46 protein-coding genes and 3 pseudogenes (2 of these 49 running past the window's edge) are annotated in these 57,671 nt (G+C 60.6%); 28 read left to right on the top strand and 21 right to left on the bottom strand.

Going from position 1 to position 57,671, the window contains the following annotated elements:
• The 4 genes from CP556_RS17275 to CP556_RS17260 all read left to right on the top strand — a co-directional run.
• Positions 1 to 551, top strand: the 3' portion of a protein-coding gene (locus tag CP556_RS17275) for a phosphotransferase family protein (RefSeq protein WP_098726736.1). Its footprint begins 517 nt before the window's first position; the window shows 551 of its 1,068 coding nt (coding positions 518–1,068); its start codon lies off the left edge, out of view; its stop codon occupies positions 549 to 551.
• An 87-nt stretch (positions 552 to 638) separates the two neighbouring features.
• On the top strand, positions 639 to 1,652 hold the full coding sequence (locus tag CP556_RS17270) for a TIGR04024 family LLM class F420-dependent oxidoreductase (RefSeq protein ID WP_098726735.1): 1,014 nt from the start codon (positions 639 to 641) through the stop codon (positions 1,650 to 1,652).
• A gap of 115 nt (positions 1,653 to 1,767) precedes the next feature.
• Positions 1,768 to 2,784 (top strand): TIGR03617 family F420-dependent LLM class oxidoreductase, encoded by a 1,017-nt coding sequence (locus CP556_RS17265; RefSeq protein WP_098726734.1) that lies wholly within the window; start codon positions 1,768 to 1,770, stop codon positions 2,782 to 2,784.
• A gap of 187 nt (positions 2,785 to 2,971) precedes the next feature.
• Positions 2,972 to 4,051 carry an ABC transporter substrate-binding protein gene (locus tag CP556_RS17260; protein ID WP_098727462.1) on the top strand — a complete coding sequence of 360 codons (1,080 nt, stop codon included), beginning with the start codon at positions 2,972 to 2,974 and terminating at the stop codon, positions 4,049 to 4,051.
• 93 nt (positions 4,052 to 4,144) lie between these two features.
• On the opposite strand, the gene CP556_RS17255 is transcribed toward CP556_RS17260, so the two are convergent.
• Genes CP556_RS17255 through CP556_RS17245 form a run of 3 tightly spaced genes read right to left on the bottom strand, consistent with a single transcriptional unit; the run spans position 4,145 to position 6,710 of the window.
• Positions 4,145 to 5,302, bottom strand: a complete 1,158-nt coding sequence (locus CP556_RS17255; RefSeq protein WP_098726733.1) for a thiolase family protein — start codon at positions 5,300 to 5,302, stop codon at positions 4,145 to 4,147.
• Positions 5,299 to 5,718, bottom strand: coding sequence for a Zn-ribbon domain-containing OB-fold protein (locus CP556_RS17250; RefSeq protein ID WP_098726732.1), 420 nt, complete (start codon positions 5,716 to 5,718; stop codon positions 5,299 to 5,301). Before CP556_RS17250 ends, CP556_RS17255 begins: the two co-directional genes overlap by 4 nt.
• Entirely contained in the window at positions 5,715 to 6,710 is a 996-nt protein-coding gene (locus tag CP556_RS17245) for a hydroxymethylglutaryl-CoA synthase family protein (protein ID WP_141551703.1), read from the bottom strand. Before CP556_RS17245 ends, CP556_RS17250 begins: the two co-directional genes overlap by 4 nt.
• A gap of 480 nt (positions 6,711 to 7,190) precedes the next feature.
• Between CP556_RS17245 and CP556_RS17240 the strand changes: the two genes are divergently transcribed.
• Positions 7,191 to 7,982 (top strand): enoyl-CoA hydratase/isomerase family protein, encoded by a 792-nt coding sequence (locus tag CP556_RS17240; RefSeq protein ID WP_098726730.1) that lies wholly within the window; start codon positions 7,191 to 7,193, stop codon positions 7,980 to 7,982.
• A 146-nt stretch (positions 7,983 to 8,128) separates the two neighbouring features.
• Here the strand turns inward: CP556_RS17240 and CP556_RS17235 are convergent, their stop codons facing one another.
• Entirely contained in the window at positions 8,129 to 9,109 is a 981-nt protein-coding gene (locus tag CP556_RS17235; protein WP_255291526.1) for an ABC transporter substrate-binding protein, read from the bottom strand.
• Positions 9,110 to 9,572: 463 nt separating this feature from the next.
• Here CP556_RS17235 and CP556_RS17230 point away from each other — a divergent pair, with 463 nt between their 5' ends.
• On the top strand, positions 9,573 to 10,343 hold the full coding sequence (locus tag CP556_RS17230) for an SDR family NAD(P)-dependent oxidoreductase (RefSeq protein ID WP_098727461.1): 771 nt from the start codon (positions 9,573 to 9,575) through the stop codon (positions 10,341 to 10,343).
• Positions 10,344 to 10,473: 130 nt separating this feature from the next.
• Here the strand turns inward: CP556_RS17230 and CP556_RS17225 are convergent, their stop codons facing one another.
• Entirely contained in the window at positions 10,474 to 11,652 is a 1,179-nt protein-coding gene (locus CP556_RS17225; protein ID WP_098726728.1) for a CaiB/BaiF CoA transferase family protein, read from the bottom strand.
• A gap of 344 nt (positions 11,653 to 11,996) precedes the next feature.
• Here CP556_RS17225 and CP556_RS17220 point away from each other — a divergent pair, with 344 nt between their 5' ends.
• From CP556_RS17220 to CP556_RS17200, 5 genes are all read left to right on the top strand, one after another.
• On the top strand, positions 11,997 to 13,250 hold the full coding sequence (locus CP556_RS17220) for an acyl-CoA dehydrogenase family protein (protein ID WP_098727460.1): 1,254 nt from the start codon (positions 11,997 to 11,999) through the stop codon (positions 13,248 to 13,250).
• Between the two features lie 322 nt (positions 13,251 to 13,572).
• Positions 13,573 to 14,364 (top strand): enoyl-CoA hydratase/isomerase family protein, encoded by a 792-nt coding sequence (locus CP556_RS17215; protein ID WP_098726727.1) that lies wholly within the window; start codon positions 13,573 to 13,575, stop codon positions 14,362 to 14,364.
• Between the two features lie 361 nt (positions 14,365 to 14,725).
• Complete coding sequence (locus tag CP556_RS17210) at positions 14,726 to 15,778, top strand: ABC transporter ATP-binding protein (protein ID WP_098726726.1); 1,053 nt, start codon at positions 14,726 to 14,728, stop codon at positions 15,776 to 15,778.
• A 125-nt stretch (positions 15,779 to 15,903) separates the two neighbouring features.
• Positions 15,904 to 16,626, top strand: coding sequence for an ABC transporter permease (locus CP556_RS17205; RefSeq protein WP_255291495.1), 723 nt, complete (start codon positions 15,904 to 15,906; stop codon positions 16,624 to 16,626).
• Complete coding sequence (locus CP556_RS17200) at positions 16,623 to 17,393, top strand: ABC transporter permease (RefSeq protein WP_255291494.1); 771 nt, start codon at positions 16,623 to 16,625, stop codon at positions 17,391 to 17,393. Before CP556_RS17205 ends, CP556_RS17200 begins: the two co-directional genes overlap by 4 nt.
• A 196-nt stretch (positions 17,394 to 17,589) precedes the next feature.
• Here CP556_RS17200 and CP556_RS17195 read toward each other — a convergent pair whose 3' ends face one another.
• From CP556_RS17195 to CP556_RS17180, 4 genes are all read right to left on the bottom strand, one after another.
• A complete protein-coding gene (locus tag CP556_RS17195; RefSeq protein WP_098726724.1) occupies positions 17,590 to 18,606 on the bottom strand; it encodes an alcohol dehydrogenase catalytic domain-containing protein in 1,017 nt (338 codons plus the stop codon).
• A 134-nt stretch (positions 18,607 to 18,740) separates the two neighbouring features.
• The gene (locus CP556_RS17190) at positions 18,741 to 19,988 is read right to left on the bottom strand and encodes an acyl-CoA dehydrogenase family protein (protein ID WP_098726723.1); all 1,248 of its coding nucleotides are present in this window, start codon (positions 19,986 to 19,988) and stop codon (positions 18,741 to 18,743) included.
• An 870-nt stretch (positions 19,989 to 20,858) separates the two neighbouring features.
• Entirely contained in the window at positions 20,859 to 22,490 is a 1,632-nt protein-coding gene (locus tag CP556_RS17185; protein ID WP_098726722.1) for an acetate--CoA ligase, read from the bottom strand.
• 98 nt (positions 22,491 to 22,588) lie between these two features.
• Positions 22,589 to 23,755 carry an acyl-CoA dehydrogenase family protein gene (locus CP556_RS17180; RefSeq protein WP_098726721.1) on the bottom strand — a complete coding sequence of 389 codons (1,167 nt, stop codon included), beginning with the start codon at positions 23,753 to 23,755 and terminating at the stop codon, positions 22,589 to 22,591.
• Positions 23,756 to 23,914: 159 nt separating this feature from the next.
• Between CP556_RS17180 and CP556_RS17175 the strand changes: the two genes are divergently transcribed.
• Entirely contained in the window at positions 23,915 to 25,492 is a 1,578-nt protein-coding gene (locus CP556_RS17175; RefSeq protein ID WP_098726720.1) for a class I adenylate-forming enzyme family protein, read from the top strand.
• Between the two features lie 375 nt (positions 25,493 to 25,867).
• On the opposite strand, the gene CP556_RS17170 is transcribed toward CP556_RS17175, so the two are convergent.
• The 3 genes from CP556_RS17170 to CP556_RS17160 all read right to left on the bottom strand — a co-directional run bounded on the left by CP556_RS17170 (position 25,868) and on the right by CP556_RS17160 (position 29,800).
• Positions 25,868 to 27,070, bottom strand: a complete 1,203-nt coding sequence (locus CP556_RS17170; RefSeq protein WP_098726719.1) for an acyl-CoA dehydrogenase family protein — start codon at positions 27,068 to 27,070, stop codon at positions 25,868 to 25,870.
• A 367-nt stretch (positions 27,071 to 27,437) separates the two neighbouring features.
• The gene (locus CP556_RS17165; RefSeq protein WP_098726718.1) at positions 27,438 to 28,592 is read right to left on the bottom strand and encodes an acyl-CoA dehydrogenase family protein; all 1,155 of its coding nucleotides are present in this window, start codon (positions 28,590 to 28,592) and stop codon (positions 27,438 to 27,440) included.
• Positions 28,593 to 28,594: 2 nt separating this feature from the next.
• A complete protein-coding gene (locus CP556_RS17160) occupies positions 28,595 to 29,800 on the bottom strand; it encodes an acyl-CoA dehydrogenase family protein (RefSeq protein ID WP_098726717.1) in 1,206 nt (401 codons plus the stop codon).
• A gap of 143 nt (positions 29,801 to 29,943) precedes the next feature.
• Between CP556_RS17160 and CP556_RS17155 the strand changes: the two genes are divergently transcribed.
• Complete coding sequence (locus CP556_RS17155) at positions 29,944 to 30,738, top strand: enoyl-CoA hydratase/isomerase family protein (protein WP_098726716.1); 795 nt, start codon at positions 29,944 to 29,946, stop codon at positions 30,736 to 30,738.
• Between the two features lie 233 nt (positions 30,739 to 30,971).
• Here CP556_RS17155 and CP556_RS17150 read toward each other — a convergent pair whose 3' ends face one another.
• Positions 30,972 to 32,516, bottom strand: a complete 1,545-nt coding sequence (locus tag CP556_RS17150; RefSeq protein WP_098726715.1) for a class I adenylate-forming enzyme family protein — start codon at positions 32,514 to 32,516, stop codon at positions 30,972 to 30,974.
• A 560-nt stretch (positions 32,517 to 33,076) separates the two neighbouring features.
• Between CP556_RS17150 and CP556_RS17145 the strand changes: the two genes are divergently transcribed.
• Positions 33,077 to 34,153: a phosphotransferase family protein gene (locus CP556_RS17145; protein WP_098726714.1), complete on the top strand. Its 1,077-nt coding sequence runs from the start codon at positions 33,077 to 33,079 to the stop codon at positions 34,151 to 34,153.
• A 496-nt stretch (positions 34,154 to 34,649) separates the two neighbouring features.
• Positions 34,650 to 34,840 (top strand): annotated as a pseudogene (locus tag CP556_RS27295) (IS5/IS1182 family transposase); the annotation flags it as partial.
• A gap of 372 nt (positions 34,841 to 35,212) precedes the next feature.
• On the opposite strand, the gene CP556_RS17135 reads toward CP556_RS27295, so the two are convergent.
• From CP556_RS17135 to CP556_RS17125, 3 genes and pseudogenes are all read right to left on the bottom strand, one after another.
• On the bottom strand, positions 35,213 to 37,060 hold the full coding sequence (locus CP556_RS17135) for an archaea-specific SMC-related protein (protein ID WP_098726713.1): 1,848 nt from the start codon (positions 37,058 to 37,060) through the stop codon (positions 35,213 to 35,215).
• A 2-nt stretch (positions 37,061 to 37,062) separates the two neighbouring features.
• The gene (gene rdfA, locus CP556_RS17130) at positions 37,063 to 37,647 is read right to left on the bottom strand and encodes a rod-determining factor RdfA (protein ID WP_343124882.1); all 585 of its coding nucleotides are present in this window, start codon (positions 37,645 to 37,647) and stop codon (positions 37,063 to 37,065) included.
• 211 nt (positions 37,648 to 37,858) lie between these two features.
• Positions 37,859 to 38,490 (bottom strand): annotated as a pseudogene (locus tag CP556_RS17125) (IS6 family transposase).
• A gap of 102 nt (positions 38,491 to 38,592) precedes the next feature.
• Between CP556_RS17125 and CP556_RS17120 the strand changes: the two are divergent.
• Positions 38,593 to 38,919, top strand: coding sequence for a TRAM domain-containing protein (locus tag CP556_RS17120; protein ID WP_098726711.1), 327 nt, complete (start codon positions 38,593 to 38,595; stop codon positions 38,917 to 38,919).
• Positions 38,920 to 39,502: 583 nt separating this feature from the next.
• Here CP556_RS17120 and CP556_RS17115 read toward each other — a convergent pair.
• Entirely contained in the window at positions 39,503 to 40,063 is a 561-nt protein-coding gene (locus tag CP556_RS17115; protein WP_098726710.1) for a TATA-box-binding protein, read from the bottom strand.
• Positions 40,064 to 40,154: 91 nt separating this feature from the next.
• Here CP556_RS17115 and CP556_RS17110 point away from each other — a divergent pair.
• The 3 genes and pseudogenes from CP556_RS17110 (at position 40,155) to CP556_RS26090 (ending at position 44,924) form a co-directional block, all read left to right on the top strand.
• A pseudogene (locus tag CP556_RS17110) lies at positions 40,155 to 41,149 on the top strand (IS630 family transposase).
• Positions 41,150 to 41,473: 324 nt separating this feature from the next.
• Positions 41,474 to 44,677, top strand: a complete 3,204-nt coding sequence (locus tag CP556_RS17105; RefSeq protein WP_098726709.1) for an FAD-binding and (Fe-S)-binding domain-containing protein — start codon at positions 41,474 to 41,476, stop codon at positions 44,675 to 44,677.
• 82 nt (positions 44,678 to 44,759) lie between these two features.
• On the top strand, positions 44,760 to 44,924 hold the full coding sequence (locus tag CP556_RS26090) for a hypothetical protein (RefSeq protein WP_176548225.1): 165 nt from the start codon (positions 44,760 to 44,762) through the stop codon (positions 44,922 to 44,924).
• Positions 44,925 to 44,942: 18 nt separating this feature from the next.
• On the opposite strand, the gene CP556_RS17095 is transcribed toward CP556_RS26090, so the two are convergent.
• From CP556_RS17095 to CP556_RS17085, 3 genes are all read right to left on the bottom strand, one after another.
• Entirely contained in the window at positions 44,943 to 45,704 is a 762-nt protein-coding gene (locus tag CP556_RS17095) for a tRNA-dihydrouridine synthase (RefSeq protein ID WP_098726707.1), read from the bottom strand.
• Between the two features lies 1 nt (position 45,705).
• Positions 45,706 to 46,698 (bottom strand): 2-phospho-L-lactate transferase, encoded by a 993-nt coding sequence (gene cofD, locus CP556_RS17090; RefSeq protein ID WP_098726706.1) that lies wholly within the window; start codon positions 46,696 to 46,698, stop codon positions 45,706 to 45,708.
• A gap of 62 nt (positions 46,699 to 46,760) precedes the next feature.
• Positions 46,761 to 48,194: an FAD-binding oxidoreductase gene (locus CP556_RS17085; protein ID WP_098726705.1), complete on the bottom strand. Its 1,434-nt coding sequence runs from the start codon at positions 48,192 to 48,194 to the stop codon at positions 46,761 to 46,763.
• Between the two features lie 257 nt (positions 48,195 to 48,451).
• On the opposite strand from CP556_RS17085, the gene CP556_RS17080 reads away from it, so the two are divergent.
• Positions 48,452 to 49,849 carry an FAD-binding oxidoreductase gene (locus CP556_RS17080; protein ID WP_098726704.1) on the top strand — a complete coding sequence of 466 codons (1,398 nt, stop codon included), beginning with the start codon at positions 48,452 to 48,454 and terminating at the stop codon, positions 49,847 to 49,849.
• Between the two features lie 35 nt (positions 49,850 to 49,884).
• Here CP556_RS17080 and CP556_RS17075 read toward each other — a convergent pair whose 3' ends face one another.
• Positions 49,885 to 51,438, bottom strand: coding sequence for a glutamate-cysteine ligase family protein (locus tag CP556_RS17075; protein WP_098726703.1), 1,554 nt, complete (start codon positions 51,436 to 51,438; stop codon positions 49,885 to 49,887).
• A gap of 103 nt (positions 51,439 to 51,541) precedes the next feature.
• Between CP556_RS17075 and ligA the strand changes: the two genes are divergently transcribed.
• The 8 genes from ligA to CP556_RS17040 form a co-directional block, all read left to right on the top strand.
• Positions 51,542 to 53,329, top strand: coding sequence for an ATP-dependent DNA ligase LigA (ligA, locus tag CP556_RS17070; RefSeq protein ID WP_098726702.1), 1,788 nt, complete (start codon positions 51,542 to 51,544; stop codon positions 53,327 to 53,329).
• Between the two features lie 75 nt (positions 53,330 to 53,404).
• Positions 53,405 to 53,578, top strand: coding sequence for a hypothetical protein (locus CP556_RS26085; protein WP_176548224.1), 174 nt, complete (start codon positions 53,405 to 53,407; stop codon positions 53,576 to 53,578).
• A gap of 137 nt (positions 53,579 to 53,715) precedes the next feature.
• On the top strand, positions 53,716 to 54,870 hold the full coding sequence (gene hisC / locus CP556_RS17065; RefSeq protein WP_098726701.1) for a histidinol-phosphate transaminase: 1,155 nt from the start codon (positions 53,716 to 53,718) through the stop codon (positions 54,868 to 54,870).
• Positions 54,867 to 55,421 carry an adenylate kinase family protein gene (locus tag CP556_RS17060; protein ID WP_098726700.1) on the top strand — a complete coding sequence of 185 codons (555 nt, stop codon included), beginning with the start codon at positions 54,867 to 54,869 and terminating at the stop codon, positions 55,419 to 55,421. The genes hisC and CP556_RS17060 overlap by 4 nt, the downstream gene beginning before the upstream one ends.
• Positions 55,418 to 56,035 carry a CDP-alcohol phosphatidyltransferase family protein gene (locus CP556_RS17055; RefSeq protein WP_098726699.1) on the top strand — a complete coding sequence of 206 codons (618 nt, stop codon included), beginning with the start codon at positions 55,418 to 55,420 and terminating at the stop codon, positions 56,033 to 56,035. The genes CP556_RS17060 and CP556_RS17055 overlap by 4 nt, the downstream gene beginning before the upstream one ends.
• An 83-nt stretch (positions 56,036 to 56,118) precedes the next feature.
• Positions 56,119 to 56,661 carry a multiprotein bridging factor aMBF1 gene (locus CP556_RS17050; RefSeq protein ID WP_098726698.1) on the top strand — a complete coding sequence of 181 codons (543 nt, stop codon included), beginning with the start codon at positions 56,119 to 56,121 and terminating at the stop codon, positions 56,659 to 56,661.
• A gap of 76 nt (positions 56,662 to 56,737) precedes the next feature.
• Positions 56,738 to 57,382, top strand: a complete 645-nt coding sequence (tpiA, locus tag CP556_RS17045; protein ID WP_098726697.1) for a triose-phosphate isomerase — start codon at positions 56,738 to 56,740, stop codon at positions 57,380 to 57,382.
• Between the two features lie 77 nt (positions 57,383 to 57,459).
• A protein-coding gene (locus tag CP556_RS17040; RefSeq protein WP_098726696.1) for a DUF8159 domain-containing protein crosses the window boundary here: on the top strand, positions 57,460 to 57,671 show its start. Its footprint extends 223 nt past the window's final position; 212 of the gene's 435 nt are visible here — the first part of the coding sequence; it begins with the start codon at positions 57,460 to 57,462; the stop codon falls past the right edge of the window.

Here is a 57,671-nt window from a genome sequence, read left to right as displayed (position 1 = left end):
AGCAACAGTACGAGTGGGCGTTCGAGGCCACCACCGAGGAACGCTCCATCCCCGAAGTACGCGAAGTGACCGAGTGGCTTCAGGACCACGTCCCGTCGAATCCACCGCAGACGCTCGTACACGGCGACTATAAACTGGATAACGTGATGTTCGGTCCGGAACTGCCCCCGACAATCACGGCGGTTTTGGACTGGGAGATGTCGACGCTCGGTGATCCGTTTACGGACCTCGGCTGGTTACTCTCGTACTGGCCAGACCAGGGTGACGAAACGACCACTGTCGGCACCGCCGGCGATGCCGCCTATCTCCTCCAGGACGGATATCGGACCCGAGAGACGCTCGTCGAACGGTACGAGTCGGCGACGGGATTCAGTTTCGAGAACGACCGCTTCTATCGCGCGCTCGCGTACTACAAACTTGGTGCGATCGGTGAGATGTTCTTCCGGCGCCACATAGAAGGGAACGCCGACGACGAGCACTATCCGATAATGGAGCAACGCGTTCCCGAACTCGCCGAGCGAGCACTCCACGTGATCAACGACGACGAGTGAGAATCCCCCCGCGACGACCAACGGTTCGGGCGTCCACACACATCGCCGGCACAAATATTTAATTGGGACTGTCTCGTTACAGCAACCATGTCAAACAGCGTCGAAATCGACCTGACACTGTCGCCCGGGCGCCACGACACGCTGGACGAATTGGCCGCCGTCGCCCAGCGGGCCGAAACGCTCGGCTTCGAAACCCTGAGTTTCGGGGAGGTAACGGGATGGGATAGCATCGCCCTCCTTACGATACTCGCCGACCGAACCGACGACATCCGCATTTCCGACGAGGTAATCGGCCCGTACTCCAGATCGCCGAGCCAAATCGCACAGGCCGCAGGATCGATACAGACGCACGCAGACGGACGCTTTCGGCTAGGGATCGGAACTAGTTCGCCAGCTATCGTCGAGGGGTGGCACGGGCTCGATTTCGACCGGCCGTTACGGAGGCTACGGGAAACGATCGAGATCGTCGACATGGCGACTGCCGGCGAGAGCGTCGACTACGACGGCGAGATATTCGAACTCGACGGCATGTCCCTCGAGCTACCCACCCCGATAGAGATACCGATCGACGTTGCCGCGCTCGGCCCGAAAGGCGTGGAACTCGCAGGGCGGTTCGCAGACGGGTGGGTCCCGCAGCTGTTTACGCCGGACGGACTCGAACGACGGATGGAGGACCTCCGTCGAGGCGCCGAAATGGCCAACCGGGATCCGGAATCGCTGCGTACCTCGGTTCTACTCCGAGCGTGTGCGCTCGAGGACGGCGACCGGGCTAGGGCCCTCGGTCGACAACACGTCGCGTTCATGATATCCGTCTACGGGCCGTTCTATCGCCGGTCGATCGCAGAGCAGGGATACCAGGAGATGGTCGAAGAGGTACGGAGTCGCTGGTTCGATGGGGATCGCGAGGCAGCTATGGAGGCCATCAATGCGGAGGTCCTCGACGGGCTCGTCGCCTGTGGGACGCCCGAAGAGGTGAATGCAGTCATCGATGATTTCGCCGCTGTTGATGGGTGCGATGCCGTTCGAATCGGCTGGCTTGGTCCCGCGGAAGACGATGCGATCGACGCGACCATGGAGGCCGTTGCGCCGTCCGATCGCTGAGACGATTCGTCGGCTTCTCGGACCGACTACCATCCGGCTGCTTCGCGTCTGGAACCGGGCTCAGTCGCTGACAGCGGTACTATTAACTGTGTGTCGGTAGTGGAATCAATTGGCAATGACTGACATCAAGATTGACACCAGTGTCAAGGGGCTATCGTCGGAATCAGCGGAGTTGGCCAGCCAAGCCGAAGATTTCGGCTTCGATGGCGTCTTTACGCCCGAAACCGACGAAGACCCCTTCCTGCCGCTGCCACTCATAGCCGAAAGAACTGAGGATATAAATATCGGAACGCGGATCGCGACCGCATTCACGCGATCGCCGATGGTGATGGCGTACATGGCCTGGGACCTACAGCGGTTCTCCGACGGGCAAATGATACTCGGCCTCGGAACTCAGGTAAAAGGACACAACGAACGGCGGTTTTCGGTCGATTTCGACTGGGAAAAACCGGGGCCGCGGCTCCGTGAAGAAGTCCTCGCACTGCGTCACATCTTCGATGTCTTTCAGGGTAACGAGGACGAACTCGATTTCGACGGCGACTTCTATCAGTTCTCACTGATGACCGAGGAATTCAATCCCGGCCCGCTCGAGTCGGGGCCGCCGAAGATTTGGGTGGCGGGAGTAAACGAGTACATGCTCAAGATGGCGGGCGATGTCGCCGACGGGCTCTGCATGCACGCCTTCAACACGCCGAAGTACACCGAGGAAGTCATCAAGCCGTTGATCGAGACGGGCGCCGAAATCGGCGACCGCGACCCCAATAACGTAACGCTGTCCGCCAGCCCCTTCCTGATTACCGGCGAAACCGAAGACGAACGTGAAGCGATGAGACAGGAGGCGAAACAACGGATCGCGTTTTACGGGTCGACCAGGACGTACCACGACGTCCTCGAGATCCACGGCTGGAAAGACATCGGAATGGAACTCCACGAACTCTCGAAAGACGGTCAGTGGGAGGAAATGACTGAACTCGTTACTGCCGACATGGTCGATGCGTTCGCGATCGAGGCCCCACCGGACGAGCTCGCGGACGAAATCCTCGACAAGTACGGCGGCATCGCGGACCGAATCCAGTTGGCCTTTGACGGGAGCGAGTACTGGAACGAGGTTCTCATGGAACTGAAGTCGTGACTCGGTAGAGTAAGACCCCTATCGTCCATACGGACAACACCGGAACGGAGGAATCCGGCCCGCTGGTCCGCCATTACACTCCTGCGAAATCGCTCGCGTGCTACTCACTGACAGCGGCGGCCGCGCCTTTAGTTATGTGTTGATATGTTCCACAACCTTTATACTCGACCCTGAAAAGTAGATGTCGATGGCAAACGCTAACCAGCGACAACCAGTGTCACGGCGGCGAGTACTTCAATCGGGTGCAGTCATCAGTGGGATGGCAGTCACGGGTTGCCTCGGCGGCGGCGGCGGTGAAAACACGCTTACGTACATCAGTCGTGGCGGGGTCACTCAGGAAGCCGAACGACAAGTGATGGATCAGTGGGCCGAAGAGAATGGAAAGCAGATCACCCACCAGTCGGCCGCTGACGATACCGAGATAATGGAACTGATATCGAACAATCCCGGGGCGTTCGATTTCACTAACCTGGTCCCGTCCGCGTTCGCACAGCACTCGCTCGTCTACGACGAGGAGTTGTTCACCGAGTTGGATTACGGAGAAGTTCCGAACTACGATAATATCAAAGAGTCGTGGAAAAATGCGCCGTTCCTCGAGGGACACGACTACGGACTCTTCTACTACAACAATTCACAGGGAATCGCATACAATACGGATCACGTGGAGCCGACGTCGTGGGAAGACCTGCAAGGATCGGAGTACAACGACGTTCTCTCGATGCACAATAACGCCACGACGAGGTTCTGCAACAATTGCGCGATGATGGGAATTTCCCCGTCGGAAGCGCTTAGCGACGACGAAACGTTCCAGAGTGTCTGGGACGAACAGCGAAATTTCCACGACAATATTTTCAAATACTGGACCGCAGGCGACGAGTTTCCCCGTCTGTTGCGGGAAGAGCAAGCACACGCCGTCGAAGGCTGGGGCGGCCGGACGGAAAATCTGGTCGATGACGGGCTCCCGATGGACTACGTCATCCCCGAGGAGGGGTGTCTCACCTATTCGACGGGGTGGACCATGATCGATGAAAGCGAGAACAAAGACGACGTGTACGACCTCTTCAATTACATGTATGAACGCGAGAACGCAGTCGAACTGACGCTGGGGCACGGATATCCCGTTCAGCTCAAAGACCCGCCGGAGGAGATCACGAACCGATACGATTACACCGAATCTGCCGACGACGTGATCTGGCTCGACTGGGAAAGTATCATCCCGGCAATGCCTGATCTCGAGCAGGCGTTCGCGGAACTGAAAGGAGAGTAAGGAAGACGTCTCGGTGTTACGTCTCGAACGGTGCGTCAGGAACGGTACCCGCGAGGCCCTCTGTTGCCGCCGGATAAAAATAGGTCGCAGTGACTATCGCTCGAGGATGTTCACACAGGAGACGGCACCGGTGGCGTTGCGGCCGATGCCGATATTGTGTTGCATGCCGACTTCAGCGTCGGGAACCTGCACATCGCCTGCTTCTCCGCGGAGCTGCTCGAATATTTCGGCGATCTGTGCGACGCCAGTCGCGCCGATCGGATGCCCTTTCGACAACAACCCGCCGGAGGGATTGATCGGCTGTTCTCCGTCCAAGTGGGGGATGCCCTCGTCGATGTGAGATCCGCCTTCTCCCTGTTCACAGAATCCAAGGTCCTCGTAAGTGATGAGTTCCGTAATCGAGAAGCAGTCGTGAACCTCGGCGACATCGATGTCGTCGGGACCGTACCCGGAACGTTCGTAGGCCGTACTGGAGGCGTGTCTGGAGGCGGGGAAATTCGTCAACGCGAGGTCATCACCACGCTGGAACGAATCGGTGGAGAGTCCGTAGCCCGCGACACGGACCGGTGCGTCGGTGAACTCGCGGGCGCGGTCATCGCTGGCGACGAGGACGGCACAGGCCCCATCAGTTACCGGGCAGCAATCATACAGGTTCAGCGGATACGACACGGTCGATGACTCCTTGACGTCGTCGACGGAGCACTCGAACTGCTGGTGGGCATGTGGGTATTTCGTTCCGTTCTCGTGATTCTTCACCGACACCGCCGCGATCTGTTCGCGGGTCGTGTCGTACTGATCCATGTGACGGGTCGCACGCATACCGAAGAACGCCGGCATTGTCACGCCGCGTCCCCGCCAGAGCCGTTCGAGTGCCGCCCCGCCGATGAGGCCTTCCGTCGAGTCCAGCATCTTTTCGGCCCCGATCACGAGCGCGACATCGATGTCCTCGGCCTTGATTGCCTGGACGGCGTTTCGAAACGCATCGCTCCCGGTGGCACAGGCGTTGACGATGTGTGTTGCGGGCGTTTCGAAAAGTCCCGTCGCGTGTGCGACCGCGGCACCGGACGACCCCTCGTTTGCGATGTCCAGCGTGCCGTACCAGACGCCATCGATATCGTTCGTCGGATCGATCCCGTAATCAACGCTCTCGACGAGATCGAGGTACGCGCCCTCGAGTAAGTCCTCGAACGACCAGTCGTACTTCTCCCCGAAGTCGATGATACCGGCACCGACGACGTGTGCATCAGTCATCGTTTATCCTCCCTCGGAACCGAAAATTTAAAGGAATTGATCGGTCGAGCGCCCTCGTCGAAGAGTTCTCGAAACCGAACGTCGACCGTACAGCCGACCGAAATTTCGTCGAGTTCGGTTTCGGTCAACAGGCCGTACACGCGAGTCGGTTCGCCGGATCCGTCAGCCTGTGGGATGTCGATGATCGCAAGCGGTTGCGGAACTTCGATATCGTCCGGAAGGTACTCCTGTACCACGAACGTCTTGATCGTCCCGGACGATGCGAGGTCTACGTCCCGAAACTCCGCTGGTGCGTCCCCACACCGCTTACAGATTCGTTTCTCGTCCGGGAACGAAACGAACCCACAAGCCTGACACTCGAAGCCGACCAGTCGTTGATCCTGCCGTCTCGTCCGATGGTAGCGCGGTCCGCTCATGTATTCGGCACCCCCTGATACTCGTATCGTTCCCGTGAGTTCACGTGTTTCATGTATGGTACATACTCCTTCGTTTCGATCTGCTCCGAAACCGAAAGCCCGGGCCGTTCATCGGACGCATCGGTGACGGTGAGACGAAACGCGTCCGCACCGCCCTGTCCGTACGCGATAGCGACGAGAGAGTCCCCCGTCTCGGTCGATTCCAGCGCGTGTGCGATGTCGAGCAACAACGTCGCCGTGCCGGCGTACCCTACGTCGTTGAACGTCGAGAGTCGTTCCGCGTCGATGGACTGAAGCGCCGTTTGAACGAACCGATACCCCGGTGCACTGGCGACTGCATACTCGGGATCTGCGTCGGTTTCGGTTCGTTCGAGCGCCGTCGTCACGGCCGGTTGGACGCCGTGTCGACGCTCGAACCGGGGATCCCCCTGTTCGGCGGACTCCCCGTGTTCGCGGTGCCGCTCGAGAAAGCCAGTCGTTGCCTGTCCCACCGAATCGATCGTCGCGGCTGGATCGTCGCTACGTGGCCGAAGGATGAGCGCCCCGGCGCCGGCTCCCATTGTCTCCTCGTCGTCGCCCCCGGGTTCGACCGGCATGATGTCCGCGGCGGCGACGACCACCGGCTTCTCGGTAGCACGCACGTACTGTCTCGCCGTCTCGAGCGCGTCTGCGGCCGCACGCGCGGTCCCCCGGAAGTCCCCGGTTCTGCTGTCGGTCGGAGCACCGAGCCTGTATGCGAGTTGCGCGGCGACGCCATGTTCCGCGTAGTAATCGCTGACGCTCGCAGCGAAAACGGCCCCGATATCATCGGCATCGACGGCCGCACGCTCGAGGGCGGCCGTCGTTGCCTCGCTGGCCATCGTAATGTGGTTTTCGTCGCGGGATGGAACAGCGCTTTCACCCTGTCCGCTCCCACCGTGTTGGGCCGCTATTTCGCTTCGGGCGATCCGATACAACGGTACGTACCCCGCTGCGGCATCAATAGCGACCATTGGTATCAGCTCCAGTTGATTTTCCCATGGTATTACGCGTCATGATACGGTCGATTTTACAATAAATATGTGGGTACCAGTGACACCATCCGTAACGAAACGCCATCGGCCCAGTGTCGCTGACCGACGGTCGTCTCCGGACGGGGAAAGCCATCGATCCATCGCGTACTCGACGGATCCGAGACGCGCGTATATCTACCAGTCCTCCCGGGTCAATTCAGTCTCCCGTCCCGTTCTATAACAACCTTAGTTCGTTATTTCCCCTCGATAGATCGATCATAGTGTGAAAAGACACAACACTGGTTTCTTGAGACACGTTACCGAACATCGTTTTAGTCGATCAACGACGGTCGTGCCCCGGAGCGGACAGTTCCACGCGAACGGGTTCGAACCGGTTACGATGGGCTTGCGATCCGTCCTAATCGAGGGACGGTTAATTATCGGAAAAACTATTTGAGTCGACCCTGAACCGTTGTGTGTATGGAAGAAACGTTTGACACGGTGGAAGTCACGTTCAATGAGGAAACCGGTATCGGACATCTGACGCTGAATCGACCGGACGCGCTCAACGCGCTCAGCGGCCAACTCCAGGAAGACATCGTCGAGGGACTGCGCGTACTCGAAGCTGAAAACGAAAAACGGGGCGAAATCGCGCTTCGAGCGGTCGTCATCGAAGGAGCGGGTGGCAACTTCTGTGCCGGCGCGGACATCAGCGAATTCAGCGAAGCCAGCCCCGGAGACAGTTCCGAACGCGCCCATTACGACTTCATCATGGACTTTCCGGCACCGGTGATCGCCAAGATCACTGGCTACTGTCTCGGCGGCGGCCTCGAAACCGCGATGTCGTGTGACTTCCGGTTCGCCGCAGAAGATGCCAAGCTCGGTCTCCCGGAAGTCGATCTCGGCATCATCCCCGGCGCCGGCGGCGTCCAGTTCATCAGCAAACTGGCGAACCCCGCCGCGGCGAAAGAGATCGCTATGACCGGGGACCACATCAGTGCCGCTCGAGCGGAGGAACTGGGCATCGTGAATCGGGTCCCCGACGACATCGACGCCGAGACGCAGGACTTCGCCGAGAAAATAGCATCCAAGCCGCCGCTGGCGATCCAGGCGATCAAGGAGTCCGCCTCCGTGGCCACCCAGATGGGGCTTCGCGAAGGCCGACAGTACGACCGTCGCCTGTTCGAGCCGTTGCTCGAAACGGAAGACCACAAGGAAGGCGCCAAAGCGTTCGCCGAGGACGACTACGAACCCGAATTCACCGGCAGATAACGTCCGGTCTCGAGCAGCTTACCGGCCCCGCCTTCGATTTCAGCTCGTTCGAACATCGAACCCGTGGTTTCGAGGGCGGCTGAACATCCCCGCGTGGCAGGTGGCGTGACGGCTTTTACCGTCGTACGGCATGTACTCGATACGAGTTACGATCCGCGGACTTCGTTGAACGCCTGTGATATCTTATCGTTGTGTGGCAGGACTTGCGACCAATCGACCCAGACGAGGTTGTCGGGGTGATCAGTGTAATCGGGCAAGGACGTGATTTCCTCGGGCGGATCCGATATCGGGACCGGATAATCGATCTGGACCGAGAGGTCGACGAGGTTTTCCCGCTGGTACACCCAATCCAGCAGATCGTACACCGTCTCTTTGTTCTCGCTGGCCTCAGGAATGGCGTATCCCTCGCTGTGGGTGACGGCCCCTTCCTCCGGGATGAAGTACTCGATCGGAACGTCATCGGCCTGCAACGAGGCGACGCGGCCACCCCATGCCGAAGAGATGTGTGCCTGTTCTTCACGGAGGAACTGCATCTGCTGGTCGCCTGACGTCCAGTACTGGAACACGTTCTGGTGTTGGGCGTCGACTTTGTCGACGATCGCATCGAAGACGGCATCATCTCCGATCTGGTTGATATCTTCGCCCGCAGCCGCAGCGGCGTTCGCGAACCGTGCCGATGGGGTCGCGTGTAGCGAAATCAAGTCCCCGTATTCGCTTTGCTCGATCTCGTCCCACGAACTGAACTCGTCTACTAGTTCAGTGTTGTATGCCAACCCCTGAGACGAAATGTATCGGAACAGACCGTCCTCGTTCCCCTCGAGGAACGGAACGTTGTGCCACGCTTCGGGCAGATTATCGTAGTTCGGAATTTCTCCGTAGTCCAGGTCGGCGAGTAATTTTTCGTCCTGTCCCCGGAATCGGATGAACCCGCCCGACGAGGGGTTACAGAGGTCGATCCCGCCCGGATTCTCCGACACGACGTTTACCATCTCCGTATCGTCCGCGACGGACGTGTGTTGGACCGTGACGTCGTTTTCGTCCTCCCAGTCACTGATAACGTTTCTGAACGCCTCCTGCGTTACGCCGCCTCGTCCTAGGTACTGTAGGGTATCGCCACTGCCTCCCAGACAGCCGGCTATTCCGAGCCCCGTAGCGACAATACCGGTCTGAAGTACGCGGCGACGTGTTGGTGAATGCCTATCATGCTTTCGCATACCAACCTAATAGAGACTCCCATGCATATTATTTTCGGTCACCTAGTAGATTTCGAGGGGATATCGCGATCCTCAACTCCTTTGAGTGGAATGCCACTGGTTCGAATTTCGTTCTTGAAACGATATGAAACGCGATTTTCCTTACAACTGCGAGTGCGACCGATCGAATACGGCCGGTTTCCGGGCAAGACGGACAACGCGCACAGTCGTAGTATTCGGCAGCACTGAACCAGCAACCGGACCCCGTTCGACGGAATCGGTATGGCGAGAAGGAAGTAATACTAAGGAATAATTTTATTAGATCCGGGAGATAACCACCTGATGTGCCTGTAATTCACACACAGAGACGCGGATGGAACCGTACGGAGCGACCGAAATGACGACATCGCAGTTCAGCGTCGACAATAATACGGCGATCGTAACCGGATCCTCGAGCGGAATCGGGAAAGCGATCGTCGAACGGTTCGCGGATGACGGGGCGAACGTGGTCGTTACGTCCCGGGAGTTAGACAACGTCGAGCCGGTCGCGGACGAGATCAACGAGAGCGATTCGGACGGCCGAGCGCTCGCAGTGGAGTGCGATGTTCGAGACCGCGCTTCGGTCGAGGCGCTCGTGGAAACGACGGTGGACGAATTCGGTGGCCTCGACGTCCTCGTCAACAACGCCGGCGCGAGTTTTCAGGCCGATCCGGCGGACATCAGCGAAAACGGATGGAAAACGATCGTCGACATTAACCTGCACGGAACGTTCCACTGCTCGCAGGCCGCCTACGAACACATGCAGGACGACGGCGGTCGCATTATCAACATCGCGAGCGTCGCTGGCCAGCGCGGCTCGAGGCGCATGAGTCACTACGGCGCAGCCAAAGCGGCCGTCATCAACTACACCACGTCCGCCGCCGCGGACTGGTGTCAAGACGATATCCGGGTCAACTGTATCGCTCCCGGGCTGGTCGCGACGGCAGGCGTCCGATCCCAGATGGGGATCGACGGCGACGCGAACGCCATCGACCGCGAGTCGGTGGACCGGTCGATCGGTCGACCGGAGGAAGTCGCCGATCTCGCGCAATTCTTGGCGAGTTCGGCGTCGTCCTACATTATCGGTGAAACGGTCACAATAAAGGGAGCGCCCCGTCTCGAAGAGTAAAACCGTCGGAGCGACTTTTTTCGGCGCAGCACGAATCAAATGGAGTTTTCCGCCTAAACCGGGAGACGCACCGAAACCGACCGGCCCAGAAACGGAACGAATACGCGGTCCCTGTATGGGGGTGGGGACGTTAGTATCGAACGACCCCCGCTTGTCGCAGTTCCTCGAGTTCCGCAGCGGTGTACCCGACGGCCGATAGCAGGGATTCCGTGTGTTCCCCCTGGTCCGCAAGGGCTTCGCCCGCTCCCGACGCCATCTCGGTCGAGCGAGCGGGGAAGCCGATTCGCGGCGGAGCGTCGTCGGAGCGTTCGATCATATCGCGCGCGTCGAGTTGCGGGTGGTCGACCATCTCCGCAGGACTGTAAACGCCGCCAACTGCCGCGTCCACGTCCCCGAGCGCGTCCTCCCATTCGGCACGCGTCCGTTCCGCGAACAGCGCCTCCAGCTCGGCCCTGACCTTCGCGAACGAGTCGGGATCGTGTTCGTCGTGTGCGTCGATGAGGTGCTCCTTGTCGACCGCCTCACAGAACGCTCGCCAGAACTTCGGCTCGAGCGCTGCGATGGTGACCCATTCGCCGTCCGCCGTTTCGTAGCTATCGTACCACGGGAACTGGCCCGACAGATGGGTGTTTCCCGGCCGTGGTTCGTCGGGGTCGCCGGTCAGCGCTTGATAGGCGACCGACTGGGAGAACGACGCGACGACGTCGCTCATCGCGACATCGATGTACTCACCACCGGTGTTCCCGAGTTCTCGCGATAACAGCGCTTCGGTGATCGCGAACGCGGAAAACAGCCCGCCGCTCATGTCGCCGATCGGGTAGCCGGGCATCTGTGGCTTATCGGATGGCGACTCGCGGGTCATGTCGAGCAACCCGGCTAGTGCGACGTAGTTGAGGTCGTGGCCCGCGCGATCGGCCCAGGGGCCCTCCTGTCCGTATCCCGTCAGCGAACAGTAGATCAGCTCGTCGTTGTACGACCGAAGCGTATCGTAGTCGATCCCGAGCCGCTCGACCACACCGGGCCTGAACTGTTCGAACACGACGTCTGCGGTTTCGACCAGTTGATAGAAGGCCTCGGTTCCCTCGTCCGACTTGAGATCGAGTGAGACGCTCTTCTTGCCCCGGTTGACCATCTCGAAAATGGCACCGACATCCCGTTCCGAACGTGGTTCGCTGTGCCGAGCGTAGTCGCCAGCACCGGTATCTTCGACTTTGATTACCTCGGCACCGGAGTCCGCGAGTAGTTGCGTCGCATACGGGCCGGGAAGCAGTCGAGTCAAATCAAGTATTCGGACGCCATCGAGTCGCATAGTACGAGATGTATGTACCAGCACTTCAAAATAGGGTTTTGCGGCGAGCGAGGGGAAACCGGCATCGCGACCGAGCCTTGGTTCCCGTCGAGGGGAAGCGGTACCGCGCCCTCGAGAACGTGAGACGCGCGTATCACTGATTCAGGACCCGCCGTCCGCTCTTGAAGGGGCAAACGGGTTGCTCGGGATACGACGGTCGCGTCCCGCGTGCGACGTCGAGCGAGGGACGGAGAAACGGGACGGGTTCGAACCGTCGGCGGATTTCGGACGCTCGTTTCGAAGGGGAGACACCGAATAGAGAGGACGAGCCATAGTTTTACATTGACATGCGCGAATCCATAGATATGGAGTATCACGACTCCGAAACAGCGACGGAAGTAGCCGATCGGGTCGAGTCATTCATGGACGAAGTCGTTCTTCCCCGCGAACGGGAAGCGCTACGGACCAGCGAAGACATCACGAGAGACGAGATTGAGGAGCTATGGGAGATGGCAAAGGAACGGGACCTGTTCGCCCCGCAGATGCCGGAAAAATACGGCGGGCAAGGATTGGACTTCCAGGACATGCTGCCGTCGTTCGAGCAGGTCGGCCGATCGCTCATCGGTGCACGCTCGATTCGGGCGAACGCACCACACGAGGGGAACATGCACACCCTGGAGATGGTCGGGACGGAGGAGCAGAAAGAGGAATGGCTTCGACCGTTGGTACAGGGGGAGATCACGTCGGCGTTTTCGATGACCGAACCCATGCAAGGAGGGGGATCAGACCCGAAGATGCTCCAGACGACCGCGCAAAAAGACGGCGACGAGTGGGTGATAAACGGGCACAAATGGTGGACATCGGACGGGGTTGACGCTGACTTCTTGCTCGTGATGGCGCGGACGGACCTGGACGCGCATCCGTATGAGGGGACATCGATTATTCTGGTTCCCACGGACGTAGACGGCGTCAACATCGTCCGGAACGTCGGCCACCTTGGCGGACACGGGATAACCGAACTGGCGGGCGGACACGCGGAGGTCAAGTACGAAAATGTCCGCGTTCCGGTCGAAAACACGGTCGGAAACGAGGGAGAGGGGTTCACAATAGCGCAGATGCGTCTCGGTGGCGGACGGCTCACACACTGCATGCGATACTCCGGAATGGCCGAGCGGTCCCTGGATATCGCAAAGGCCTACATTAGCGAGCGGGAAGCGTTCGGATCCGACCTCTCGGAGAAGCAGTCGCTCCGCCATCGAATCGCGGACGCCGAGACGCGGCTTCACGCCGCGAGAACGATGGTTCGACACGCGGCTCGGGAACTCGACCGGAGCGAAGCGCGGACGGAAGTCGCGATGGCAAAGAACTTCACTGCGAACGTGACGAACGACATAATCGACCTCGCCGTTCAGTGTTGTGGCGGGAACGGAATCGGCAAGGATCTACCGCTGGCACACTTCTACGAGAACGTTCGACCGTTCCGTATCGTCGACGGTCCGGACGAGGTACATCGACGGTCCATCGCCCGCGTCGCGTTCGACGATATCAAAACGGAAGAGATGGAGAACGTGCTTCAGTTCGACGAAGATCGTCGGATCGATGCGCTCGACGAGTCGTAACCGACGACTGCGACACTGACGGGGGTACAGTTCCCACTGAAACGATTTATCACAGATCGCTACGCTGCTTGAGAGCAGATTACGGTATGCAATGATTGATCGAACGACAGCTGTATGATCAGTGTATAACCCGTTTCAGTGGCTACTATAGCGGGGCCACAATCGGAGTCACCTGAGCCGCTCGAGCCCGTCGACCCGTCAGTGAGGGACCGCGTGGATACCACCGGTTGCTCTCGGAGACGCCGACGGAAGCGACCGATCGCTGTCGTGTCTACGGATGCGAAGGGATAAGGCAATTCGTGGATAATGGCAACATGCACCTATGAGGGATTTCGACAATTTCAACGTTACCGTAACGGATGACGGAATCGCTAGACTTGCGATCGATAGCCAAGCAGCGATGAACTCCCTGAGCGACGGGATGACTGAAGAGCTACTGTGGCTCGCGACTGAACTCGACGAAGACGAATCGATTCGGTGTATCGTCCTTCGGGGATCCGACGGTGTCTTCTGTGCCGGCGGAAACATTTCGTCGTTCGAAGAGGACTCGAGCGCTGCTGGGAGACTTCGACGCGGTGCTTCCATGATAAACGATGTCGCCGTCCAGTTGAAACGCGGTGAAACACCGTTGGTCACCGGAATCGACGGACCAGCTGTCGGAGCCGGATTCAGTATCGCGCTACTGGGCGATATCACGTTGATGCACGAGGACGCGTACTTACAGTTCGGCTATTCCAGAATCGGCCTGACCGGCGACGGATCCGCGACGTTCTACCTCCCACACCACGTCGGTCTGCAGGAGGCAAAGCGCATCGCGTTACTCAACCAGAAGATCTCTCCAGCGGAAGCAGCGGACATCGGTCTCGTCACGGAGGTCGCAACCGACGACGAATTCGAAGAGAGGCTCACGGAACTCGGCGAAACGATCGCGGCCGGTCCGACGAAAGCACTCGGTAAGATATCTCGAATGCTGGAGGAATCGTATGCACGCCAGTTACCCGATCAACTGGCCGAAGAAACGGAACAAATCGCAAACGCGTCAAAGACGGCTGATTACGTCGAAGGCGTAACGGCGTTTAAGGAAAAACGCGAACCATCGTTCGAGGGACAGTGAGCCGGATCGAACGTCCGGCAGGCAGGAAATGCACGAATCACTCTCGTGAGCGCCGAGCGCGATCGACGGATCGCCAGCCGGTAGGTGGTCCCCTTCGAGAGACGATACCCGCACGAGACCTGTAGATTCTGCCAGGCCGACTATCGAGTCGCGTGATCCGGAACTCAGGTAGAATAACATACACAATGATTAATAGACGGGGTGAACTATAGGGGGCCGTGTGGATGATAACCACGATAAGGCCTTCCAAAGAACTGAGGGACAGGGACGGTCGGACGTTGGGCGCGGTTAGCTGGACAGAGACGACGAAAGAAGCGGCAACTACGACCGACGTAGAAAGCGTACGCGTACTCCAAGACCCATGCTAGAAGTAAAAAACCTAACAAAGTACTACGGCGATCTGCTCGCAGTCGATGACGTATCCTTCCGAATCGAAGAGGGAGAATTTGCCACGCTGCTTGGACCAAGCGGTTGTGGGAAGAGTACGACACTCCACATGATCGCGGGGCTTGTCGAAGCTACCTCGGGCACGGTACACCTACGCGGGAGCGATGTCTCGGATACGGAACCGTACAACCGAAACATCGGGCTCGTGTTTCAGCATTCGGCGCTGTTCCCCCACATGACCGTCGAGGAAAACCTCCGATACGGGCTCAAGATGCAGGGGTTCGACAGCGATCACGACGATCAGATCGCCAAGTACCTCGAGATGGTACAGATGACGGACCACGCGGATCACAAGCCGGGCGAACTCAGCGGAGGGCAACAGCGCCGGATATCGTTTGCACGAGCGCTCGTGTACGAACCGGATATCCTGTTGCTTGACGAACCGCTTACAGGCCTCGATCGAGTCCTTCGCGAGGAGATGCGAAACGAAATCCGAGAGATTCAACAAGAGGTCGACGTCACGACCCTCTCGGTCACGCACGATCAGTCCGAAGCGCTGTCGATGTCGGACAAGGTTATCGTGATGAACGAGGGACGGAAAGAGCAGGCCGGCGCTCCCCAGGAGTTGTACGAAGAGCCGGAAACTCAGTTCGTCGCCGAATTCCTCGGTCAGTCGACGAAATTCGAGGGGAAAGTCGCCGCGAACGACCCGCCCATGGTCCGTGCTTCGAATCAGGAAATCCAACTCGCCTCCGACATTGACACGGACAGGCTGGACGGCGATTCGCTGTCACTGTACGTACGGCCGGAAAAAATCAATATCAGTACGGCCGAGAAGGCAAACGGAACGAGCAATACGTTCGTGGGAACAGTCTCCCACGTCGAATACCTCGGTCATCGGGCCGAACTCGAGGTGACGCTGGACGACGAAACGACCGTCACCGCCTTCGGCAACGCGACGGAAGAGTACGCAGTCGGTGACGAGATCGCGGTCCAGTTCGATCCGGAGGGGGTGACCATCGTATGAAGTTCGGAGCTGTCACACTTCCGGACTTCTCCGTCCCCGAGTGGGTGCGCGGTCGATCGTCCCCGAAACTCCTCGTCGGACTCGGGCTCGGCTGGCTCACGCTGTTCTTTATCGCACCGGTGATCGTGCTATTCGTCGAGAGCCTCAACTTTGGGGGCGGCGATCTCTTCGCCAACTACAGAGACGCTCTGAGCGGCGTCTATTTAGAAACGCTCGGCCGAACACTCTACTACGCACTGATCACGACGGTCGTGTGTCTGGTCCTCGGCTATACGATAGCGTACTTCATCGCGTTCAAAGCTAAGCGTCAGTTCGCCATGCTTGCGTTAGTGCTGTTGCCGCTGTGGATTGCGATTATTATTCGATATTTCGGCGTCTCACTGTTTTTCCTCCCAACGGGCCCAGTACAGCAGCTATTCGGGACCGATTTCGGAGTATTATTTACTACACGAGGTGTCGTCATCGGCCTGGTTAGCGCATTACTCCCCTTCGCGATCCTTCCGATGTACAATTCGATACAGTCGATCGACGATGAATTGATTTACGCGTCGGAAGTTCTCGGTGCGACGCCGTTGTACACGCTGCGGACGGTCATCATCCCGCTCAGTCTCTCCGGTGTCGTCGCCGCCGCCTTGTTCGTGTACATTCTCGCGGCCGGATCGTATTTGGCGCCGGCACTGCTCGGAGGGCCGGCCGACTTCATGATGGCGAACGTGATCGAGCAATCGTTCACGTACGACCTTGACCTCGCTGCGACGATGTCGGTGGTGTTCACAGTGACGCTTCTCATTCTGATCGGCCTGTTCAACCATTACGCCAATATCTCGGAGGTGCTAAGCGACCTATGATGAAGCGACTGAGACGGCTGTCGTTCTATCCGGTCTTACTGGTCGTCTACGCGATATTGTTAGTGCCGGTGATCGTCGTCATCGCGACCTCGTTTACCGTGCAGTCGTCCCCCACGCTGCCGACTAACGGCGTCACGCTGGAGTGGTACAACACCCTCTTCCAGAACTTCCGACTCCGAAACGCGATGGTAGTCAGCGTGATCGTCGCGACGGCGACGGCGATCCTCTCTGGTATTATCGGAACGATCACGGCGTTTGGCTTCGTCCGAAGCGATATCCGAGCCAAAGAGACGCTCGCAACGGTCATGCTACTTCCGCTCATGATTTCGCCGGTAATCACTGGAGTTGCGTTCCTGCGATTCAGCAGCCACCTCTCGATCCCTCGAGGGCTTCCGCGGATCGTGATCGCGCACTCGGTTCTCGCGCTCCCGTTCGTTTTCCTCATCGTTCGGTCCCGCTTGCTGACGTTCGACGAACGGCTCGAAGATGCATCGATGGCTCTGGGGGCCAATAAATGGGAGACGACGGTCAACGTCACCATCCCCATCATCGGTCCCGCGCTGTTAGCCGGCATGCTGATGGGATTCGTCATCTCGTTCGGGGAGTTCACCGCGACGCAGTTTCTCATCACACCACAGACGACGACGGTCCCAATCATTATCTTCAATCAGATTCAGACGGGACTCAGTCCCGAGGTCAGTGCCCTCGCGACGACGCTCGTCGCCGTGATGATCATCGTCAGCGTCATCGGCGATCGATTGGGGTGACTCCAGATTCCGCCGACCCCCTCTCCCGCCACATTTCCGGTTCCTCGATCGCCGCTCTTTCTGCCGTAACCGGCGGACCGCCGAGCGAACACGAAACGGCGTCCCGACCTACCGTATCGGTCCTCGCTACGATGAGTGACGTCCTACGGGTGACGTGGCAGAACAAATGTAGGATGGACGGAACAAGACAGGGCACTCACGTGGACGGATCGACGACGAGTTTGCCGACGGCATCCCGATCGACCATGTCGGCGAACGCCTGATCAGTGTCCTCGAGCGGGTAGCGCTGGTAGATCTCCGGCTCGAGTCGGCCGTCGGCAACGAGGGTGACGAGCCGTTCGAGATCCGTCTGGGTTCCCATAGTGCTCCCGATGACCCGCTTCTGATTGAGAAAGAGATCCCCTAACTCGAACGTCGACGTGGGACCTGCCGTTTGGCCGCAGATCGCCATTCGACCGCCGCGGCACAAGACATTGAGACCGACCGCCGAATACGGGCCACCGAGATGATTGACCGTTACGTCGACCCGGCCCGTGTCGAGCACCGCTTCCCGAATCGCATCCGGATCACCGGACTCGATGAGTCGGTCGGCGCCAAGTGTGCCCACCCGATCGAGTTTCTCCCGCGACGTCGACGTCGCGATCGTACGAGCGCCCAGTATGTCCGCGAGTTGGATCGATGCGACGCCGACACCGCCGGTCGATCCGGGGACGAAGACCGTCTCACCCGGCTCGACGTTTGCCTCCGTGAGCATTCGGAACGACGTCATGTATGCGGTGGGGAGCGCTGCGGCCGCCGTCGTCTCGACCGTCTCCGGCAGCGGTATCAGTCGATCGGCCTGCACTGCAGCGTACTCCGCGAGACCGCCATGAGAGAGACTAAACTCTTCGCAGTAACTTTCAGGTCCGTCACGACAGTACCGACAGGAGCCACAGGTCTGGTTGGGACAGCGGAGAACGCGGTCCCCGGGCGCGACGGCCTCGACCTGACTGCCGACCGAAGACACGGTGCCCGCGACATCGATTCCCGCAACGTACGGCAAGTCATCCTCACCGACCCAGTGGTCTCCCTGAAGGACCCATAGGTCGTGGTGATTTATTGAACACGCCTTGACCTCGATGACGGCCTCTGCGGGGCCCGGTTCCGGCTTGGGTGCCGACTCGATCGTTACGCGTTCCGGACCACCGAATCCAGTGATCGCTGCAGTGCGCATGACTGTTTGCTTGAACGCCGGGAGGATATATCTACCGTTCATCGGAACGACTCTACTGGCTTTGGCCGCAGCGTTCCCTCGAGACGTGTCGAACGACGACGGAGAAAAGCAGCGAGTCGAACGCGCCGACCGATTTATATGATATCGAAGAGGTGGCCGGCGACCCGGCGCTTCTGGATCTCTTCGGCACCTTCCGTTATGCGGTACCGGCGGTGGTGGCGATAGATGTGTTCGAACGGTTTGTGTCGGCTGTATCCGACACCGCCGTGGACTTGCATCGCCTGATCGGCTGCCCGGCAAACGAGGTTATTCGCCGTGTAGTTACACATAGCGACCAACTGGCTGATCGAGGAGCCGGATTCGGTAATCATCTCGCCTTCCTCGTCGAGCGCGGCTGCCGTTTTTCGAACCGTGTTTCGCAACATTTCCGCCTCGGTATGCAACTCGGCGAGCGGGAACTGGATCGCCTGGCGGTTCGCCAGGGGTTCTCCCCACGTCTTCCGCTCTTTGGCGTACTCGACTGCCTCGTCGATACAGAACTGCGCCGCGCCGAGACTGGCAGCCGCCTGTCGGATACGGCTCTCGTGAACGAAGCGCTGAGCCACGTGGAGGCCTTTTCCCTCCTCGCCGATGATAGCCGAATCCGGGACGCGAACGCCGTCGATCGACACTTCCGCGTGGTCCGTCGGCATGTTGAACGTCCACCAGTAGTAGTCGACCTCGAACCCGTCCGCGTCCGTCGGGGTCAGAAACGCCGTAATGCCATCGCCATCGCCGTCCTCACCGCTGGTCCGGGCGAATACGAGATCGTAATCCGCCGTGTGCATCCCGCTGTTCCAGCGTTTTGTACCGTTGATCACCCACTCATCGCCGTCTTTCTCGGCCGTCGTGTCCATCCAGGTCGCATCGGATCCGTGGTCGGGTTCGGTGAGACCGAACGCGACCGTCGTTTCGCCAGTAATCACATCCTCGATCATCTCCTGCTGTTCGTCGGTCCCGAACCGATCGAGAATCTGCGGGAACTGGTGATTGCCGACGACGGAAGCTTCGGTCTGAAGAACGTTGTAGAGCCCCGGACCCTTGTGCGCGAGGTGTTCGCGAATAATCGCCATGCCGAGGTTCGATCCGTCCATTCCACCCATCCGTTCGGGAAGCGCGTAGCGATAGTATCCCGCCTCGTCGGCTCGAGATCGCATTTCCTCGAGCAACGCCTCCCACTCCGCTTCCGGAACGCCGTCTTCCTCCCAGTTCGTCCGGGCGTATTCCCGACGCTTGTCGAAATACTGAATGTGCTCTTCTTCGAGGGGTTTGATTTTCGTTTCGATAAACTCATCGAGTTCGTCGAGCAAGTCAGCTACTTCTTCGGGTGGACGAGTGTCCATGGTAGATAGTCACAGTTCCAACCCAAATAACTTCCCCCGAAGGAATTCAGTTTGACTGTTGACACACGGTACCAGTCGGATAGCACCACGACGATAGCGGAATCGCAACCGAAAGAGGGTATGTCATAGTAGCTACTGAACGTCACTGCACACCTGATCGCACGACTGCATTGTGATCAGTGTGGAAATCGCTTCAGTGGCTACTACAGTGGCTCTCGAATCGATGGACGGAACCCACGCGTGAACTTCCGTCACTACAGTGGGCAGTAATCGTCGGAGCCGTAACGTGAACGGATCTGGACGGGAACGAGAATACCGAGTATTGTATAACACACTAAGTTCGTTATAATAGGCGCTGGTAACAGGTAGTGGTACAGATTGACAACCAATGGCATTCGTGTAGCACAACACCGGTCCGGCACGGACGGAATGAAATGTGTTGCCCCCCTCGATTGCGTTCGATCCTCCTATAGTAACAACTGCAACGATTTACACACTGATCGCACAGCCGTCGTGCGATCAGGTGTGCAGTGACTTGCAGTGGCTACTATATGACACGCCTGCTCCCAGAGCTGGAGTACGAGGAATGTATCCGACTCCTGAAGGTGAGAGGGGTCTGATACCCGTTCCATCGATCGGTTTCCGAAATGAGAACAGCGCGACCGCCCAAAGGACGCAATCGACTCCTCGAGCTCGAGGCCTCAGCGGGGGTACTGGTTTCCGCGGTGCGGGACCACGGAGACTAGCGAGACGGCGAGGCCCTCACGGCGTCGTAGAAGGTTCCCGATTCATCCGTCACCGACTGCACAAATCACGTTACTGTCAGCGGGGTCGCCCCTGTGCCGGCACTAGGACGGAGTGTCCACGACATCAGTCTTCGAGAGCGGACCGCTTTATTTTCCCACTCGCCGTCTTCGGTAACGCTTCGAGAAACGCTACTTCACGGGGATACTCGTGTTTCGACAGTTCGGAACGAGCGAATTCCTGAATTTCCTCGCCGAGTTCGTCGTCGGGGCTGTACTCGTCGACTAGCGTCACGTACGCTTTGACGATGTTGCCACGGGTGTCGTGATCCGCGCCAACGACGGCCGCCTCCTCGACTGCGGGATGGTTGAGCAACGTGTCTTCGACCTCGCCGGGACCGATACGGTATCCGGCCGAGATGATGACGTTGTCCGCTCGGCTAACGTACCAGTAGTAGCCGTCCTCGTCCTCCCTGGCTAGATCGCCCGTCCGAAGCCACAGCCCGGTGAAGGTATCAAGCGTCGCCTCGGGTCGACCCCAGTAGGACCCCTGGGCGTTTTCGTCGCGTTTGACCGCGACCTCACCGACCTCGCCCTGGTCGACCTCGTTGCCGTCGTCGTCCAGCAGCGCAACCTCCGTTCCGGGGAGGGGTTTCCCCATGCTCCCCGGCTTCACCTCCCAGTCCTCGAATGCGTAATTGCAAACGATCATCCCGCCTTCGGTCAGGCCATACGCGTCTTGGGGCGGTGCGCCGAGTCCGTTTTCACACCAGGCGACCGTCTCCTGGTCGAGCGACTCGCCCGCGGAGATCAACACGCGGAGATCGATGTCGTACGACTCGAGATCGATACCGCCTGCACGGGCCTGACGAAGGGCCGTCGGCGGAATCATCGCGTTGTCGACGTCCCACTCCTCGAGCGTCTCGAAGAAGGTGTGCGGATCGAACTGCCCGCGATAGCACCCGATCGCCGTTCCGCGAACCCCGGACATGACCGTTCCCATATTGAGGCCATACGACCAGGACGGAGAGGCGGCGACCAGATAGACGTCATCGGGGCGAACGTCAGCCACGTACTCCGCGTACGCGTGGAGTTCGACCACTCCTCGATGGCTACTCAACACGCCTTTCGGTGCACCGGTCGTGCCGGACGTGTACGTCAACGTGTACGGGTCGTTTGGGTGGGTCTCGACGCTGTCGAACGCGTCAGAGTGGTCGGTGACCGCATCGTATCCGTCCACCGTCGTTTCGCCGTCGACGGCATCGTCGTCCCCGCCGTCGACAGTGACGACTCGCTCGAGTGTCGAGATCGTGCCGTCGAGGTCTTCGCAACCGTCCGTCGTCGTAAACAGGACGGAAGCTCTGGAGTCCTTGAGACGGTAGTTGAGCGCATCCGGACCGAACATGGGCGCAAGCGGGAGGTAAATCCGGCCGGCTTTGATCGTCCCGAAGACGACAGCATACAGTTCGAACAGCGTCGGGAGCATCGCGCCGATCCGATCGCCGCGATCCGTATGCGACTCGAGGTAGTTGCTCACTCGGTTCGCAGCGGCATCAAGTTCGGCGAAGGTGTAGCGTTCGGTCTCGCCGGTGTCGAAGTCTCGAATTCGCAGCCCGGTTTCGTCCGAATCGGCGTGACGACCCAGCGCCTCGTCCGCGATATTGAGCGATGACTTGTCTCCGACATGAGCATTGTCGTTCCAACTCTGTTCTTTCTCGTACTGGTCGAACACCGCGTCGTACACACTCTCGTATGTCATATACTGACTCTTACACGATTATGCTATATTATTCCTCGGGTCGTAGTTAACGAACTGGCGTCTCCGATTCGCCAAACCGGGAGACGGAGAGCGGTCCGTCAGTACGAACGGGGGAGGCCGAGATGGTGTTCTGCGATGTAGTTCTTCGCCATTTCGTTGGAAACGGGAACCGTCTCGGTTACGCGCGCGTTCTGCCAGAGTTCGAACACCTCGTACTCCTCGGTGAACCCGTTTCCGCCGTGGGTCTGGATCGCTCGCGACGCTGCTTCGGTGCTAAACGTGCTCGTGAGGAGTTTCGCCGCGTTCGTTTCCATACTGCAGTCCTGGCCGTCATCCCACTTGGATGCAGCACTGTACGTGATCTCGCGGGCAGCGAGTAATTTCGCGTAGCTCTCCGCCAGCGGGTGCTGGATCGCCTGATGTGACCCGATCGGGTCCCCGAACACGTTGCGGTCGTTCGCGTAGTCGACAGCGAGGTCGACTGCTCTGAGGCCATCGCCGAGCGCGCTGGCTGCACCGGCGATTCGTTCGGTGTTGAGCGTGTCGAACATGAGCCTGAACCCCTGGTCCTCAGCGCCGAGAATGTCGTCCTCGTGAACGCGTAACCCGTCGATGTTGACCTGGTACTGATGTTCGAACCAGGGGACCGCCGTATCGAGTTTCGAGAGGGTGATTCCATCGCGGGACGACGGGTCGGAGACGAGAAAGAGTGTCCCCCCGTGCGACGGGTTCTCGGGGTCGAACGGCGACGTCCGGGCGACGAGCAACATCTTGTCCGCGTTCTCGACGCTGCTGATAAAGGTCTTCTCGCCGTCGATCACGAATTCGTCGCCGTCACGCCGGGCGGTCGTATCGATGGCGAGCGTGTTTGTCCCCGCGTTGGGTTCAGTCAGGCCCATACAGAAGCGAAGGTCGCCGTTGACGATACGCGGGAGGAACTCCTGTTTCTGTTCTCGGGTCCCGTGGCGTTGAATGCTGATCCCGCCGAACACGGGCGTCAGAATGAAAATGATCCCGCCCTGGCCACCGGCGCGTGACAGTTCCTCGATGACGATCGCCATCTCCTCCATTCCCATGCCTTCACCGCCGTATTCCTCGTCGATGGCCACACCGAGCCACCCGTTGTCCGCGAGGTCCTGCCAGTATGATTCCGGGAACCGCTTCTCGTCGATGTGCTCGCGCCAGTAGTCCGCATCGTAGTTTGCGGCCAGGTCACGGACGGAATCCCTGATCAAATCGTGTACTTCCGTTTTGGTGTTTGACATACTTCGCCTTTCTCTCGGACCAATATAAATATCCTCGTATTTAGTCAGTCCCTGCCGGGACCGAGGTGAACCGTCGCGAGCAAACGCCGTCGACCGTCTCACAGTCAAATCAACAATACAACAACATGATTTATATGGGTTGGAATAAATACGAGTGGTATGAATGGGATGACCATTAGCTGGCTGGCAGAGCGTAACGCGTACAAATTCCCCGAAAAAGAAGCGATAGTGATGACGCCAGTGGAGGGTGGACGGACGGCGGTTACGAACGCCACTTTCAACGAGCGAATCGATCGGGTCGGGAACGCGCTCAGTGAGCGCGGTATCGAACGCCACGACAAAGTGGCCGTCTACACCGCGAACTCGATTCCGATGCTCGAGATGTTCCTGGGCGCAATGCGAATCGGTGCGATCCCCGTGCCGGTCAACCACCGATTCAAGGCGGATGAGGTCAAGTACGTCCTCGAGGACTCCGGGGCCGAACTCCTCCTCTTCGACGACCAAGCGACTGAAATCGTTGATCAGATCCACGACGATCAGGTAATGCCAGACGAGATGCTTTTCTCGGGGGACTCGACGCCCACATACGCGGCCGACTACGGCGAGTTCCGAGACGGGGCATCAGACGAGTCCGTCGAGATCGTTTCGTCGCGCACAGACCAGGCGATGCTCATGTACACGTCGGGGACGACCGGCAAGCCGAAGGGCTGTATTCTCACACACGACAACATCATCCAGATGACCGTCAACGGGATCGTGGAAAAGGCGTTCGAAGGCCGAAATGTCCGTGTCGACGGCCGCGGAATCATCGTGACGCCGCTGTTCCACATCTCCGCCTTCGGCATGTTCATCAACAACTACTACGCCTCAGCAACGACCGTTCTCATGAACGGGTTCGATCCTGACCGGGTGATGGAGATCCTCGAGTCCGAATCGGTGACGAACGGCTTCTTCGTGCCGATGATGGCCCGTGCGCTGCTCGCCGTCGACGACTTCGAGGAATACGATCTCTCCGAGTTCGAGGAGTTCGGAATCGGTGCTGCACCGTCCGGAAAGGAACTCAAACAGACGATCTCGAAAGCGTTCGATGCCGAGTTACAGGAGGCGTTCGGTCAGACCGAGATGTCACCGGTCGTGTCGCTGCTCCAGCCGAGTCAGGCCCTCGATCATCCCGACAGCGTCGGTCGGCCGGTCATGAACGTCATGTTTAAAATCATCGATCCGGACACTCACGAGGAGGTCGGACCGGGCGAAATCGGCCAGGCCTGCTATAGAGGGCCCACGATGTTTTCGGGTTACTACCAGATGCCCGAACGAACCGAAGAGGCGTTCGACGACGATGGCTTCTTCATTTCCGGCGATCTGATCCGGCAAGACGAAGAGGGGTTCATCGAGTTCGTCGGGCGATCCGACAATATGATCATTTCGGGGGGCGAAAACGTCTACCCGGCCGAGATCGAGGAGGTACTGCACGAACATCCGGCCATCGACGAGGTCGCTATCATCGGCGCGCCGGACGAGAAATGGGGCGAACGAATCAAAGCTGCGGTCGTTCCCGTCGATGACGAGGAACCCTCGGCGGAGGAACTCCAGGACTACGTCGGTGAGCGCCTGGCTGACTACAAAAAGCCCAGAGAGTTCATCTTCCTGAAATCGCTCCCGCGAAACCCGACTGGAAAAGTCTTGAAAAGTTCCCTGGCCGACGAAGACGGTGTCATGGTTGGGTGGGAATCGTAGTCCGCTCCGAACCGCCGAGCCGTTCGTTACAGCGGGTTCACAGACGGCCGCCACTCGTGGTCAGCTGTACACGTACCGACGCCGTATCGCGTTACGATCGTTTCGATCATAATTTCGTCAGTTCTCGCGACGAATAGCGATAGTAGCCACTGAAACGATTCACACACTGATCGCAATGCAGTCGTGCGATCTGGCGTGGCGTGGCTTTCGGTGGCTACTATAGAGACGGCCACGGTGAAGCGGTGGCCGATGATATCACGGACGATGTTTCGCTCGTTTGCATCAGATGCTCGATTGAGTAGGTACACCCCATGACCGCGCGTCGCGGACCGGTTTCGATAGGCCGTCCATGGCAGTTACACGGACGAAATGCGATTAGTCCCGAAGCTCTCGGACGATGGTTCGCTTTTGCATTTCGTCGGTGCCTTCGGTAAGTCGTTTCCCGCGAGAGGACCGATATCGCTCCTCGATGGGCTCACGCCGCGAATAGCCCTTCCCGCCATGGACTTGCATCGAGACGTCTGCAGCGTCGTTCTCGAGGTTCGCCGCCGAGAGTTTCGCCATCGCGGTCTCCTTGCGTGCATCGCGGCCGGTATCGCCCTTCCACGCCGCATAGCGATAGAGTTGCCGCGTTCGCTCGATGTCGGCCGCAACCTCCGCTAGCGGAAACGAAATCCCCTGCCGGTCGATCAAGGGCTCGCCGAACGTCTCACGCTCTTCGGCATAGTCGACGGCCTTCTCGATGAGGAATTGGGCCGAGCCGACACACCCGGCGGCGACGCCCAACCGCGCGTTACCGATCCAGTCCATCGCTTGGTAGAACCCCTTCCCCTCCTCACCGAGGAGCGCATCCTCGCCGACCCGGCAGTCGTCGAACTCGAGTTCCGACGGAGCGACCCATGCGTGCCCCATCGGTCGGTGAATGTCGCCAACCTCGAACCCCGGCGTATCGGCGTCGACGAGGAAACACGAAATCCCGTCGATCCGGCCGGGCTGACCGCTCGTCCGTGCAAAGACCATGGCGAAATCGGCGTACGGGCCGTTGCTGATCCACGACTTCCGTCCGTTGATGACCCACTCGTCACCGTCCGTCTCCGCGGTCGTTTCGAGCAGGTTCGGATCGCTTCCGTGGTTTGGCTCCGTGAGCGCGAAACACGTCGTTTTCTCGCCGGCCATCAGGGGATCGAGATACCGGTCACGCTGTCGTTCGTCGCAGGCCAGCAGGATCGGCGTCGGGCCGCCGCCGGCGCCCCGAACGGCGTACGTGTGCAGACCCGGGGGACGGTTCTCGAGAAACTCGGCGATGATCGCGTCGGTAAGCGTGTCGATCCCCCGTCCACCGACTTCCTCCGGCATGTTCATTCCCCAGAAACCGGCTTCGGCCGACCGCTTCCGGATCGTTTCCTTCAACTCGAGATACTCGGGAACCTGCTCGAACGAATCGTCGAAGATATGTCGTTCCGCGTCAGGACCGAGAAACCGTGCGTGCTCTTCCTCGAGCGGCTCGATTTCGTCTTCGATGAACGTCGAGAGTTCGTCCTTGAGTTGCGTCGCTTCCTCGGGTTCACTGAAATCCATGTTGTGAGTTGACACCACACAATCACATAAAGATGAGTGGTACTGGAGGCGAACGGATCGTCCGCCGCGTTAACTGGCCACCGGCGATCGTAGGATCCATACACGGCAACTGTCTTGGGGTCACGCTTCCTCGTATCCCCCGCACTACCTATAAAATCGGCCGATTCCCTGAGACGGCTCGGTACCACCGACAAACAGTACTCCAAGATCCGGCCCAGTCAGGACGCCGAGCACAGGCGTAAAAGCGGGAAACACACAGGGGTCGTTCCGAAACACATCATAGCGATCAGCTGTACACGGTGGCTACCTGATCGAACAAAAAGGACTGATTACGGATACCGTCCGCTGGTTGCGCTTCGGAGTCGGTCTACTCCGACTCGGCAAGTCGCGACTCGATGAGTCGATCGCGGTACGCCTCGGGTGAGCCAAGGAAGTTCCGCCAGCTCTTGGCCTGTTTGAGGTAAATGTGTGCATCGTGATCCCACGTAAAGCCCATTCCGCCGTGGTTTTTCATATCGTCGGCGAACACCCGGTGGAGGCGGTCGGCCGCGTACGATTTTGTCGCCGCAACGGCTCGGCCGGCATCGGGTTCGTCGGTATCGAGGGCCCACGAAGCGTAGTAGACCAGCGATCGGGCGCTCTGCATGTCGATCCACATGTCCGCCGCCCGATGCTTGACGGCCTGGAACATACCGATCGGTTGCCCGTACTGTTCCCGTTCGTTCCCGTATTCCGAAGAGAGTTCGACCGCGCGATCGGCGGCACCCGTGAGCATCGCTATCGCCGCGACCGAGTATCTATCGACCGCGTCGACGAGGGGGCCGCCGCCGCCGTGCAGCGGGCCGAGTAGGGCATCGGGACCGACCGTGAGGTTATCGAACGTCAGCTCGTACATCGGCCGTGCCCAGTCGAGGCTGTCTAACTGCCTGGCGTCAACGGCGTCGTGGGCGGTATCGACGAGGAACAACGAAATTCCGTCGTATCCCCGGCTGTCGCGGGTTCTGGCCGCGACGATTACCGTGTCGGCGTCGCCGCCGTATGGAACGAGCGTTTTCGTTCCGTCGAGTCGGTAGCCGGTTCCGTCGTTCGTCTCAACCGGGGCCGCGCGAAGTTGGATGCTCTCGGGGAGCGATTCCGTTTCGTCGTCGTAGACCGCGACGCTTACCTTGCAGTTCCCGTCGGCGATCGCGGGCAAATAGGCTGATTTCTGTTCTTCGTTCCCAAGATCGGAAATAAGCGGGACCGCGAACGCGGCCGTCTCCGGAAGCGGTCCGGGAAGCGCGTACCGCCCCGCGGCTTCGAGCAGCGCCGAAAGGTACACCATACCTTCTCCGAACCCGCCGTGCTCGAGTGGGACCGTGATCGCAGTGTAATCGAGTTCCGCGAGTTCGTCCCACAGGCGGTCGACGACATCCTCGCCGTTCAGCTGTCGCCTGGCGAGTTCCATGCCGCCTTCCGATTCGATGAAATCGCGTGCGGTTTCCTGTACTCGTTGGTGTTCCTCAGTCAATCTCGCATCCATAGTCACTCACTCCTGTGGCTCGTTTTGCTCTTTTTGTCTTTCGGGAGCCCGAGCACTCGCTCACCGATGATGTTTCGCTGGATGTCGCCGGTTCCGGCTGCAATCCACGACCCGTACGAACGAAGGTAGCCGGTCGTCTCGTCGAAGGCGGCGTCACCGTTCTCCCACAACGAGGTGGCAGGCCCCTGCACGTCGACGGCGAAGTTCAGAAGATCGATTCTGAGTTCGTCGCTAACGACGAGGTCCATCGACCCTTCGGGGCCGGGTCGACCCGTTTCGATCTGCTTGCTCACGTTACGATAGTGGCTCACCTTCGCGGCCTGAATCCGCGCATCGAAGTCGGCCAGCTGTTGGCGTATCTCCGGTTTCTCGATCAACGGCGTCCCGCCGCGCGTCTCGGTTTTGCAATACTCGAGCAGGTCGAGGTATCGCTGTTCGATCGTGTAGATCGAAGTCATGGCGTGTTCGTACGCCGAGAGCGTCATGACGATGTCCCATCCCTCATCGACCTCGCCGAGCACCAAGTCGCTGGTGGTGGTTGCATCGTTGAAATACACTTGGTTGAAACTTCGATCGTCGTTCGCCTGGTGAATGGGGTCGGTTTCCACCCCCTCCTGGTCCATGTCGACGAGGAGGACAGTCAGCCCCTCGTGTTTTTCGCCCGAGGCGTCGGTTCGGGTTACCAGGAGACACCAGTCGGCGTTATGCGCATAACTCGTCCAGATTTTCTGGCCGTTGATGACCCATTCGTCGCCGTTCCGTTCCGCACGAGTCGTCAGGCTCGCCACGTCGGAGCCGGCTTCGGGCTCGGAGTACCCCTGACACCAGATCTCCTCACCGCTGAGGATATTCGGCACGAATCGGCTTTTCTGTTCTTCCGTTCCGGCTTCGATCAGCGTCGGACCGATGAGGTTGATGCCGATAACGTTGACTTGCGGCGGTGCGTTGACACGCGCCATTTCCTCCCGATAAATCGTTTGCTCCACTAGCGATGCCCCGCGACCGCCGTACGCTTCGGGCCAGTGAATGCCCGCCCAGTCGCCGTCCGCCAGCGTCCGTTGCCAGTCTCTCAGGAAGGCAAGCCGTTCGTCGTCGTCCGACGGGAGCTCACGCTCGCCGTCGAGCCATCCGTCCGGTAAATTCTCCTCTAACCATACCCGTAGTTCGTCTCGGAACGATTCCTGGGCGTCAGTGTAACTGAAGTCCATGATTTCCGTCGATTGACCTCCTTCTCGTGTAGAAGGCGTCGGATCATATAAATTATTCCATGCCAGGGACACACGTGATATTGATACCCACATCCTCCGTCATAGAAACTATTACAACTGTTGACGAGGAACATGCAGCCGCGATGAGCGAGGACATAGTCAAGCTTCGTATCGAAGACGGCGTCGCGACTGCGACGCTTAACGATCCCGACCGGAGAAACGCACTATCGGAAGAACTCGCGAACGGATTACGAGGAGCCCTCGAGGAGGTGGAACGAAGCGATGCGCGGTGTCTCGTCATCGAGGGAGCGGGCGAAGCCTTCTCCGCGGGCGGCGACATCAGTAGCATGGTCGAAGCGATAGAGAACGACGTCCCGATCGACGACCGCGTCGACGGACTACTGGAGTCGACAAACGACGTGATGCGACAACTGGGCGAGTTTTCGCTCCCGACGATCGCGAAAGTCGACGGGCCAGCCGTCGGAGCGGGCGGAAACATGGCGATACTGTGTGACATACAGATCGCGAGCGACCGTGCGGCGATCGGCTTCGTCTTCCGCCAGGTCGGCCTCGGGGTCGATACGGGAACGTCGTATCGCTTACCGCGACTCGTCGGCGAGAACGTCGCCAAGGAACTCGTCTTCACCGGCCGGATAGTCGGCGCAGAAGAAGCAGCAGACCTCGGTCTATTCAATCACGTGTTTCCCGCGGCGGAGTTCGACGAGAAAGCCGACGAAATCATCGACTCGATCGCGTCGGGCCCGACGGTCGCATTGAAGCACGCAAAGCGTCTCATCGACGAGGGGAGCAACAAGTCGCTCGACCAGGCGATGATCGACGAGGCGGTCGCCCAGGGGATTATCTTCGAAACCGACGATCACGAGGAAGGCGTACAGGCGTTCCTGAACAATCGATCGCCCGAGTTCGAAGGGCAGTAAGGACGGGAACCTCGTCAACGTCGTTTGGGAGGTTGTACACGAGTCGGTATCGTATACCCGTGGAATGAAAGCCACACATGAACGCGACAGTAGCACCATCACTGTTACGCCGTACGCACCTCCTGTCGAAGTGTTTCAAAAGCGGAAGGGGGAAACCGCGTACAACCTCGAGGGCCGGTCGACGGCCGTTACAGTGACCGCTTCGTGCCGAAATCCGACCGAACGAATCGTCGCTATTCGAGCTCTATTTTCCGGACCTTTCCGCTTGCAGTCCGTGGCAGTTCGTCGATAAACTCGACTTCCCTGGGGTGCTTGTACGCCGCGAGGTTATCGAGGGCGAACTCTTTGATCTTGTCTTCGGTCACGTCGGTCCCGGGAACGATGTCCGCTGCTGTTACGACGAACGCTTTGGGTACTTCGTTTCGTCGCTCGTCCGGCACGCCGACCACGGCAACGTCCGTCACTGCCTCGTGTTCACGTAGCAGGTCTTCCACCTCGCTCGGGTAGATATTGTACCCCGACGTAACGACAACGTCCTTGGCCCGATCGACGATTTCGTAGTAGTTATCCTCGTCCCGTCGAGCCAGATCACCGGTCCGGAAATATCCCAGTTCGTCGAAGGCCTGCTCGGTCTTTTCGGGCAGGTTGTGATACGCTTTCATCACGTGTGGGCCCCGAATCAGCAACTCGCCCTCTTCGCCGGTCTTGACCTCGTTGCCCTCGTCGTCGACGATTTTGCAGTCGGTCATTCGGAAGGGTTGCCCGATGGACCCCAGTCGCGGCCCGAACGTGGATTCGTGGCCGGCATGCGTCGCACCGCTGGTCTCGGTGAGACCATACCCCTCGTACATATTGACCCCGGCAACCGATTCGAACTCCTCCTGGACGGTCACGGACATCTTGGCCCCGCCTTCGCCGACCGATTCCAGGCTCGAGAGGTCGTACTCACCGAACGACTCGTGATTCACCATATCGACGTACATCGCGGTGACCCCGTTGAACGACGTTATTTCGTGCGCTTCCATCGCGGCCATCGCGTCGGCGGGATCCCAATTGTCGGGGTTTCGAAGGAACATGTGGCCGCCTTTCAACAGCGGTTGCCAGGTGCAGTGATAGACTCCCGTCGTGTGATACAGCGGTAGGAATACCAGAGTCCGCTGGTCATCGGGGTCGTCGACGCCCGTATCGAGGCCGGCAAACGCCTGCGCGCGTAGGTTGCCGTGCGTCGAGAGAACGCCCTTCGGTTTGCCAGTCGTCCCGCTCGTGTATAACTGGGTAGCGACATCGTCGGTGTCCCGTTCGACACAGAGTGGTTCGCCGTCGACCGCTTCAAACGGAACGTCGTCCTCGCGTCCACCACCGACCGTAATCACGAGGGGATCGAGCCCGGTCTCCTCGAGCGTGTCTGCGACGGTGTCTCGAAGGGACTCGTGGGTGACGATCGCCTCCGCGCCGGAGTCCGTGAGCTGGTGAGCCAACTCGCGTGACTGGTACTGCGGGTTCGCAGGCGAAAACGGCGCCCCCGCCTTCAGTGCGCCGAACAGCGTGATGACGAACTCCGGACAGTTAGGGACGTATACCAGTACTCTGTCGTCCGGCTCGATCCCCCGCTCCGCGAGCCCGCCCGCAAACGCCGCCGAACGATCGCGCAATTCCGCGTGTGTCATGGTGCGGTCGCCCATCGTAATTGCCGGCGTATCCCCGTATTCCTCGACCGTGATGTCGTGAAGTGCTCCGACGTTTTCGGTGCCGCTCCCGTAGAAGTCTTCTCGTTCCATGCGTAGTGTCGACGTTTGACACGGCCTATTGTGAAACTATCGATTGAAACGCCCCGATGTCACCGGCCGGGTCCGGGTTTCGTCCGCAAGTACGAAATCGGAGTGAAATAGTAGCCACTGAAAGTCACTGCACACCTGATCGTACGGTGGCGTTGCGATCAGTATGTGAATTCGTTTCAGTGGCTACTATAGACACTGGACGGAAGCGCGGGACCCCTCGGACGGGGACAGGGGTCACGCGGATTGCAGTACTGCCACCGACCGTGTGGAACTTCCACACTGCTTCGAGAAACGAATCGGTCCTCGGAAGACCAGTAGAGCGACGGAATCGCCGTCGAACTGCCGTTTCGGGGGCGAACGAAACACCTTTGCCGTTCCGTATCAATGATGCTACCGAATGGCAGTCGAACTATCGGTGGGTGAGGTACGGTGATCTCGGCGAATGCGAACGCCTGCGTCGGGGAGACGGCGGCACCCGATAGTAACGAACGCGCGAGCCATCCGCCGCGCACAGGGAGAAATTTCTCGGCGAACGATCCGACTGAGTACACAACGTTCCAATGACACTCGATATTGACGATATTTCAGGCCAGTTAGAGTCGTATCTCTCCGGACGGTTGAGTAATGGAGATGTTTCGGTAACGGACCTCGAACGGCACACCGAAGGCTGGTCGCGGCAAACCATGTCGTTTACCGCCAGTTGGGCCGAATCGGGCACGGATCGTTCGGACCGACTCGTCGCCCGCGTCGATCCCGATCAAGGGGACGACCGACCGCTCGACTACCGGAACGATATCAGTACGGAGTTCGAAACGATCGAAAGCGTCCACGAGGCCGACGTCGACGTTCCCGTTCCCGAACCGTACTGGTTCGAATCCGACACATCGGTCCTCGGTGGATCGTTCTTCCTCGTCGGACACTGTCCGGGGTCCGCACCGGTCACGTGGAACCCCCGAGACCGACAGTCGCTATACGAGTCGTGGGATCGCGACGGCAAACCGTTACCCAACCAGTTCGTCGACATCATCGCGAACATCCACGAACTCGATAGCGATGATGTCCCCTGTCTCGAGTCGCGAAGCCCCGACGAGGTGATCGCTGCGAACCTCGAACAACAAGAGTTCAACTACGAGGAACTGAAACTCGTCGACGAACCGGCAGTAAACGAGATCCTCAACTGGCTCCACGAAAACAAGCCCCACGTTCCGGAAACGACGCTAGTTCACGGTGATTTCCGAGTCGGGAACATGTTGTTCCACGACGACTCCATTTCGGCCGTGCTGGACTGGGAACTCTCACAGATTGGCGATCCGATGTTCGACCTCGCGTATTCGTCCCTACAGTACTTCGCCGGCAAGCTCGTCGAGCCGACCGAGAGACCGGAACTCGCCGGCTCGCTGCTCGAGCGCGAATGGTACTACGACGAATACGAGGCGCGAACCGGTCGAACTGTCGACCGCGAGCGGCTTCGATACTGGCGCGTATTTAGCGCGTTCCGGATGATGAACGGCGGAGTGGGCGGCGCTCGGCGATTCCACGCTGACGATAGCGACGACGTTCGGGATGCCTGGTTCCAGTACATCGTTCCAGGGCTGATAGAAGACATGCTGGATCTCATTGAAGACGACCGGATATAAGCCGTATACGCGTCGACGACATCGCACACGTCAGTTGACGGCGGTAGATCGGTCGCCGTCCCCAATCGTACCCGTATTCGTGCGGTCGTTCGACATCGCCAGCTGCTATAGGAAGACGAGAGTTGACACATCGAGACTATCGAGCACTACCTCGAACTGTTTTATACCCAGTATCTGGTCATTTCGTAAGCGACCGTTTCCCATTCAATAACACACTCAGTTCGTTATCATCGACTCGCCACACCTGTTACGGATGCGAATTCCCAAACCACGGTGTTGTTTGATGCGGTTCTATTGAACTCACCGACAACGTCGGGGTACGTCGCTATACGGATTGAATAGAAGCGGAAGAGAGTCTTTTGCACAACGCTTTCTCTTCCGCTTCGTTAAACAGGCTGTCTCGATCGCACGAAAAGTTACTGATGCAATGCTGATTCAGATCAGCCATCCTACCGGCAACGGAGTTACCGGTCTGGAAGCATGCTGTCTTGCATTTCGCGTCTTCATACCTTACGATCACACGCACACTGTGCGAATCGAGGATAAACTCTACAACCAGCGCTCGGTCTGTGAAACCGTGAACTCGGTGATCAAGGGCTCGGACAGTCTACCGTTCGAGCGCTTGCATGGTATCGCCAGTTCCGTGAATTCAATAGGGCCCATGACGAGTTTTTCTTATCGCGGTCGGAGCGCAACAGTTGGGAAATCGTCCTCGTTACGGTCACGACTGCTAGCGATACGAATTCGAAGCAAAACAGCTTCGACGTCATGTCGAATATGGACTTCTAGTTCGTTGCCGAGGGGATCAAAACCGTCGATTTGTACGGAATCTCCACTGCGAAATCCAACGCGGAGATCGACGACTTACTCCGCCGATTACAGGCGATCGATCAGGTGAACGAGATCGACCACTTTATCGAGACGGAGCAAGCCGTAAACATCAGAAACTGTTTTTAGTTTATTAATCACTCGCTGAAAATACAAGATTCGCGAATCTATCGTTCGAGCCACCACTCCTGTTTCACTCGACTGATCAGTGAATCGGATTACAGCACAGGATCAGTTCTGAACGGCCGGTTCAAACAGTATCGTGTCGAATGCGGTGTCGACAGTGGACTCCGGATGAACCGTTGCAACCAGGAAGTCGGTTTTGTTGGCGAAGTAATCGACAAGTCGGCGAGTGCGTTCAGCGTCGAACGCACCCAGTGAGTCGAGGGCGAGTACCGGCGTCACGTCGTCAACGTCGTACGTGACGAATCCGGCGAGCGCGAGGACGAGTCCGATCATCTCGCGCTCACTTTCGGCAAGGTGTTCGATCGAATCCGACTGGGTTCGACCGTCGACTTCCCGAGCGATTACCAGCTCGAACTCGCCGTCGAGCCAGACACGTTCGATCCGTTCGAACTCGAGAGCATCCAACAGTTCATCCATTGTCTCGTTGAACACAGCCCGAAGTTCGCTCTCGAGATTTTCGATCTGATCCGTTAACGTCGTGATCTCCTCGGACAATTGTGCCACCTCGTCACGTTTGCGCTCCACGTCGGCACGCGTTTCGCGGAGGGATTCACACGCCTCCTCCAGCCGCTCGATGTCTCGGCGGATCGTCCGGATCTCGACGCGCGTTTCCTCGATTTCGCCAGTGAGTTCCGACTGCTCGGAGCGCTGGTCGGCGTTTCGGTCAGCGATTTCTTCGTCCAGTTCAGTAAGACGTTCACGAACGTTCTGACACTGCTCTTGGCGTTCGTCGAGAGAGTCGCGACGGCTCGCCAGCTTCTGCTCGATGTCCTGCTTTTCTGCCTCGAGTTCCTGAATCTTTGTCTCCGATCGTCGAACCTGCTCTATCTGTTCCGATATTTCATCAATCTTTGGTTCGTGTTCCCGTTTGCGCCGTTTGTCCGCTTTGACCAGCGTCGTCAGTTCTTCAACCGTCTCATCTAACTCGTCGATCGAGGCTGATTGACCACAGGTCCAGCAGGTCACTTCCTCTCCCATCAACCCGCTATCGCGACCGAGAGCGCCCGTGAACTCGGAGTTGAGCATTTCCCGATTCGCGGTCAAGACCGACTGCAGAACGTCGAGACGCTTCGTTACATCGTCGAGTTCAGACCGAAGCGATTTTCGCTTCTGTTTGAGCGATTCAATATCGGTCTCTTCAACGGCTTCGCGCGCCTCCTCGAGTTCCGCGCTGATCTCGTGTTTCCGGTCCTCGAGTCGGTCGATTGCGGTTTCGAGTTGTTCGATCTGGGCCTCGCTCTCGGCCTCATCGGAGCGCAGATCGGCCCGCTTCTCGCGTAGCTCCTGAAGACCGTCGTCGCTGTCGGTATCGTCTTGCTCGTCGTACAATTCCTCGAGTTTCGACTCGAGTTCATCGAGTCGTTCCCGTTTGGTTTCGAGTTCGCGCTGTCGGTCCTCGAGCTTGTCGTCGACATCACCGACAGACTCGATTTCCGTAGTGAGCTCTCGTTTCCGGCGCATTTTCGTCGCCCGCTCCTCCTCAAGTGACTCGATATTCATCGGCCCTTTCAGTAGCGGCTCGACGTCTTCGTTGCGCGCCACGGCACTTCGAAGCGAATTCGTCTCCAGTAACGCCGCGAATCGCTCGAGGAGAGTGACGTCATCTGGGTCTTCGATCCACGCTTCGCCGCTCGTTTCGACACCGTTATCGGTTCGGCGGGCAACCCTCTCGATTTGCGTCTCGTCTGATGACAGCACTGCGCGAGCCTCGTCCGCTCCGCTTCGGATCGGAACCGTACTGGATCCGAGCGCGAAGAGGAGTCCCCTGAGTAGCGAACTCTTGTTCGCGGCGTTCGGCCCCTGGATGAACGTCGGTCCTCCTGTGAGGGTTATCTCTTTTCGTTTGATACCACCGATATTCTCTAGTTCGAGGTGAAGTGTTTTTTCAGCCATAGTTAGTTGTTACAGCGGCAGACGTATCCGCGTCGAATCGAACGGTCAGCGGGGACGCGAGCGTGACAGTTCTCGCATTCCAGTTCTACGGTAACGGAAACGGTGACGTCACCGCCGGCAGTCAACTGTTCTTTATTCCGTAACGATCGAACGGCCTCCGTTATCTTCGTTTCGGCGTGATTCCGTGAAATATCGATCGCGTCCCGTTCCCACTCCCCGCTCGAGAGATCTACATCGGACTCCAGACACTCCTTCAGATGTGTCCGGATCACGCCGTACGAGACGAAATCGTCCCGTAACTGTTCGATCGGAACGCCCGTGTTCGCTAACTCTGTCGCGACCTCCGCTGCAATCGCCTCGTCGGATTGCAATCGCTCGTATTTCGACTCGGCTTCGTCTCCGAGAGTCGAGAGCCCCGCACGGTCCATTTCGCGGCGCAGCATAAGTGTATTAAACCACTTGGAAAGTTTCCGATATCCCTTTCGCTGGGACGAATCCGCTTGCCATTGTTCGAGTAATTGTTCCTCGTATCGCTCCATATCGTATTCATCTAATACTCGACAAACTTTACATCCATACTCGCTCATTGGAGTTAATACTCCCCCAAAACAAATAAGAACGTCGGTTTGTCACTCTACTGGGTTAATTATGCGAATTCGGATGAACGAAACCGAATGGAATTCAGGTCGCCAGTGGGGGCTGGAGATGATAGTGAGAACGGATCTGTCGGGAACGGATATCCCGATCGAGTTCCGTTCGGCTGTCGTACCGAAGCGCAGGTTCGAGAACCGGCCGTGTTCAATTTCGTTGATTGCATACGTACGCGTCGCGCTGGAGCCACGTTTCGGTGGTATTCGGTTCGGCGTTTCTAAAGCAATTTTGAACTGATAGGTTTGCAGTTTTGCTTCTTGAAAGAGACGTTCGGCGGCGTTCCGATTTCCGTGTGTCTCGTGACGAAATCGGAGGCCGTGTCGGTTGCGTGCAGCTTCCAGTCAGTGTCCGGAATCGATGAGAAACACGGCGTCATCGACATCGTGTTTCTCGGTGAGTTCAGAGAGAAAGATCGAGGTAACACCCTCGCTCCGCGTCGGAAACAGCCTGGTGTGGGGAAATTTGTTCGTTTCGGGATCGACAGCAGCGTACAGCCAGTAGCGCTGATCGTCGAAATTAAACGGTCACGTCGAGCGCGATGTGATCCGGCTGGGCACCGTCTGTCGGCTGTACGTCAGCCTTTTGGACCCACTTGTGAACTGTCAAGCGCGCCCGTTCGACACCGAAATACTCTAAGACAGAGATAGTATCTATAAGTGACGATTCACACAACTGGAGCTGGATACTGCGTTCCATGAGCTTGCGCGGTGTCTGCTCGCGCTCCACAAAATCCAACTCGATCCCGATACTAGATCGTCGAGGCGGTCAAATTCTGGCATAGCACAACGAATTCCACCGCCTCACTCCTTCACACTCTACTCTGAACAGCATCCCGGGTGATCAGCGGCATATTTTTACGGACTACCGGCATCGGTTGCGACGTGGGACGCTACCATCCAGGGAAACACGACTCGTTCATCAAGTGTGATACGCCTCGATGTGGGGCAAACAATGCCCCAGAAGGGTCCGCAGAATACGAAACTGACTGCTGGCGGTGCGGGGAGCCCCTCGGCGGGAAACCCGAGCCCGGAGAAGAGGTCACCGTCGATATCGTCGATGAGAAACCCGACGGAACGCTCGTCTGCAAAACCGAGAGCGGATTCGTCCTCTTTCTCGAGGAAGACATTGCAGCGATCGAGGCCACGGTTCGAGTTACCACTGTCGACGAGACGTACGGAGAAGCGGAACTCATCGAAACAGGATCGTAGCGCATCCGGTATTCTGCTGGTCGATGACTCGTGAAGTGCTCACTACGTTTGCAGTACGTTTGCAGGTGCTCGCGATAACGCCGTTGTCTATACGTATCACAACGGGTTCTGGCCCGATAGCAGCTGAAAGCCAATGGATACTCGCTCGCACGATAGTAGCGCGGTTCGGAGCGTGCGCGGTTTGGAGCGTGCGCGGTTTGGAGCGTGCGCGGTTTGGAGCGTGCGCGGTTCGGAGCGAACGCAGTGAGCGAGAACCGCGGGAATGCGAACGGCGAGCCGAAGTGAGCCGTGAGCGAACGCAGTGAGCGAGAACCGCGGGAATGCGAACGGCGAGCCGAAGTGAGCCGTGAGCGAACGCAGTGAGCGAGAACCGCGGGAATGCGAACGGCGAGCCGAAGTGAGCCGTGAGCGAACGCAGTGAGCGAGAACCGCGGGAACGCGAACGGTGAGCGAAGCGAGCCGAAAGCGATCACGGTGACGAGAATCGCGGACGGCGGTCGGCGTGAATCGTTCCAGTAGTTACTCGAGCCTCTGAAGCGGGCACCGGTACAAGCAAATCCGTTCAGCGACGGACGAAGCCGCGTTACTCGAGCAGGCCGAGCTCCTCGAGGCGGGTAACGATCACATCGACGGCCTGACTGGCGTCTTCCACCTTCTTCCCGCCGGTGATAACCAGTTTCCCGGAGCCAAAGAGGAGGGCGACGACTTTTGGCTCATCGAGGCGATAGACGAGTCCGGGGAATTGCTCCGGTTCGTACTCGATGTTCTCGAGGCCCAGCCCGATGGCGATCGCGTTCAGGTTGAGGTTCCGGCCGAGATCAGCGCTGCTGACGATGTTTTGGACGATGATCTCGGGGTCCGCTTCGACCTGGATCTGGAGTTCGCGGAGTTCGTCGAAGACGATATTGAGACTCTCGTGGACGGCGTCAGTGCTTTTCGCGCCGGTACAGACGATCTTTCCCGAACGGAAGATCAGTGCGGCGGACTTGGGATTCTGGGTGCGGTAGACGAGACCGGGGAACTGTTCCGGGTCGTAGTCGGCCCCCTCGAGGTCCATTGCGACACTCTGGAGATCGAGCTCCTGCCCGATGCCGGTCGACGCCACCACGTTTTCGATGTTGATGGATTCCTTCGGGTCAGCCATATGACGTTCAAAAATATGTATTTAAAGCTTATAAACCCGCGTACTCCAATATCCGTTAGAACTTTCTACTCAGTAACTGTAGCCGGATATAATAGATAACCTTGACGAGATTTATGTCGAAAGGTTGAAAGTTACCCCCGACAACGTTGAGGGAAAAGATGTCGACACAACGGCTCTTAGCGGCAATAGCGTACAAAAATGGTCTTACACAAACTGAACTAGCCGAGTGGTACGGCGTTCAGCGACGGACAATCTATAGCTGGCTCAAGCGACTTGAGACCGACGAGTCGCTTGAACAGGCCATGACTGATGATCACTTATCTGGGATAAAACAAAATCCTTCAGAATATCATCAAAAGATGTTCGAAGAAACCGTCCACAAATCTCCTGCGGAAGTTGGGATCGACGCGCCGGCGTGGACGCCGGCGCTTGTCCAGCAGTATCTGGAGGAGACGTCCGATGTCGAGTACTCAATCCCGAGCTGTCGGCAGTTGTTCAACAAAGCGGGATTGAGTTATCAAAAACCACGCCGTACAGCCGTCGAGTCTGATGCTGACGAACAGCAAACGTTCCGCGAGGAACTCAAAAAAGCGGCGGGAGATGGACGCCACAGTAGTCCGTATCGATCAAACCAAGAAATCAGTGCAGGTCGAGCCGCGTACCGGGTGGTTTCCGCGCGGCACGTGGCCAGCTGTTGAATTATCTGGCCAACGCGATTGGACGTGTCTGTTGGGCGCGATTCCCGAAGACGGTGATCGCTTTTTCTCTCGATTCGAAGAGTACGTGACTGCCGAATACGCGAAACATTTCATTCTCGTAGTATGCAACGAATTTTTAGATAATCTGAGTATTGTGCTGGACGGAGCACCGTATTTTCGGGCGTCGGCCGTCACGGACCTGGCGGCCCGTGACGACCTCTCCTTCGTGAGAGTGCCGGCGTATTCGCCAGAGGTCAATCCGGTCGAAGAGTGCTGGGGACAACTTTAATCAGCGCTAAGCAACCAGTTCTTTGATTCACTTTCTGAACTCACAACAGCGATTGATACCGCTCTTGATCGACTCTCTATACCAAAGGTGAGTGATTAATTCTAATCCCTACTATAGATCCGACCAGCAGAAGAGAAAACGTGAGTGGTTCGATTTCCTACTACCGCTGTCAGAACCGATCGTATCACTGATTCTATGGTAGCCACCGAAGGCCACTGGCCACCTGATCACACGATGGCGGTGCGAGTAGTGTATACCCGTTTCAGTGGCTACTGCGTAGCGATTCGACCGACTCGAATCACGCTTGCTTCGTTGAGCGGCCCATTCGGTTACAGAGCGAACTCTATTGAGGCCGACCATCTGCGTCAGAACTGTAAGTGAGTACCATCGTTTAACTGCGTGCGAGACGATCACACCTCCCACATGGTCGCCGAGGATAGCAGCATCGGTACGACGGTTGAGGATCGAGACCGAACGCGACGGGGATCAGCGCTCGAGACGGAACGAGAACCCAGCAATGAGGCACTGGCGGCCGACCTTCGGGCCGCCTGCGACGGTGACGTGCGATTCGACGAGTACGCCCGCGTCCTCTACGCGACGGACGGCAGCATCTACGGCGCACAGCCCGCGGGCGTCGTCATCCCCCAGGACACTGCCGATGTTCGCGCAGCCGTGCGCGTTGCGGCCGACTACGACGCGCCGGTCCTGCCGCGAGGGGCGGGCTCATCGCTCGCCGGGCAGGCCGTCGGCCCGAACTGTGTCGTCCTTGATCTGTCGCGACACATGGACGATATCCGAAGTATCGACCCCGACGAGCGGACCGCCGTCGTCCAGCCCGGCGTCGTCCAGGACGATCTCGACGCCGCACTCGAGCCCCACGGCCTCAAATTCCCACCGGATCCGGCCTCCTCAAACCGGGCCACGATCGGCGGCGGGATCGGAAACAACTCGACGGGTGCACACTCGGTGCGCTACGGTATCACGGACGCCTACGTCGAAGAATGTGAAGTCGTCCTCGCCGACGGATCGAGGATCCGGACTCGAGACGTCGTCCTCGACGGACCGGAATGGGAGCGAATCGTCTCGAAAGACGACCGCGAGGCCGCGATCTATCGAACGGTCCGGCGACTGGTCGAGGACAATGCCGCGGAAATCGAGGAGCGGTATCCGAAACTCAAGCGCAGCGTCAGCGGCTACAATCTGCAGAAGGTGATCCGGACGGATGCCGACGGAAATCGAATTGTGAATCTCTCGAAACTACTCGTCGGTGCCGAAGGAACCCTCGGCGTCGTCGTCGAAGCCACTCTCTCGCTCGTGACCCGACCCGACGAGACCGCGCTGGTCGTCTGCTGTTACGACGAGTTGATCGAGGCGCTGACCGCCGTTCCCGAGGCCCTCGCGCTCGAGGCCAGCGCGGTCGAGCTGATGGATCGGGAGGTGTTCCGGCTGGCCGCCGAGTCGGCGGAGTACGCCGAGTACGCCGAACCGATCCCCGAGGGGACCGAGGCGGCGCTGATGCTCGAGTTCGATTCCGAGGTCGTCGACGACCTCCCGGACGCGATCGCTGGGGCGACGACCCGAATCGTGGACGACGGAGCGGCGTTCGACTCGATCGAGGCAGTTGGTCCCGTAGCGCAAGACCGGCTCTGGAAGCTCCGGAAGGCCGCGATCCCGCTGTTGATGAGCATGGAGGGCGACCCGAAGCCGTACCCCTTCGTCGAGGACGCCTCCGTTCCGCCCGAGGAACTCGCCGAGTACGTCGCGGGCTTTCAGGAGATCCTCGAGAAACACGACACCACGGCCGCGTACTTCGCACACGCAGGGGTCGGTACGCTCCACATCCGGCCGGTCCTGAACCTCAAGGAGGGCGGCGATGTCGAGAAGATGCGTGCGATCGCCGACGACGTCACCGACCTCGTCTCCGAACACAACGGTTCCTTTTCCGGAGAGCACGGCGACGGCCTCGCGCGAACGGAGTTCAACCCCAAGCTGTACGGCCCCGAGCTCTGGGACGCGTTTCAGGACCTCAAATCGACCTTCGATCCGGACTGGCGGATGAACCCCGGCAAGGTCGTCTACCGCGAGGAGGAGCCGACGGATATCCGCGGACATCTGCGATACGGTCCGGACTACGCCTCGCTCGAGCCACGGACGACGCTGGATTTCGACGACGAGGGCGGCTTTTCGCACGTCGTCGAGCTCTGTAACGGCTGTGGCACCTGCCGGCAGACCGACGGTGACGTGATGTGCCCCACGTATCGGGCGACCGAGGAGGAAATCGCGACCACGCGCGGGCGAGCCAACCTGCTCCGGGCGGCCATCAGCGGCGAGATCGATCCCGAGGAACTGTACGGCGAGCGGTTCCAGGAGGAGGTGCTCGACCTTTGTATCGGCTGTAAGGGCTGTCAGAGCGACTGTCCCACGGGGGTCGACCTCGCGAAGCTCAAGGCCGAAGTCAAACACCAGTACCACGACCGCGAGGGGACGAGCCACCGGGAGCGGCTGTTCGCGGACATCGACCGGCTGGCGGCGCTGGGGAGCGCGTTCGCGCCGCTGGCGAACCGCGCCGCGAAACTCCCGGGCGCGCGGGCGGCCCTCGAGAAAACGGCCGGGATTGCGGCCGACCGGACCCTCCCGACGTTCCGGCGGGAGTCGCTGGTCGACTGGTTCGAGTCGCGAGGTTCCGACGGACCCTCGGAAACGCGAGTAGCGCGGAACGACGTTCCGCGAACAGTCGAGCGGCAGAGTCGTTCGAGACGGCAAAGCCGTCTCGTGATGACGGAAGCCGCAAAGCGGCTTCCGAACCACCGCGAGACGACGGCAGCGCCGCGAGCGAAGCGAGGCTCTCGCGTCGATCCCGAATCGGCCACTGCGGGCGTCGTCCTCTTCCCCGACACGGACACCAACTACGCCAATCCGGCAGTCGGGAAGGCCGCCGTCGAGGTGCTCGAGGCCGCGAACATCCGCGTCGCGATTCCAGATCTCGGACCGACCGGACGCGCGGCATACTCCACGGGGATGCTCGAGGTCGCCGCCGAACAGGGTGAGGCGTTACTCGAGGACCTCGAGCCGTACCTCGAGCGCGGGTGGTCGGTCCTGTTCATCGAGCCCTCCGACGCCGCGATGGTGGTCGACGAGTACCGCTCGCTGCTCGGGGACGAACGGGTCGAGACGCTCGCGGCGAACGCCTTCGGCGTCTGCGAGTACCTCGACCGGAACCGGCTGGACGAGGAACTGTCGTTCGACCAGGGTGAGACCGCAGCGGCGCAGGTGACGTTCCACGGCCACTGCCACCAGAAAGCTCGCGGCGCGGACCACCACGCGGTCGGCGTCCTTCGGCGCGCGGGCTACGCCGTCGACCCCGTCGACTCGGGCTGCTGTGGCATGGCCGGGAGTTTCGGCTACGAAGCCGAACACTACGACCTCTCGAAGGCGATCGGCTCGTTGTTACGGGACCAACTCGAGGAGAGCCGGAACCGCGGCTCTACGCGCGATGGGACAGAGACGGGCGAACGTGACGGGACGGCTGTCGTGGCACCCGGAACCTCCTGTCGGACGCAGATCGGCGACTTCGAGGGATACGATCGGCCGGCACATCCCGTCGAGTTGCTCGCCCGCGCCCTTTGACTGGAACGCCCTTCGACTGGACCGTTCGATCGGACACGTTAGAATCACAATGTATTTGATCGACTCTCCGTTTCGTACCGTCATGATCGGCGCTGCGCTCCAGCGGTTCGCGATACTGCTGATGCTGATGGGCGGTATTTTCGAACTCAACTCGGGCGGAACCGGCGTCGGAATCGTGCTCTTCGCGCTGGCCGTCGGCGCAGTCAGACTCGTTCTCGAACTCCGGCCGGAGCTGACCGACGCGTAGCAGTTCCGACGAACTCGACTATCGGACCGTCTCGAGCCCGAACTGCCGGTCCACGGCCGACCGAACCCGTTCGAGTACTCTCGGATTATCGCTGGGCCGGCCGACGCTGACCGCGTCGGCCCCGTACTCGACGTATTCGCGGACGGTCTCGTCGTCCCGGACGCCGTTGTTGGCGATCACGAACAGATCCGTCGCGTCGACCATGTCAGCAATCACGGACTCGGTATCCATCGCGTCGACGTGAACGAAGTCGGCCCCCGCGCGCTCGAGTTCTCGAGCCAGTGCCGGCAGGTCGACGCCGGGAACCTCGGCGCGGACCTTCACGCCGACGGTCGCGCCGGTCTCGGCCGCTCGGTCGACGTATTCCGCGAGCCGGTCGCCGTCTCGCAGGAGCGTCTCGCCGCAGCCGACGGCGCAGAGTTCCTCCTGTCGGCAGTGAGCGTTAATCTCGAGGAAGGCGTCTCGATCCCGGCAGACGCGAGCGGCCTCTGCGATCGGTTCGGCGGTCGCACTCCGGACGTTGAACGCCGGCTGGATCGGCACGTCGGCGAGCGCCTCGAGTTCGCGGTCGATGAACGCGAGCGGATCGTCAGGCAGGAACTCGTTCCGATCCCGTTCGACGAGGTCGCGTGCAGCCGCTCTCGAGTCCGCATCGAGGGCGATCCCGCCGAGGAACGCGCCACCCGCATACGCCGCACCGGCCCGCGCCCAGTCGGCGTCGGCTTCACCGCTGAGGCTCGCGAGCGCGAGTGGCGTCGCGAACGGGGCGTGTCCGGTCATCTCAGCTCACGCGATCGATCGCGTCGTCGACCGCGCGGATCACGCGCGCGGCGTCCTCGCGGGAGTCGATTTTGATATCGGTCTGGATCGTCGGCCGGTCGAAGTCAGCGTCGTCCTCGGCGTCGATTACGAATGCGTCCGCGAACGGGTAGGCGGTCGCGAGTCCCTCGGTGCTGGGCTCTGCGTTGACGGCCGACATGAGGTCTCCCGCGGGTCCCGAGAAGGCGTCGTCGCCGAGGAACGGCGAAACGGCGATCACCGTGGCCTGCGCGAGTGCGTCCGCCACGCCCGGTAGCGCGAGCATCGGTCCGATGCTGGTGACCGGGTTCGACGGGCCGATGACGACGGTGTCGGACAGCGCCTCGAGCACGCCCGGCGCGGGCTCGGCGTTCGAGGAGCCCCGGAACTCGACGGTGTCCACGGTCGGCTCGCCGCGGTGGGCGACCCAGTACTCCTGGAAGTGCATGAGTCCCTCGTCCGTGTGAACCAGGCTGGCGACCGGATCGTCGCTCATCGGGAAGAGATCGATCGTGAGTCCGAACGCGCTCGCGAGTCGCTCGGTCGCCTCGCTCAACGTCTTCCCCTCGTCGAGGAGACTCGTCCGCGTGATGTGGACTGCCCGGTCGCGGTCACCGATGGTCATGAACTCGGCGACTCCCGAAAAGCGCCGCCAGTTCGCGAGCCGTCGGCCGTCGGTCTGTTTCTCCTCGGGAAGGTACTGCGGGCCGTCGGGAAGCCCCGCGGCCGTCGCGATATCCAGCAGCGCCGAGTTCGTCCGATGCGTGTCGCCCTCGATTCCCCACCACGTCTCGCGGTCGAGGATCCCACCACCCTGAAACAGCAGCGTATCGACGTCCGGCGAGACGAAGAGCCCGCCGAGCTCGATGTCGTCGCCCGTGTTGGCGACGACCGTGGTCTCCTCCGGCGAGAACGCGGCAGCGGCGCCGTCCAACAGCTTCGGCGTTCCGGTGCCCCCGGAGAGGAAGGTTACCATACGCACAACTCTCGAGCGAGGCTACTTAATCGCTTTCGGCCGGTTCGGAACGGCCAGTGCCCTCAGGCACCGGTCGTCCGCGGCGGGACGTTCGCGTTCGATCGGAACAGGTTGTCCGGGTCGTATTTCGTCTTGACGTCGACCAGTCTGTCGTAGTTCTCGCCGTAGAGCAGTTTCGCGGGGTCTTCGTTCATCCCCGGGAAGTTTCCGTAGCGGCCCGACGAAACCGATAGCGACCGAACGTCCGCAAACAACTCGCGTGCCCAGCTCACGTTCGCGTCGTCGCCCTCGCTGTCCTCCCAGTTCGCCTCGACGGTGAGCATGTAGGGCTTGTCGCGGTGCCAGAACGCGGTCGCGTCCCGCGGAACGTCGGCGACAGCGCCGCCGAGGTGCCAGCAGTCGATCGTCGAGAGCGCCGACGGGGCCGAGTCGGTATACCGGACCACGAGGTCGAACACCTCGTCGGTGAGTTCCTCGAGGAAGATCGACTTCCAGTAGTAGCGCAATCCGTCCGGGTAGTCCTCGTCGAGCATCGACTGCAGGTCGACGTAGCTCATCGGGCCGCTCAGGTCGGCGACGGGCGTCGCGCTCTCGCGGAGCGGCCCGAATATTTCGTCGGCGTCCGCCGGGTCGCCGCGATAGGAACCGAGCAACGCGACCGTCGGCTCGCCCCACGACTCCTCAGGGAACTCCTCGAGATCGGGGACGTGAGCGGTGAACGCGAGGACGCCGGCGTCTCGCGACGCGGTCTCCGTCCACTCCCGGAACGCGGTCAGCACCGCAACGGCGTCGTCGCCGCGGAACCAGACGAAGCAGGCGTACACCTCGGGACCGACCTCGTGAAGGTCGTATTCGAACGACGTGACGACGCCGAGGTTCCCGCCGCCGCCGCGGATCCCCCAGAACAGGTCTTCGTTTCGCGTCTCGCTGGCGGTGCGGACCCGACCGTCGGCCGTCACGACGTCGACGCTGACCAGGTTGTCCAGCGCCAGCCCGTACTCGCGGCTCAGGTGACCGTAACCGCCGTTGAGCGTCAGTCCGGCGATCCCGGTCTGGGACACCGCGCCGAGGGCGGTCGCGAGGCCGAAGCGCTGCGTCTCCCGATCGACGTCGCCCAGCGTCGCCCCGCCTTCGGCGCGGACGGTTCCCTTCTCACGGTCGACCCGGACGCCGTTCATTCCCGAGAGATCGACGACGACACCGCCGTCGCAGACGGCCGTCCCGGCAACGTTGTGCCCGCCGCCGCGAACCGCGAGCGGCAGGTCCTGCTCCCGAGCGAAGGTCACGGCCGCAACGACGTCGGGGATGTCGGCACAGCGCGCGACGAGCGCCGGATGCCTCTCGATCATCCCGTTCCAGACGCGGCGAGCGTCGTCGTACTCCTCGTCGGACGGGCGCAGTACGTCACCGTGGAATCGCGTGACGAGGGATCGAACGGCGTCGTCCGGAAGCTGCTCGAGCGCCACCTCGCCGCGGTGTTTATGTAGTGTTCCCATATAGCGCTGTACGCGTCCGCCGGAGATAAACCAGTAGTCAGTCCAGCACGACGATCAGTTCGGCAGATATGTTGGAAGCTCACCGATCGAATAGTGTCCGGAGCGGCCGTCGGGGAAGCGATTTCTAGGGGAACCAATCGCTCCCGTTCCGGCAGTCGAAGTGCCGACTCTCGAGTGTGTCTCGATCGGCATCATATCTTAACTATTAATTATGTATAACTATATCTCCGAGCGAGGCGTACGAATACTGAGGGACAATGGCAGTGACAACCACACCCGTAGACGACGGTGCAATAGACGGATTCGGCGAAGGGCTTCACGGCGAGTTGCTCCGTCCCGAGGATCCGAACTACGACGAGACTCGAGCTATCTGGAACGGAATGATCGACAAGCGGCCGGCACTCATCGTTCGAGCGATGGGCGTGTCGGACGTGATCGCGGCGGTGACCTTCGCCCGGGAGCACGACCTGCCGCTCGCGGTTCGCGGCGGCGGGCACAACATCGCGGGGAACGCGGTCTGCGACGACGGGCTGATGCTCGATCTCTCGGCGATGCGGTCGGTTCACGTTGATCCGGAGGGAAAGACCGCTCGCGTCGAGCCGGGGGCGACCCTCGCGGACTTCGACCACGAGGCGCAGGCGTTCGGGCTGGCGACGCCGCTCGGGATTAACTCGACGACCGGCGTCGCAGGGCTCACGCTCGGCGGTGGATTCGGCTGGCTTACCCGCAAGTTCGGCATGACCGTGGATAACCTGCGCTCGGTCGACATCGTCACCGCGGACGGCGAACTGCGTCACGCGAGCGATGACGAGAATCCGGATCTCTTCTGGGGAGTCCGCGGCGGCGGCGGCAATTTCGGCGTCGTCACGTCGTTCGAGTTCGACCTCCACGAGGTCGGTCCGGAAGTACTCGCCGGAATGGTCGTCTATCGCGGCGCGGATGCGCCGGACGTCCTCCGGCACGTGCGGGACTTCAACGAGGACGCGCCGGACGAGGCGACCGTCTGGATCGTCCTCCGGAAGGCACCACCGCTGCCGTTTCTCCCCGAGGACGTGCACGGCGAAGACGTCATCGTCGTGGTGCCGTTCTACGCCGGCGATATCGCCGAGGGAGAAGCGGTGCTGGCCCCCGTTCGGGAGTACGGCGAACCGATCGCCGACGTCGTCGGCCCACACCGGTACGCCGAGTTCCAGCAGGCGTTCGATCCGCTGCTGACCGAAGGCGCTCGGAACTACTGGAAGTCACACAACTTCAGGGCGATCCCGGACGGCGCTATCGATACCGTCGTCGACTACGCACGACGGCTCCCGTCACCGCTGTCCGAGATCTTCTTCGGACAGATCGGCGGCGCGATGGGACGAGTGCCGTCGGACGCGACGGCGTTCCCACACCGCGACGCGGAATACGGAATGAACGTCCACACGCGCTGGGAGGATCCCGCGATGGACGACGAATGCATCACCTGGGCTCGAGAGTTCTTCGACGCGATGGCCCCGTACGCGACCGGCGGCGTCTACGTAAACTTCATCAGCGAGGACGAGGGCGAGGAAGATCTCGGGTACGGCGAGAACTACGATCGGCTGGCTGAGATCAAGGCCGCGTACGATCCGGATAACCTGTTCCGGATGAATCAGAACGTCGAGCCGGCTCGGTAATTTCACCTTTTACGCGCCACATCGCTACCGACGCGTTAGTCGCCGATCCAGTCCGCGAAACTCCCCTCGAGCAGCGTCTCCGACTGCCGAGCGACGTACCGCTGTTGCATTCCCTCGATGGCTTCGGCGAGGTCGTCACCGTCCTCGAGCGCCGCTTGCACCTGCTCGCGCTTCCAGCTGGCCGGCGTCACCCGCTGGCGGACGCGCCGTCGGAGCGGGTAGAGGTACTTCGCGGCCTCCTCCTCGCTCAGCCCGCGGTTGGTCAGTCCGTCCTCGGCGTGGGCCAACAGGTCCTCGTAGAGCGCGAGGCAGTCGGTGGTCTCCTTGCCGTCGTTGGTGACCCAGGTCAGGTCGGCCGAGAGGCCGTCGACCATCGCGGCGTAGAAGTTCTCCCGGGCGAGCTGCCAGTCGAGTTCGACGACGGGGTGCTCGAGGCGGGTCAGGCTCTCCATCAGGCCGGCGAAGGCGGCGAGGAAGGAGACCGAATCGCGGACCGTGGGCTGGGCGGGGATCGGCCGGAACTCGATGCGGGCGTTGGCGGCCGAGCGCGTCGGCCCGCCGAAAACCGGCCGGACCCACCGCCAGTAGGTGCCATGCTTGCGGCTGAAATGGGGGAACTGGTCGTCGAAGCGTTCACCCGACTCGACCGGCATGGGGACGATCGTATCGTCGGTGGCGATCCGGTCGATCGCTTCGTCGACGTCCGCGAGGTCGCGCGGGAAGCGGACCTTTCCTTCCCCCGTGGTCGGGTCATTGAGGACGGTCTCGAAGACGCTGATGCGGTGTTCCATCCAACCGTCTCGAAGGATCTCGTCGGCGGTCGCGTCCTCATCGTACAGATCGGCGGGGAAAAATGGGGAGTTGACGCCGAGTGCGAGCAGCGGGCCCGCGACTCGGAGGGCGTAGTTGAAGTACTCGGGGAGGTCGGGAGCGTGTGAAACCTGGTAATGGGGCTGGATCGACGTGATGAGGCTCTCGGGCATGACGGTATCGTCCTGCAGCGAGACGTGCGGCGCGTCGATACACATCCCCGCGGAGTCGGCCTGGGCCGTGTTCGCCATCGCGTGATAGCGGGCCGAATCGCTCATGTTCGTCGCGATGCGGACGGTCCGTTCCGTCCCGTCCGGCGCGGTCGCCGTCCGTTCGACGCTGTCCGTGAGATAGGTGCTCGTCGCCTCGCCCTCCGGCGGGATCGTCCAGAGCGCGTCGCTCACCAGCCGCATCCGTTCGGACTGGGTCACGTCCAGCGCCGTCCGTAACCTGGACTTCACCTCCGACTCCTGAGCCCGCAGTCCGTGGGCGTTCAGCGGCTGCGGACTCGTCGTCATCTCGGCGTTGTGGAGTCCGAGCTCCTTCTCGAAGCCGATCAGTTCGAGCAGTCGGCGCGGGACTCGCCGCAGCGTACAGTCGTCGGCCTTGACGGCGTAGAACTCGTACTCGAGGCCGACGATCGCCTGCGGGTTGTCGAACACCCCCTCCTCGACGGCGTCTTTGATCACCTCGGCGTCCGCCTCGGCCCGCTCCCGGAAGTCGTCGGGATCGACCCGCAGGACGTCAGCGACCCGCGCGGCGAGTTCCTCCTCTGGCATACCTCGGGCTCTGCGCGCAAACGCCTTGAAAGCACGTTTCTCGAGTCGCGGTTCCGGCTCGGTCTCAGAACCGTTTTACTCCCCCCAGCGGTACACACGGCCGATGGAGTTCGCCACGTTCGCCGACCGCGCCGGGACGATCGACGCCGAACCCGCCGACCTCGAGATCGTGGCCCACGTTCGGGAGCTGCTCGCCAAGGCGGGAGACGAAAGCGAGAAACGACGTTCCGCGGGCGCTGCGGTGGACCCACAGACCCTCGAGATCGTCGCGCGCTTCGCACAGGGACGGGTATTCCCGGCCTGGGACTCGACGACGCTCGATATCGGACCGAGCGCGTGTTACGAGGCGATCGCTCGCGCAGCGGGAACGAACGTGAGCAGCGACGACGTCGAGGATCGGCTCGCGGAGATCGGCGAGATCGGCGACGTGGCGGCGGGTTACGAGTTCGGCGGTCAGCAGGGGTTGGGTGCGTTCACCGGCGGCAGCGGTGGCGGTGCTGATAGCGGTGGCGGCGGGAGCGAGACCGGCGGTGGCCTCACCGTTCGCGAGGTCTACGACACCCTCGAGGAACTCGCCGCTGCCGAAGGCTCGGGCAGTCAGGACCGCAAGGTCGATCTGCTCTTCGGGCTCTTTAATCGCTGCTCGAGCGAGGAGGCGCGTTACCTCGCCCGGATCGTGCTCTCGGAGATGCGAATTGGCGTCGGCGAAGGGGCGGTGCGAGACGCGATCTCGGCGGCCTTCGGCGTTCCCGAGGATCGAGTCGAGCGCGCGCTGCAGGTCTCGAACGATTACGGGCAGGTCGCCCGGATCGCCCGCGACGAGGGAATCGACGGCCTCGACGCGCTGGATCTCGCGGTCGGACGGCCGGTTCAGGCGATGCTCGCCCAAGCGGGGACGGTGACCGACGCGCTCGAGGAGTGGGAGGTTGCCGGAGTCGAGTGGAAATACGACGGAGCGCGGGTCCAGTTGCATTACGACCCTCGCGCCGATGCGGAGACTCGTGTCTTCTCGCGGAACATGGAGGAGGTGACGGACGCGCTTCCGGAGGTGGTCGAATTCGCCGAGTCACACCTCGAGGTGCCTGCGATCCTCGACGGCGAGGTCGTCGCGATCGACGACGACGGCTCTCCGCTGCCCTTCCAGGAGGTGCTCAAGCGGTTCCGACGGAAACACGACGTGGCGAAGGCCCGCGAGGACGTGACGGTCCGTCCGGTCTTCTTCGACTGTCTGCACGCGGCGGGGGAGGACCTGCTCGCAGAGCAGCTGACGACGCGCCACGACAGGCTTCGATCAGTGCTGGTGGACGCCGGTTCCGATTCCAACGCCGACCGCGTAGACGACGCAGACATCGAGGGCCTCTCCCTGCTCTGGCGTACCGACGATCCCGACGAGATCGAGTCGATCGACGCCGACGCCCTCGAGGCGGGCCACGAGGGGATCATGCTCAAAGACCCCGACTCAACGTACTCGCCGGGCCGGCGCGGCAAGCACTGGCGCAAGCGCAAACCGGACGTGGAGACGCTCGACTGCGTGGTGACCGGCGCGGAGTGGGGTGAGGGTCGGCGCGCGACCTTCCTCGGGACCTTCGAACTCTCCGTACGGGCGGGCGATGCCCTCGAGACCGTCGGCAAGGTCGCGACCGGGATCACCGACGAGAAATTGGCGGAGCTGACGGAACTGCTCGAGCCCCATATCGCAGCCGAAGCGGGTCAGGAGGTGGACCTCGAGCCGGCGGTCGTCTTCGAGGTCGGCTACGAGGAGATCCAGTCCTCACCGACCTACTCGTCGGGGTATGCGCTCCGATTCCCGCGGTTCGTCGGCGTGCGGTCCGACAAGGATCCGGGGGATGCGGATTCGCTCGAGCGCCTCGAGCGGTTGCAGGAACAGTGATCACGACTGGCGGGCCCTACGTGTTGTGGGAGATAAATATAAAATAATATATTGGGTGGATAATTATTACCGCGTATGTCCTCCGCGTTCGACAGTCCAGCGATCCGCTACGGGATGGGCCTCAGCAGTGCCGCGATACTGACGGTCGTCGCCTTCGCCTTCCTCGACGGAACGGCGCGATGGCTCGTGCTCGGGCTCGCCGTTCTCGAGATTACCGTCGTCCCGCAGATACTGAAACGGGCGGGATAAGGCGGCCGCGAATCGACGCGGCCGGGTGAGGGAATCGTCCTCGGACGGGAGCGGGCACGGTAGTTTGCGGACAGTCAGTTGGTCGCGACTGACCACATGTAAGCACCCTTAAGAGCCACGGGAAACAGGATTCGCGTATGCAACCGCGCGACCTGTCCGATCACGTCGCATACGAGGCGGGTCGAGGCATCGAGGAGGTCGCCCGTGAACTCGGGCGCAATCCCTCCGAATTCGTCAAACTCGCCTCGAACGAGAACCCGCACGGCCCCTCGCCGGCCGCCGCCGTGGCCATCCGCGAGACGGCCTCGAGCGTGAGTTCCTACCCGAAGGCCGCTCACGCTGACCTCACGAGCGCCGTCGCCGACCGCTGGGACGTCTCCGACGAGCAAGTCTGGCTGGCCAACGGCGGCGACGGGGCCATCGATTACCTCCACCGGGCGACCCTCGAACCGGGGGACGAGGTCATCGTCCCGACGCCGGGATTCGCGTATTACGGCATGAGCGCCCGATTCCACCATGGCGAGGTCACCGAGTACGAACTCTCGAGGGCCGACGACTTCGATCAAGACGCAGATGTCGTCCTCGAGGCTTACAGCGGCGAGCGGATCGTCTGGCTCACGAGCCCGCACAACCCCACCGGCTCGACGATGCCGCTCGAGGAAATCGAGCGCCTCGCCGACGAAACCGACGACGAGACGCTTGTCGTGGTCGACGAGGCCTACGGCGAGTTCGCCGACCGGGACAGCGCCGTCGCCCTGCTCGAGGGCCGCGACGGGTTCGACGCCCGCGACGATGTCGCCGTCCTGCGGACGTTCTCGAAGGCCTACGGGCTGGCCGGGGTCCGACTCGGGTACGCCGTCGTCCCCGACGAGTGGGCCGACGCCTACGCCCGCGTGAACACCCCCTTCGCGGCGAGCGAACTCGCCTGTCGAGCCGGTCTCGCCGCCGTCGACGACGAGGAACACGTCGAGCGAACCGTCGAGACGGCCCGCGAGTCACGCGCGTACATGCGGGACACGATCGAAACCCACGTCTGGGAGAGCGAGGGCAACTTCGCGCTCGTCGACGTCGGCGACGCCTCGGTGGTCGCCGGGGAAATGCAGGAACGGGGCGTCATCGTTCGCGACTGCTCGAGTTTTGGTCTCCCGGGCTGTCTCCGCATCACCTGCGGCACCGAGGAGGAGACCGAGCGAGCCGTCGCAACCCTCAACGAGGTGCTCGACGATCTCGGACTCGAGACGGACCCGACGGACGAGGCCGATGACCCGGACGCGGAGGTGGCCGATCCATGAGAGTCGCCGTCACCGGCACCCCCGGGACCGGGAAGACGACCGCGACCGAGTTACTCGAGTCCCGGCTGGCCGACTCCGATGACGCGCCCGACGACGCGTCGACGCCGGCTCTGGAGGTGATCCACCTCAACCGGGTGCTCGAGGATGAAGCACTCTACACCGAGGTCGACGCCGACCGCGAGAGCAAGGTCGCCGACCTCGCGGCACTGAGCGAGTGGCTCGACGGGCGCGACGACGTCGTGATCGAATCCCATCTCGCACATCACTTCGATGCTGATCGGGTCGCAGTACTGCGGTGTCGGCCGGAGACGCTCGAGGAACGATTGCTCGAGCGGGGCGAAACCGAGGCGAAAGCTCGCGAGAACGCAGAGAGCGAGGCGTTGGACGTCATTCTGTCCGAAGCGGTCGAGGAGCACGGCCTCGAGTCGGTGTACGAAATCGACACGACCGACCGCGACCCCGACGCCGTCGCGGACGAACTCGCGGCGGTCGCGGGCGGTAAACGCGAGCCGAGTGCCGGTGAGGTCGACTACATGGGGTACCTGACATGACGCTCGACAAGTTCCGCCCGTACGTGTCGCGATTCCTCGACCCGTTCGTCAAGGGGTTCGACCGCGTCGGAATGACGCCCAACGGCGTGAGCGTGGTCGCGTTCGGGATGGCGATTCTGGCCGCGGTGGCGTTCGCACTCGGCGGGCTCGAGGATCCGATCTGGTACGCCGTCGCGGCGACGCTGGTCTTTCTGAACGGCTGGCTCGACATCGTCGACGGTGCGCTGGCACGCGAACAGGAGGTCGCCTCGGCCGGCGGCGACCTGCTGGATCACGTCCTCGATCGGTACGCGGACATCGTCGTCATCGCCGGGCTGGCCGCGGGGCTCGAGGACTACCTGCTCGGTTTCGCCGCCGTCACGGGAGTCGTGATGACCTCCTACCTCGGGACGCAGGCCCAGGCAGTCGGTCTCGACCGGGTCTACGGCGGACTCGTGGGTCGGGCCGACCGGCTGGCGATCATCGGCGTCGCCGGCTTCCTCGCCTATCCGCTCTCGGGGCCGATCGTCGGCGATTTCACCCTCGTCGGCTTGCTGCTGGTCTTCCTCGCGGTCGTCGGCCATCTGACCGCGCTGCAGCGGTTTTACTACTCGTGGATCGCCCTCGAGCGATAGCCATTTCACCCCGCTGAACGGGGCGTCTGACTGAATGGAGCCGCGTCGCATCCTTTATCCCTTACCGCGATATAGGAACGGACATGGTTCAGTGCGAGATGTGTGGGGCCGAGACGTCGTCCCCGAAAACCATCAAAGTCGAGGGCGCGAAGCTAGACGTGTGTTCGGACTGCACGGACTTCGGCACTGAAGTCAAACAGACCTCGAGTTCGGGTTCGTCGACGAAGTACTCGACCGACTCGAGTTCGTCCTCGTCGAGCGGTGGCCAGTCCACCGGTTCGAGCGCGAGTTCCTCGAGTTCGGGCGGCTCGAGTCAGCGCCGGTCGGACATGTTCGACGACATGGACGAACTGGCGACCGATTACGACGAGCGAGTCCGTAACGCTCGTGAAAACAACGGACTGAGCCAGTCCGATCTCGCGAACGAACTCAACGAGAAGGCCAGCCTGATTCGCAAGATCGAGCGCGGCGACACCCTTCCGAGCGATCGCGTCCAGACGAAACTCGAGAACTTCCTCGAGATCGATCTGAACGCCGAGGGGAGTTCCGGCGAGGACTCGGAGTGGTCCGGCGGCTCCTCGACGGGGAGTTACACGCTGGGCGACGTCGTCAAGCGCAAGGACTGAAGCGGGTCTTCGCTTCCGCTCTCGTTAGCGTCGCTGACTCGCAAGCTATTTCTTTCGGGCGGGTGGGGTTGCCGATATGTTCGTCCTCGTTAACCTGAAGACATATCCGTGCGATCCGATCGCCGTCGCAGAAGCTGTCCGTGACGTCGACGAGACCACTGACGCCCGGCTCGCCGTCGCGCCACAGGCGACCCACCTCGAGCGAGTCGCACAAACGGGCGCGGAGACGTGGGCCCAGCACGTCGATTCGATCGAACACGGGAGTAACACCGGGCAATCGCTCGCCGAGAGCGTCGCCGACGCGGGCGCGGTCGGGACGCTGCTCAACCACTCCGAACGGCGACTGAAACTGGCCGACATCGACGGTGCCGTCCGGGCGGCCGAGCGAGCGAACCTCGAGACGATCGTCTGCGCGAACAACCCGGCCCAGATCGGCGCTGCCGCCGCGGTAGGGCCGGACGCGGTCGCCGTCGAACCGCCGGCGCTCATCGGAACCGGCACACCGGTTAGCCAGGCCGATCCAGACGTCGTCGAGGACGCCGTCGACGCCGCCGCGAACGTCGACTCCGAGGTCTCGGTCCTCTGTGGCGCGGGCATTAGTACGGGTGCTGACGTCGTTGCTGCTGGCGATCTCGGTGCCGGGGGCGTCCTCCTCGCAAGCGGCGTCGCGAAGGCCGACGATCCGAAAGCGGCTCTGGAGGACCTCGTCGCGCCGCTCTGAACCGGCCCGCGAACGTAGACCGATCGACGAGCGCACGTCGCCGACCGACTTTTCTCCCCGTCCGTCGTAGAGGAGGTATGACCGACGACGGGCCCGAGTCCGTGGCTGATCCGGCGGCCGGGGAGCGACCCGTGGCCGTCGCGCTCGAGAATCGATTGATGAGCCACGGGATCTATGTAACGTCGTTCACGTGGATGGAACCAACCGAACCCCCCGCCGACGACGGGACCGGGATCGAACTCGAGTACGAGACCGTATCCGAATCGCCCGCGATCACGAGAGACGAAGT

The sequence above is a fragment of the Natrinema sp. CBA1119 genome, assembly GCF_002572525.1.
GTDB lineage: Archaea > Halobacteriota > Halobacteria > Halobacteriales > Natrialbaceae > Natrinema.
This window is presented reverse-complemented; position numbering and strand designations above follow the sequence as displayed.

Excerpts from the sequence above, each read along its gene's own strand:
- CP556_RS17155 (WP_098726716.1), top strand. The coding sequence starts at position 29,944 with ATGAGCGAGGACATAGTCAAGCTTCGTATCGAAGACGGCGTCGCGACT.
- CP556_RS17225 (WP_098726728.1), bottom strand. The coding sequence starts at position 11,652 with ATGCGACTCGATGGCGTCCGAATACTTGATTTGACTCGACTGCTTCCC.
- CP556_RS17210 (WP_098726726.1), top strand. The coding sequence starts at position 14,726 with ATGCTAGAAGTAAAAAACCTAACAAAGTACTACGGCGATCTGCTCGCA.
- CP556_RS17080 (WP_098726704.1), top strand. The coding sequence starts at position 48,452 with ATGGCAGTGACAACCACACCCGTAGACGACGGTGCAATAGACGGATTC.
- CP556_RS26085 (WP_176548224.1), top strand. The coding sequence starts at position 53,405 with ATGTCCTCCGCGTTCGACAGTCCAGCGATCCGCTACGGGATGGGCCTC.
- tpiA (WP_098726697.1), top strand. The coding sequence starts at position 56,738 with ATGTTCGTCCTCGTTAACCTGAAGACATATCCGTGCGATCCGATCGCC.
- CP556_RS17170 (WP_098726719.1), bottom strand. The coding sequence starts at position 27,070 with ATGGATTTCAGTGAACCCGAGGAAGCGACGCAACTCAAGGACGAACTC.
- CP556_RS17240 (WP_098726730.1), top strand. The coding sequence starts at position 7,191 with ATGGAAGAAACGTTTGACACGGTGGAAGTCACGTTCAATGAGGAAACC.
- CP556_RS17105 (WP_098726709.1), top strand. The coding sequence starts at position 41,474 with ATGGTCGCCGAGGATAGCAGCATCGGTACGACGGTTGAGGATCGAGAC.
- CP556_RS17055 (WP_098726699.1), top strand. The coding sequence starts at position 55,418 with ATGACGCTCGACAAGTTCCGCCCGTACGTGTCGCGATTCCTCGACCCG.
- CP556_RS17190 (WP_098726723.1), bottom strand. The coding sequence starts at position 19,988 with ATGGACACTCGTCCACCCGAAGAAGTAGCTGACTTGCTCGACGAACTC.
- CP556_RS17160 (WP_098726717.1), bottom strand. The coding sequence starts at position 29,800 with ATGGACTTCAGTTACACTGACGCCCAGGAATCGTTCCGAGACGAACTA.
- CP556_RS17245 (WP_141551703.1), bottom strand. The coding sequence starts at position 6,710 with ATGGTCGCTATTGATGCCGCAGCGGGGTACGTACCGTTGTATCGGATC.
- CP556_RS17270 (WP_098726735.1), top strand. The coding sequence starts at position 639 with ATGTCAAACAGCGTCGAAATCGACCTGACACTGTCGCCCGGGCGCCAC.
- cofD (WP_098726706.1), bottom strand. The coding sequence starts at position 46,698 with ATGGTAACCTTCCTCTCCGGGGGCACCGGAACGCCGAAGCTGTTGGAC.
- CP556_RS17185 (WP_098726722.1), bottom strand. The coding sequence starts at position 22,490 with ATGACATACGAGAGTGTGTACGACGCGGTGTTCGACCAGTACGAGAAA.
- CP556_RS17050 (WP_098726698.1), top strand. The coding sequence starts at position 56,119 with ATGGTTCAGTGCGAGATGTGTGGGGCCGAGACGTCGTCCCCGAAAACC.
- CP556_RS17085 (WP_098726705.1), bottom strand. The coding sequence starts at position 48,194 with ATGGGAACACTACATAAACACCGCGGCGAGGTGGCGCTCGAGCAGCTT.
- hisC (WP_098726701.1), top strand. The coding sequence starts at position 53,716 with ATGCAACCGCGCGACCTGTCCGATCACGTCGCATACGAGGCGGGTCGA.
- CP556_RS17175 (WP_098726720.1), top strand. The coding sequence starts at position 23,915 with ATGAATGGGATGACCATTAGCTGGCTGGCAGAGCGTAACGCGTACAAA.
- CP556_RS17180 (WP_098726721.1), bottom strand. The coding sequence starts at position 23,755 with ATGTCAAACACCAAAACGGAAGTACACGATTTGATCAGGGATTCCGTC.
- CP556_RS17165 (WP_098726718.1), bottom strand. The coding sequence starts at position 28,592 with ATGGATGCGAGATTGACTGAGGAACACCAACGAGTACAGGAAACCGCA.
- CP556_RS17135 (WP_098726713.1), bottom strand. The coding sequence starts at position 37,060 with ATGGCTGAAAAAACACTTCACCTCGAACTAGAGAATATCGGTGGTATC.
- ligA (WP_098726702.1), top strand. The coding sequence starts at position 51,542 with ATGGAGTTCGCCACGTTCGCCGACCGCGCCGGGACGATCGACGCCGAA.
- CP556_RS17195 (WP_098726724.1), bottom strand. The coding sequence starts at position 18,606 with ATGCGCACTGCAGCGATCACTGGATTCGGTGGTCCGGAACGCGTAACG.
- CP556_RS17075 (WP_098726703.1), bottom strand. The coding sequence starts at position 51,438 with ATGCCAGAGGAGGAACTCGCCGCGCGGGTCGCTGACGTCCTGCGGGTC.
- CP556_RS26090 (WP_176548225.1), top strand. The coding sequence starts at position 44,760 with ATGATCGGCGCTGCGCTCCAGCGGTTCGCGATACTGCTGATGCTGATG.
- CP556_RS17095 (WP_098726707.1), bottom strand. The coding sequence starts at position 45,704 with ATGACCGGACACGCCCCGTTCGCGACGCCACTCGCGCTCGCGAGCCTC.
- CP556_RS17115 (WP_098726710.1), bottom strand. The coding sequence starts at position 40,063 with ATGGCTGACCCGAAGGAATCCATCAACATCGAAAACGTGGTGGCGTCG.
- CP556_RS17260 (WP_098727462.1), top strand. The coding sequence starts at position 2,972 with ATGGCAAACGCTAACCAGCGACAACCAGTGTCACGGCGGCGAGTACTT.
- CP556_RS17215 (WP_098726727.1), top strand. The coding sequence starts at position 13,573 with ATGAGGGATTTCGACAATTTCAACGTTACCGTAACGGATGACGGAATC.
- CP556_RS17250 (WP_098726732.1), bottom strand. The coding sequence starts at position 5,718 with ATGAGCGGACCGCGCTACCATCGGACGAGACGGCAGGATCAACGACTG.
- CP556_RS17220 (WP_098727460.1), top strand. The coding sequence starts at position 11,997 with ATGGAGTATCACGACTCCGAAACAGCGACGGAAGTAGCCGATCGGGTC.
- CP556_RS17145 (WP_098726714.1), top strand. The coding sequence starts at position 33,077 with ATGACACTCGATATTGACGATATTTCAGGCCAGTTAGAGTCGTATCTC.
- rdfA (WP_343124882.1), bottom strand. The coding sequence starts at position 37,647 with ATGAGCGAGTATGGATGTAAAGTTTGTCGAGTATTAGATGAATACGAT.
- CP556_RS17200 (WP_255291494.1), top strand. The coding sequence starts at position 16,623 with ATGATGAAGCGACTGAGACGGCTGTCGTTCTATCCGGTCTTACTGGTC.
- CP556_RS17150 (WP_098726715.1), bottom strand. The coding sequence starts at position 32,516 with ATGGAACGAGAAGACTTCTACGGGAGCGGCACCGAAAACGTCGGAGCA.
- CP556_RS17265 (WP_098726734.1), top strand. The coding sequence starts at position 1,768 with ATGACTGACATCAAGATTGACACCAGTGTCAAGGGGCTATCGTCGGAA.
- CP556_RS17255 (WP_098726733.1), bottom strand. The coding sequence starts at position 5,302 with ATGACTGATGCACACGTCGTCGGTGCCGGTATCATCGACTTCGGGGAG.
- CP556_RS17230 (WP_098727461.1), top strand. The coding sequence starts at position 9,573 with ATGACGACATCGCAGTTCAGCGTCGACAATAATACGGCGATCGTAACC.
- CP556_RS17060 (WP_098726700.1), top strand. The coding sequence starts at position 54,867 with ATGAGAGTCGCCGTCACCGGCACCCCCGGGACCGGGAAGACGACCGCG.